Below are 55,769 nucleotides of genomic sequence, written 5' to 3' on the forward strand. Positions count from 1 at the left end.
CTCGGCGGCTTCCTTCTTCTCGATCGCGGACTTGGCGGCGGCCTTGCGGGCCGACTCCTCAGCGATCTTCTTGGCGCCGGCGTCCGCAGCGATGGCCTGGTAGTCGGCCTGCTGCGTGAGGGACGCGGTCTGCACCTGAGCCTGCTCACCCGCGGGGATGTCCGCCAGGAGCGTCGTCGTGTCGGCTGCCGTCGCCTCGGCGTCGTTCGGCTGCGCGACACTGCCGGAGGCGACTCCGACAACGCTACCTACAGCGGTGACCGCGGTGGCGGAGGCCACTGCGAATCCCCGGACCGAAATCGGGCTCACACGGTTTCCTTCCAGCATCGCCCGCTTCGGTGACCCTGGCGGACGCAATCGTGCCCCTGGACACTGGCCTCCCAACTAACGGGGTCACGGGAGGCACGGGCCCGGTGGGCAACTCCCTTGCGGGGAGCGCCGCGTAGTGCGCGGGCGGCATACGGCGGACGTTATGGAGTTGAACGTGGTGCTGTTGTGGTGCCGTACCGCTGGGGGTACAGGTGTGCCGTATGCGGGGCCTGACAGAACCGAGACTCTGCCGTAACCGGACGCCGGGTGGCAATTCTGAGTTGCGTGTGAAAGCTCACATCCCGTTTGACCCCAGGGATTTCATGAAACGCCGGCACACGAAGGCGCCGCCCGGCTAGGCTCTTGGCCTTTCCGGACGGCGCCAACGGGCGGGTACTACCTCAGATTTGGCCGTCCTCCAGCATTTCGGTCACAAGGGCCGCGATCTGGGACCTCTCGGACCTCGTCAGCGTCACATGCGCGAAGAGCGGGTGTCCCTTCAGCTTCTCCACCACGGCGACGACACCGTCGTAGCGACCGACGCGGAGATTGTCCCTCTGTGCCACGTCATGGGTCAGAACGACCCGTGAATTGGCGCCGATTCGGGACAGAACGGTCAGCAGGACGTTCCGCTCCAGCGACTGCGCCTCGTCCACGATCACGAACGCGTCGTGCAGCGAACGGCCGCGGATGTGGGTGAGGGGCAGGACCTCGAGCATCCCGCGCGCGGTGACCTCCTCGATGACCTCGCGGCCGGCGACCGCGGACAGCGTGTCGAAGACCGCCTGCGCCCAGGGGCTCATCTTCTCCGACTCGGAGCCCGGCAGATAACCCAGCTCCTGGCCGCCGACCGCGTACAGCGGACGGAAGACCATGACCTTCTGGTGCTGGCGGCGCTCCAGGACAGCCTCCAGACCCGCGCACAGCGCGAGCGCCGACTTTCCGGTGCCGGCCCGGCCGCCCATCGACACGATCCCGATGTCCGGGTCGAGGAGGATGTCCAGCGCGATCCGCTGCTCGGCGCTGCGGCCCTTGATGCCGAAGGCCTCCCGGTCGCCGCGCACCAGGCGGACGTTGCCGTCCGGCGAGACCCGGCCCAGTGCCTTGCCGCGCTCCGAGTGGATGGTCAGGCCGGTGTGCACCGGCAGCTCCGAGGCCTCGGGCACATGGACGTGCCCCTCCTCGAAGAGGATGTCCACCTGCTCGCCGGGCAGCGTCAGTTCGGACATCCCGGTCCAGCCGGAGGAGCCCGTGATGGCGAGCTCGGCGCGGTACTCCTCGGCGAGCAGTCCGACCGAGGACGCCTTGATCCTGAGCGGGAGGTCCTTCGACACCACGGTGACGTCGAACCCCTCGGCCTGCAGATTGCGGGCGACCGCGAGGATGCGGGAGTCGTTGTCCCCCAGGCGGTAGCCGCTGGGCAGCACACTGGGGTCCGAGTGATTGAGCTCGACACGGACGGTCCCGCCCAGCTCCCCGATCGGGATGGGGGCGTCGAGACGGCCGAACCGCACCCGGAACTCGTCGAGCAGGCGCAGGGCCTGCCGGGCGAAGTAGCCGAGTTCGGGATGGTGCCTCTTCGCCTCCAGCTCCGTGACCACGACGATCGGGAGCACGACCTCGTGCTCGTCGAAGCGGCTCAGGGCGTTCGGGTCGGCCAGCAGGACGCTGGTGTCGAGAACATAAGTGCGCCGGTCAGGAAGACGGCGCTTTGTGCTGGTCACCACGGAAGGACGTACCCCCTCGGATGAGGTCGGGGAGCGACGGAGTGGAGCTGGACCGGTCGACGGCCCGTTTGCACGGGCCGGGAACCGGCCCTCCACTGCTTCTTCCGTGCCGTAACCGCACGGTAAGGCTGGTGCAAAGGGCCTCCCGGGCGGACGGCCCCGTGCCGTCCGCTGAGATCCGACACCCGTGGTTCGGGCATCGACCTGCTTGGCTTATGCCCTCGAACATGCGCCGCCATGCCAGTGCGCATGACGGCGCGCTGGTGAACTCCTCGTTACTTCCGCCTCAGAAGGGGTAGACGGGCGCTGCCTGTGAGCGCCCGGTCATCCGCCGTAACGCCGGTGACGGGCGGCGTAGTCGCGCAGGGCGCGCAGGAAGTCGACCTTGCGGAAGGCCGGCCAGAAGACCTCACAGAAGTAGTACTCCGAGTGGGCCGTCTGCCACAGCATGAATCCGGACAGCCGCTGTTCGCCGCTCGTCCGGATCACCAGGTCGGGGTCGGGCTGGTCGCCGGTGTAGAGGTGGCGGCCGATCATGTCGATGTCGACGGCCTCCGCGAGCTCCTCCATCGAGGTGCCCTTGTCCTGCGCGTCCAGCAGCATCGCCCGTACGGCGTCGGCGATCTCCTGGCGGCCGCCGTAGCCGATGGCGACATTGACGAGTATGCCGTCGACGTGGGCGGTGGACTCCTCCGCCTCCTTCAGCGCCGTCTGCATCGGAGAGGGCAGCAGGTCGGGGGTGCCGACGTGGTGGACACGCCAGCGGCCGTCGGAGGCGAGGGTGCGGACGACGTCCTCGATGATGCCGAGGAGGGGGCCGAGCTCCTCCGGCGGGCGGTTGAAGTTGTCCGTCGACAGCAGCCAGAGGGTGACGACCTCGACGTCCGTCTCGGAGCACCAGCCGAGGAACTCCTCGATCTTCTCGGCACCGGCGCGGTGGCCGTCGACGGGGCTGGAGCCGGCTGCCTTCGCCCAGCGCCGGCTGCCGTCCACGATGACACCGATGTGCTTGGGCACCTGGGCGTGGTCCAGGTGGCCCTCCACCCGGCGTGCGTAGAGCCTGACGAGCAGGCCGCGCAGCTTGTCGCGCAGGTTCACGTGATTGTCGCCCCTCCGTGCGGATGCGGTCCCCGCGGACTGAGGGTACCGGGCGCCCAATGTGCGGGGTGCGGTGGGTGCTTGGGCGGGTGCGGGGTCGTCGGGTCTTTCAGCGGGTGTCCCGGGGGGGCGGTTGTCATGCGTGCCGGGTGGGTTCCGGCTGCGTGCCGGACGCGCTCCGGGCGCACAGGGCGCGCTCTGGGCGCACAAAAAACGGGCCGGTCCGTGGGGGGGATACGGACCGGCCCGAGGGGGGGTTTCCACCATAACCCTTCGTAAGTGATGCTGCGTGCATCGGCGTGCCACAACTACTCTCCGCAATCATCCGGCGACGGCGTGGTGGGTGGCCGAAGCCCAGTTCATGGGGGTTTCGTGGGCGAAAAGCGGCGGAATGATGGGCTTGTGCGGCATCGCCCGCGTGGGTGAATCCGGGTCGGAACGTTTCTTTGACGCCGGGAAGTGGGCGCGGCACCGCGCAGCCCCCTCCTCTGCGCGGTGCCACCGCGCAGCTTTGCTGGCGCGAATTGCCTCGTGTTGAATTTACGTCAGAAGTGGCCGAGATGCGAGCTGCCTGGGATAACGATGTGGAAACCCCGTGAAGACCATGGAAATCTGGGGTAGATGAGTGGGGTGCGCCACGTTACGCAGCCATATACGCCCTTTGCTCACCTTTACTCCGAGCCGAGCTTCTTCGGCTTGCGCGCCTCGACGAGGTGCCGGCTGCTGTGCGCGACGAAGGGACCCTCGGACTCCATCCGCTCGTGCAGGGACCGGAGTTGGGGCTCGTACCGCTCCACGGTGAAGCCCGGGACCATCCACACCACCTTGCGCAGGAAGTGGACGACGGCGGCGATGTCGTGGAACTCGATCCGCAGCCGCTCAGCACGGAGGTCCACGATCTCCAGTCCGTGTCCTTCGGCAGCTTCACGCTCGCGGTCGGGGTGCCGGTCGGCACTCTGCTCCGGCGGCTGCGGGCCGAGGAAGTGCTCGACCAGCTCGAACACGCTGCGCGGGCCCACGTGCTGGCCGAAGTAGGTGCCGCCGGGCTGAAGCACCCGGGCGATCTCCGCCCACTGCGGCGTGACCGGGTGCCGACTGCTGACCAGATCGAAGGTGTCGTCGGCGAAGGGCAACGGGGCGTCCTCGGGAGTGGCGACGACCACGATGCCGCGGGACCGGAGCAGGGCGGTGGCTTTGGCGACGTTGGGGGGCCAGCCTTCGGTGGCTGCGGCGAGGAGGGGGGTTTGGGGTGGCCTTGCGTCGGCTTGGGGTGGTCCTGCGTGGGCTTGCGGGGAGAGGGGGTGGTGATCGAGGGTGGCGGCTGCCTGATCGAGGGCGAAGGCCAGGACCTCGCCGCCGCCGGTCTGGAGGTCGAGCGAGGCGGTGGCCTGGGTGAGCCGTACGGCCAGGGAGCGGGCGTACCCCCACGACGGCCGCGCCTCGGTGGCCCGCCCCTCGAACCACGAGAAGTCCCACCCGTCGGTGGGAACGGCGGCTCCCTCGGCTACGAGGTCTTCGAAGGTGTGAGTGCCCTGGGTGGTCATGTGGTTGATCGTGGCAGTGGCACGGAGGTGGGCGCTGCCCAATTTTCGGGGCGGCGTGGAGTGGGCTGGGATGGGGATGGGCGTGGACCGGCGGTCAGGGAACCGACGGTCACGGAACCAGGGGGCGGACTTCCTCGGCGGTGAAGCGGATGAAGCCCTCTGGGTCGGGCTCGTCGGCTGTCGGCTGGAGGACGACCGTGTCGGCGCCCGCCTCGACGAGCCGCTCGACGGCCTTCGCGACGGCACCCGCGTCCCCGGCGACCCCGAGGTCGGGGACGTCGGCGTGGCCCTCGTGGGCGAGTTCGGCGTGGAGCCGGGCGGCCGCGTCGGGCCCGGTGGCGGTGAGGAGGTAGACGACGACCTGGTGCGGCTGTCCGGTGCGGCCCGCCTCCTGGCGCCCCTCGTCGATGAGCCGCCGGGCCCGCCGGACACCCTCGGGCGGGGTACTGGCGGTGAGGACGGTGCCGTCGGCGGACTGGCCGGCGAGACGCAGGGTGCGTGGTCCGGTGGCCCCCGTGAGGACGTCGACGGGCCCGTCCGGCGGCCAGTCGAGGGCGACGCCGTCCAGGGAGACGTACCGGCCCCGAGTGGTGACGCGCTCCCCGCCCAACAGGGCCCGCAGCGCGTCGAGATGCTCACGGAGCAGGGTGAGCGGCGACTCGGCGCGGGCGCCGACCTGGCCCATCCAGTCCTGCACGCCGTGTCCGACGGCGAGGATCGGCCGCCCCGGGAACATCCGGTGCAGGGAGGCCGCCTCCATCGCGGTGACGGCGACGTTGCGCAGCGGGACGGGGAGCAGCCCGACACCGACACGGAGTCGCTCGGTCCACGCGAGCGCGGCCGCGGCGGTGGAGATCCCGCCCTCCAGGAAGCAGTCCTCCCACAGCCAGAGCTCCTCGAGCCCGGCCTCCTCAGCGAGCCGGGCGAGGGCCCGCAGCCGCTCGGGGGGAAGCTGGGGACGGAACACGGCGCCGAGTCGGGTCATGGGGCCTTTCCTACCCACGCCGGGGGCAGGGAACAACTTCTTTACGGGCTCCTACGGATGGGTACCGCTGCCCGCCGCCACCTCGTACCGGAGCAGCACGACGCCGTTGCGGAAGGTGTGGGTCTCCACCAGGTCGAGCGAGGTCAGGGTCTCGGCGGACGGGAAGGGGCGCCTGCCCCGCCCGACGAGGACGGGATGGACGTAGATACGGAACTCGTCGACGAGTCCGAGGCGCAGGAACTCGGTCGCGAGCACGGCCCCGCCGACGACCAGATCGCCGCCCGGTTGCTCCTTCAGCCTCCTGATCTCCTCGGGCACGACCTCCCGGACGATCGTGGCGTTCGGGTCGTCGACGTGTTCGAGGGTCCGCGAGAACACGTACTTCGGCAGATCCCGCCAGATCCGGGCGAACTCCGCCTCCACGGGGGTGGCGTCAGGGGAGGCGTCGGCCGTGGGCCAGTAACCGTCCATGAGCTCGAAGGTGACCCGCCCGCACAGGTCACCGCCCATCCGCCTGCTGACGTCGTTCATGTGCTGGTGGAGTTCTTCGTCGACGAGGTGCCAGCTGATGTCGTGGTCGGGGCCCTCGAAATACCCGTCGAGGGAAACGGACATCATCAGGACGATCTTCCGCATCGGTCACCTGCCCCGGAACTGGGATGGAGGATGGCCCCACACGGTACCGAGAGGGGTGGCTGCGACATGGGACGCTGGCGGGACGGACACGGAGAACTGGTCGTCGGCGAGGTACGTGTCCCGCTGGAGATCGCCACGTCCTACCGGGCCCGCACAAAGGGACTGCTCGGCCGGGACGGCGTGGCGGGAGCGATGCTCCTCTCCCCCGCGAGCAGCGTGCACACCTTCCGGATGCGCTTCCCCATCGACGTCGCCTACCTCGACCGCCGACTCCGGGTCATCGCCGTACGCACCATGAAGCCGGGGCGGTTGGGCCTGCCGCGGTTGCGGGCGCGGCATGTGGTGGAGGCGGGGGCCGGGGTGATGGAGGGGTGGGGGGTTCGTACAGGGGTGCGGGTGGAGGTTGTGGTGGAGTGAGGGGCCGCGCGGGTCAGGCTCAGCCGAAGGCGCTGAGGGCGAGATCGGAGGCCGGGATCCGCAGGTCCGGGACACTGCCGTAATTGATGTAGACGTAACAGCCGTACAACCCCTTGGCGAGCTCCCCGCCGTTCATCGTGCGCAGCTTTCGGCCGTCGTTGGGGAGGTACTGGTTCCCGGTGAAGACGTCCAGGACGCGTTCGCCGTCGCGGTCCTGTCGGAACCGGAGCTGGTTGCCGTCGGCTTCGACCGACACCAGCAGGTCGGCTCCGCGGAAGGCGTGCAGAAGCGCTTCAGGGGTGCCGCGGCGCGCCCTGAAAGCCTGCAGGGCGCGTTCCACCTCGTTCTCCGGGGGAGAGAAACCCATCGCCCTGCGGGTGGGCTCGTAGGTGGGGTTGAAGTGGAAATCGCCGAGCTGCCCGTTCGCGTCGATGAGCCAGCCGCCCAGCATTCCGTGCTGCGGGACGTCCTCGTACGGACTGTGACCGGGATCGACGGCGAACAGCATCCTGCCGCGCTGGCGCCGGGCAGCCCGCCGCATGCCCTCGGTCGCTTCAGGGGTGAGCAGCTTCGGGCCGTGCAGCGGGATCACGGGCTGCACCAGAACCTTCAGATCACGTGGGCTCGGATCCCACCTGGCGTCGCCGACGATGTCCTCCCGGAGAGCCGTCAGGTCGGTGGCCTGTTGCAGGGGCCCGGGCAGCACCCGGCCGGGATGCGGATAACCGCCCTCCTGCTGCGCCATATCGGCCAGAGCCTCGGTGGGCGAGAGCCCCCGTTGATACGCGTCCTGCCACTTGGCCTTCCAGAACTGGATGGAAAGAGTGGACTCGGGGCGCATCTCCCCGCGCGTGACGTAGCCTGCGGCCCCCTCTTCGTCCGACGCCCAGAGGAGCCCGAGAATCCCCTCCGTATTGGCCACCACCGTGTACCACACGGGGCCGTTCGCCTTCCACGCATAGTTGGTCGGGCCCTCGAGCAGGCTCGGCCGCAGGTCGTCCGCCAGCCGGGAGAAGGGCCGCTCCCCGGACTGCTCGGCCGACTCGTGCTGCTCACTCATGGGTGGATCTCTCCGTAGATGTGCCAATGGCCATCGGACTCGACTGCCTTGGTGATCGTGTACTTGTTGCCGCGGCCGAGAAGCAGTTCACGCTCGCCGACATCGGCGTGGCTCAGCTTCTCCACCCACAGGCCCGGGGTCCCCTCGGGCGCCCGCAGATGAAGAATGGCCTCCTTGTGGGCGAAGGCGACATCGCCTACCTCGACCGCCGACTCCGGGTCATCGCCGTACGCACCATGAAGCCGGGACGGTTGGGCCTGCCGCGGTTGCGGGCGCGGCATGTGGTGGAGGCGGGGGCCGGGGTGATGGAGGGGTGGGGGGTGGGGGTGCGGGTGGGGGTGCGGGCGCGGGTGGAGGTTGTCTCGGAATGACGTGACAGGTGCCTCAGTGGAACTCGTGGACCACCTGGATCTCGCCGACGATGTGGGCGTTGAAGTCGTCCAGCTCCTCGGCCGGAACCCAGAGCTCGAGGATCGTCTGCCCACCGGCCTGCTGGACGGGGTACCGGCTCAAGAACTCCGACTCGACCTCAAAACGAGTGACGAAGCCGGCGCCGTCGTGTTTCACGTTCCAGTCCCGCGCGATCCTGACCGCGTAGTCCTCGTTGAGGACCGGGTAGAAGATCGGCTGCTCGGGCAGCCGGGGCGGCCAGGCACGCCAGTTCAGCTCCCGAACCAGATCCAGCTCCTTGGGGCCGGTGGGGCGCCACAGGGTCGTCGTTGCTTGCCGGCTGGTCATCTGCATCGCTCTCTGAACGTAGGCCGCTGGTGCGGCGGGTCGAGGAGGCGGACGATATCGGCACCTCGAACTCGTCAGCCACGCGATTTCCACACCGTGACCCGCAGTTAGGGGACACCCTTAAGCTGGATGCGGCCAAATCGGCCACGCCTTGCGCCCGTTGCTTTCCTGGAACATCCGATGGGACCTTTCCACGCCATGACTAGATTGCCCGCCGGACGTTCGATTCTGTCGATTGCAGCGGTCGGCGTGCTGCTCACCGGATGCTCGGCCTCGGTCGAGGTCGGAAAGTCCGAGCCGAAGATGTCTTCGGACAAGGTGGCTTCCCTGGTGTCCGAAAAGCTTGCTGCCACAACTGGGCGCCCGAAGCCCGACATCAGCTGCCCAGAAGACCTCGTCGGCAAGGTCGGGACGACCATGCGGTGCACACTGACAGCCGACGACGGCAGCACCTTGGGTGTGACTGTTTCCGTGACGTCTGTGAAGGGAAGTCAGATCAGCTTCGACATGGAGGCCGACGCCACGGCGTCCCCGGCGAGTTGATCGGCCGGAAACGAGCTCCCGCTTCACAGTCGGCCGGTGACGACTCCGCGCCAGGTCCAGCCGTACTCCACGGGACGCCGCACGGGGAAGGTGATCCGGACGGACCACTTTCTCATCCGCGAACCTCTACGGCTGCATCTCGGTGATGACGGAGCGTGATCCACTCGTCGGTGCGCCACCACCACGTCGGGTTGACCGGTGGCCGTCCCGCGTCAGCTCTGTCCCCGTGGGAACGACACCTCCACCCGGCGGTTCTTCTTGCGGCCGGCCTCTGTGGTGTTGGAGGCGATCGGGTAGTCCTCCGAGTAGCCGCGGACCTCGTAGGTGATGGACGAGTCGTTCAGTTCCTGGTCGAGGACGTCCTGTACGGCGTTGGCCCGTTGGCGGGAGAGGGTCAGGCCGTGGGCGTAGCTGCCGAGGTTGTCGGTGAAGCCGAAGACTCTGATCCGGGTGGCGTGCTGGTTCTTGATCTCCGCGGCGATGGCGGAGATCCGGGCTCTCGCCTCGCCGTTCAGCTTCGCGCTGTCCTTGCCGAACAGGACCTCGGCCTGGAGGGCGAACTTCACGTCCGCGTTCGTGTCCTCGCGGCGTTCGTCTCCGCTCTGGTCCTCGACGACCTGCTTGATGTCCAGGACCTTCGGTGCGGCGAGGGTGGCGCCCTCCGGGAGCTTGAGGTCGGGGTCGTTGGGGTCGACCTCCACGGGGGCCGTGGCGGAGGGTTCGGTGCCCGGGGGGACGCTGGGGCCGCCGTCGTCGGCGTGCGCGGCGGGCAGGAACATGACCGTGAGGAGCGCGGCGGCGGTCACGGTGAGGGGGAGGCGGGGGGTGGTGGTCATGGGGGCCTCACCCGGAGATCTGGATGGTGGCCGAGGCGAATGTGGGGAGTTGGAAGTCGACGTCAGTGGTGCTGGTCGGGGGTGCCGGGAATTGGATGAAGACGGCCAGGGACTCACCGGCTTGGAGTGAAGAGAAGCCTGTCGTCGTCAGTGGCCGGCCATCCGTGTCGCGCAGCACGTAGTAACGCTTCTTCGACTTGGCGTCCACCAGGGTCGCCCCTCCGAGGGACATGCCGTGCCGGAGGATCTCCGTCTCGTCTCCGCGCACGGCTGGGGGGACTGTGATGCGCTTGGACCCGTCGTTCTTCAGATAGCCGTTGACGGTGACGAAGCCCCCGGCGTCACGAGCCGCAGAGGTGATCTGGAGCAACAGGCCGCTCGAGCCCTTGAGTTCTGCCAGCGGCTCCTCCGACTGCCCCTCCTGCGCACTGGGGTCGGACCCGCCCGTGCGGGAGGCGGACGCCGATGTCTCGGGCTTCTTGCCGTCGTCACCTGCACCACTGCAACCGGCCACGCCGACGGTCAGTCCAACCGCGATCGTCACCGCGGCCATCCCCCTGCGGGCCTTCGCCGTGAACCGAATGCTCATTGCTCCGCTTCCTTCGTCACTCGTCGTTCCCTCGCGCAAGGTGGACGTCGAAGAGATCTTCCGGTCCCGGTAGGTCCGTCAAGTCGTCCGGGTTCAGGGTCCATTCGACACCGCCGTCGCACTCGAGTTTCGGCAACACATCCGCGTCTTCGCCCGGCAGCTTGAACTCACAGAGAGGTTCGATGACTGCCGTGGCGGATTCGGTCGACCGCTTGCCCTCGACGCCGGGGACTATGGAATCACCGACAGTCTTGTTGGTCCTGACGACGACCGTGTAACCGGGGTACGGCTCCGATACCGCATCGCAGCCCAGACGGGTGGCGTCGTTCTGGGCAGCCAGTTGGTCCGCCCGTGCGCAACCATTGAAGTCCACGCCGACACCGTCGAAGATGCCCTGCCACTTGGTGGGGTCGAGGATGTTCTCCACCCACTTGTCGGTGATCCTGTCCCGCGTGTCGAGGGCCGCTGCCAGCGCCGCCGCGTCGGCCGCTGTCTGGGCGCCGTTCCGGTTGGCCGCCGCCTGACCGACCGCGAGGTAGGCGAACGCGAGAAAGAGCAGGCCCGCCACCACTGTGATGTAGATGGGGAAAGCCTGCCCTGCGTCGTCGCGGCTACGAGATCCGGTCAGCCACCGATGACTTCGTTGACCTTGTCGACGATCGCCGTGTAGATCGTGTTGCCGATGTCCGTCCCCGTGATCGCCAGCACGATCGCCACCACCACCGCGATGATGCCGAGGTACTCCACCGCGGTCTGACCCTCGTCGCGCTTGAACCGGTTGTTCATTGTGTGACCCTTCGGTGTCGCCGCCATCGACAACCGGAACGTAGACCCGCTGATCCTCGTCGGCGCAGGGCCCCTGGGCCCAAATCCGGGCCCAACCTCGGTTCGGCACGGGTCATCCCACCCCTCGGCCCGAACTCGGGGCGGTGCCGAGCCACTTCGCCGCCGCCTCCGCGCGACTGGTGCTGTGGAGCTTGGCGAAGATGCGGTTGATGTGGTTCTTGACGGTCTTCTCGCTGATGAAGCAGGCGGAAGCGATCTGCTGGTTGGTCATGCCGGATGCGATGAGGTTCATGATCTCCGCCTCCCTCGCGCTGAGTTGGAAACGCGACCGGTCCGAGGACGACTGCCCCACAGGTTGTCCCACAGACTGTCCCACAGATGGTTGCAGTTGCGAAAGCACTTTAGGAGAAGTGGCTGAGAAAGGGGGCAGCATGGGCTGTTTTACGTGTGCATTCGCATCGCGGAGTTGTTGCAGCACGGCGCTCGCCGCCGTCGGGGTCAGATGCGTGACGCCCTGCGCCGTGTCCCGTACGGCCGTGGCGAGCTGGTCCGTCGTGAACTCGCCGTGGACCAGGTAGCCGTCGGCTCCCGCGCGCAGCGCCTCGCGGACGGTCTCCGGCTCCCCGCTGTACGTCAGCATCAGCACCGGCGCGATCGGCACCAGGTACGGCAGCACCGAGAGGCCGTCCACCCCCGGCATCCTGACGTCCAGGAGGATCACGTCGGGCCGGTGCCGGCTCGCGGCCTCGTACGCCTCCCTGCCGTCCGCCGCCTCGGCCACGACCGTGATGTCCTCGTGGCCCGAGAGGAGGGCGGTGAGGCCCGCCCGGACCACGGGGTTGTCGTCGGCGACCACGATCCGGACGACGGGGGTCGGCGGGGCCGTCGGGAACAGCGCGAACGGGGTGACGGCGTGCTGGGGGTCGTTCTGCATGGCGCGGCCTCCTCTCGTGCTGGGGTGGGGGGTCATCGGTCCGCCTCCGCGCAGGGCAGGGGGAGTTCCAGGAGTACGTCGGTGCCCCGGTCGTCCGGGCCTTCGCCCAGGTGGAGGCGGGCGCCCGCGGACGCGGCCCGTTCCACCATGCCGACCAGGCCGAAGTGGCCCGTTCTGCGCAGCTCTTCGAGGGTCGTGCCGGCGGGCAGGCCGCGGCCGTCGTCCCGGACGCTGATCCGGAGCAGGCCGTCCTCGACCTCCGCGCTCACCTCCACTCGGGTGGCCTCGGCGTGGCGGTGGGCGTTCTCCATCGCCTCCTCGGTGATGGAGAGGAGCTGACGGGCCGCGGCGGGCGGGACCGGGAGTTCGGGGTGCGGGCCGACCGGAGGCCGGTAGGTCAGGGGGAGCCCGGTGCGGGTGCTGAAGTCCGCCGCCCGGGAGGCCAGTTCCTCGAGTACGTCGATGCCGTGGGCCTGGTCCCGGCGCAGGTCGGTGAGGAGTTCGCGGGATTCCGTCGCCGCTCTGCGGGCCGCCCTGGCCACGAGGTCCGCCTGCTGCCTGAGCAGGGCCGGGTCGGGGGCGGGGGCGGCCGCCGAGCTCGCGAGGCCCTCCGCGGCCAGGGCCACGCCATGCAGGGTCTTCGCGACCGAGTCGTGCATCTCCCGTGCCAGCCGGGCCCGTTCCTCGCTGATCGCCTCCGTCACCGCCAGGCGGGCCCGCACCGCGGTGAGGGCCTGGGTCGCCGTGCCGAAGCGGAGCAGCAGGCTGCGCAGGGTGGAGCCGACCGCGCCGGTGATCACACAGAAGCCGGGGAGGAGGAGGGTGTCGGCGGGCGTGCGGTGCGCGTGCGGGAGCGCCGTCTGGACCAGCAGCAGGATCAGGGACTGGAGGGAGGCGAAGACCGCGGCGCCGCGCCAGCTGTAGGCGATGCCGGCGAGGAGGGGGGTGCAGACACTGACGTACGCCAGGGTGGTGTCCGGGCCGGCGGAGATCAGCAGGAGGCTGCCGAAGAGGGTGTCGGCGGCGAGCAGAGTGGGGTGGCGCAGGAGGAGGGGGCCGAAGCGTTCCCAGTCCCTGAAGAGGGCGTACGAGACCATGAAGGTGACGACGACCGCGGCGCCGACGAGGCGGACGCCGAGGCCGGGGCCGGCGTTCAGGAGGGCGGCGGGGGCGGCCAGCGCGATCATCGCGAGGCGGAAGCCGAAGACCTGGCGGCACATGGCCTGTAGGGCGTTGACCTGGATGGCGAGTGCGGGTTCGGGTACGGGTGCGTGGGGGTGCGCGTGGTGTGTGGTCCCACCCGCACGGCCCGTGCCGCTTTCGCCCCTGCCGCTTGCGGCCGCGCGCCCGCGCCACAGGGCCCGGTGCGGCCTGCGTGCCTCCGTCATCGTCACCTCCCCACCCCCGGCTCTCCCGCCCCCGCTCTGCCTCTCCCCGGCTTCCGCACTCCCCTAATCCCCCGTGATCGACCCGAAGTCCGTGCCCGAGCCCAGGAGCAGGCCCGCGGCCAGCAGCAGCATCGTGGCCGGGACCATGAACGTGGTGATCATCATCGTGGCCTTGGGGACCGCGCGAGCGGCCTTGCGGCGGGCGTTCTGGGCGTCGGTGCGGCGCATGTCCTTGGCCAGGGCGACCAGCGTGTCCACGATGGGCGCGCCCAGCTCCTCGCCCTGCTGGAGTGCCGTCACGAACATCGCGACCTGTTCGGAGTCGTTGCGCCTGCGGAGTTCCGCGAAGGCCTGGCGGCGGCTCACGCCCAGGTCCATCTGGCGGAGCGTGATGCGCAGTTCGTCGGCCCAGGGGCCCTCGTACTTGGAGGCCACCCGGTCCAGTGCCTGGCGGAAGCCGAGGCCCGCGCTCACCACCACCGCCAGGACGTCCAGGAAGTCGGGCAGGGTGCGCTCGATGACGTCCTTGCGGACCCGGATCGCCGACCAGATGCCGACCTCCGTCCAGAACGCCCCGAAGGCGAGGAGCAACAGGGCGACCAGGATCTGGCCGCGGAGCAGGAAGACCAGGAAGCCCAGGCCGCCGAGGAAGCCGTAGACCGCCCTGCGGGCCGCGTAGCGGTTGATGGTCAGACCGCCGGGGTTGCCCGCGAGGTCGATCTTGCGGCGGTACTTGGCGACCTGCTTGGGGCCCATCAGGCGCAGGACGGCGGGGGCGTACCGCATGCCCATGCGGTCGACCAGGGAGTCCACCGCGCCGGTGCGGGTCGAACCCACCTCCAGCGCCAGCAGCAGGTCGCTCGGCAGCTTCGCCTCCGCGCGGTACATGCGGATGCCGGCGAAGACGCCCCACACGCTCAGGGCCATCAGCAGGGCCAGTCCGAATGCGATCACGGCCGCCCCCTCAGACGTCGACGCGGGACAGGCGGCGGATGAGGATGAAGCCGACCGCGTACAGGCCGAACGCGATGAGCACCGCGGCCTGGCCCAGCGGTGAGCCCGTCATGCGGTCCAGCGCCCCGTCCCGGACGCCGTTCATCAGGAACAGCGAGCCGATGCCGAGGACCGGGACGGCGTACGACGTCATGTTCACCTGGGAGAGCTGGGTGCGGACCTCTCGCCGGGTCTCCTTGCGCTCCTCCAGCGTCTCGGTGAGGTTGCGCAGGGCGCTGACCACCTGGCCGCCGGCCCGGTTGGACAGGACCAGGGTCGTCACCAGGACCACCAGTTCCCGGGACGGGAGCCGTTTCGCCATCTCGTCCAGCGCGTCCTCCATCGACACGCCGAGGGCCAACTCGTTGGCGACCTTGCCCAGTTCCTCCCCGGCCGGGGCCTCCAGCTCCTCCGCCGCCATGCCGATGGCGGTGCGCAGGGCGAGGCCGGCGTGGGTGGCGTTGGCCAGGATGCGGGCCAATTCGGGGAGTTGGTTGATGAACTTCTCGATGCGTTTCTGGCGCTGCCAGTTGAGGAACTGCACCGCAGCCCCTACGCCGAGGAGGCCGAGGATCGGGCCGAAGAAGGGGGCCAGCGTCTCCTGGCCGATCAGCCACAGGCCCGCCACCACGGCGAGCATCGCGGCGAAGAACTCGCCCGGCGTGACGTCCAGCCCCGTGGCCGCGAGCCGGAGTTCGAGCTGTCTGCCGAGCCGGGTGCGGCGCAGCCTGCGGTCCAGGTCGCGGAAGTGCCGGCGGCGGCCGGTGTACGGCACCTGCCCGGCCGCGGTCAGCCGGTCGACCAGGGCGGCCCGCTGGGCCCGGCCCTTGGCGTGGACGTGGACACCGACGACGGCGAGCACGCAGCTCAGCAGGGCTATGCCGGTGGTGAGATCGACTAGGGTCGCGAGGTCCATGGGGTGGTTCCTACCTGTCCTACCTGGCTTCTCGGATGGCCAACTGGCTTGCGGACTCGGCCACGCCGAAGGCCTGGGGCGTGGGCTGACTCGCCATGTAGAGGCGGTCGACGGTACGGCGGGGCAGCGGGAAGTACTCGAAGCGGCCGTAGATCCGGCTGTCCGCCGCCATCGGCTGGGCGTTGAAGCGGGCCACGGTCACCAGGCGGTACGGCTCGCTGCCGTGGCTGTCGAGCAGGGCGATCTCGGTGATCCGGCGGGCGCCGTCGGCGAACCGGGTGAGCTGGATGATCACGTCGACAGCGCTGTTGATCTGGTCGTGCAGCGCCTCGAAGGGGATCTCCACCTCCGACATGGACGCCAGGGTCTTGAGCCGCATCAGCGCGTCCTCGGCGCTGTTGGCGTGCACGGTGGCCAGTGAGCCGTCGTGGCCGGTGGACATCGCCTGGAGCATGTCGAGGGACTCGCCGCCGCGGACCTCACCGACGACGATCCGGTCGGGGCGCATGCGCAGGGAGTTGCGGACCAGGTCGCGGATGGTGACGCGGCCCTGGCCCTCCACGTTGGGCGGGCGGGACTCCAGGCGGACCACGTGCCGTTGCTGGAGCTGGAGTTCGGCCGAGTCCTCGATGGTGATGATCCGGTCGCCCTCGGGGATCAGCCCGGAGAGCGCGTTCAGCAGGGTGGTCTTTCCGGTGCCGGTCGCGCCCGACACGATGACGTTGAAGCGGGCCTGCACCAGGCCGGCGAGCAGGTACAGCATGTGCTCGTCGAGGGAGCCGAAGCCGGCGAGTTCCTGGAGGGTGTAGGAGCGGGGGAAGCGGCGGATGGTGAGGATCGCGCCGGTCAGGGAGAGCGGCGGGATGATGACGTTGACGCGCTCGCCGGACGGGAGGCGGGCGTCGACCATCGGGTTGGTCTCGTCCACGCGCCGGTTGACCGTCGAGACGATGCGCTCGATGGTCTGCATCAGCTGGTCGTGGGAGGGGAAGCGGAGCGGCAACTGCTCGACCCGGCCGCCGCGTTCGACGAAGATCGAGTCCGGTCCGTTGACCATGATCTCGGTGATGGAGGCGTCTTCGAGCAGCGGCTCCAGGATGCCGAGGCCGAGAGCCTCGTCGACCACCCGCCGGATCAGCTGCGAGCGTTCCACCGTCGACAGGACCGGGCCCTCACGGCTGATGATGTGCCCGAGCACCCGCTCCAGACGGGCCCGGCGTTCGGCCGCCGCCAGCGAGCTCATCTCCGCGAGGTCGATCTCCTCGAGCAGCTTGGCGCGGTAGGAGGCGACCAGGTGACCGTCCTCGCCCCGACTGCCGTTCTCCTCGGGGGTGTTGATGCGGGACCGCAGGCTCATGGGGGTACCTCGTTCAGTGGTCGAGCGGCATGGTGGCGGTCTTGACGGCGGGATCGAAGCTCCATCCGGGGACGATGGACGGGATCTGGACGGTGGCGGTGACGGTGACCGAGTCGTCGCCGCCGCCCTCGGCGCAGTCGACGGAGAGCCAGTCGCTGATCGCGTTGACACAGCCGTCCTGCGCGCTCAGGTCCAGCGAGGCGGCCCGCGCACCGGCTCTGGCGGCGGTGCCGGCCTGCTGGGCGGTGTACGCGATGAGCCCCAGCTGGACGACGGCCATGGCGACGAGGATCAGGATCGGGATGAAGCCGAGGTATTCGATGGCCACCTGGCCGCGGTCGCGGCGCTCCGGGCTCCGTCGGGAGTACGACATCTCAGACATCTCAGTCCCGGTCCTCCTCCACCGCGCCCGCGTGCCCGTCGACCTGGAAGGGGAAGGCGAGGGCACCCGGGAACAGGACGGGGACCCTCAGGTGGACATCGGCGGTGACATAGCCGCCGGCGGTGCCGCAGCTCACCTCGCCGCTCCAGGCGCCGGGCAGCTTGTCCAGTCCCGCCTGTTCGCACGCGGCCTCCCGCTCCCCCGGCGCCGCCGCCGTCGCGGCCCGTACCGCCTCGTCCGCAGCATTCCCCGCGAGCGTGAAGGTGTACCCCAGCAGCACGAACTGCCACAGCAGCACCAGGGTGATCAGGATCAGCGGGGTCATCCCGAGGAACTCGACCGTCACCTGCCCCTCGTCGCGGCGGAACCGCTGGAGCGCCGGGGCCCTACGGCGGCACCGCTGGAGCGCCCGGGCCCTCATCTCCCCAGCTCCTTGCGTCGCCGGAAGGTCAGGGAGCCGCGGTCGCGGCCGCCGTTGCGGTGGGAGTTCGACTCCGTGCCCTTGACCAGGCCCAGTTCGCCGGCGAGCGTCCACAGGGCCTGCTTGACCGTGCCCTTGGCGTCGAGTTCGTGGACCCGGCCCGCGTCCACCGCGCCCTGGAGTTCCTTGAAGTTCGCGGGGATCACGGTCGCCGCCACGCCCGTGCCGGTGATCTTCTGGATGAGCGCGGGCTGGATCTCGGTGCCGCGGCTGTGCCGGTTGACGACGACGGTGGTCTCCTCGGCCTTGCGGACCTGGAGCCGGTCCCACATCCGTACGGCCCGCTTGGCGCCGCGTACGGCGACCACGTCCGGGGTGGTGACCAGCAGGGCCGTGTCGGCCATCTCGACGACCGCCGCGCCGGCCCCGCTGAGCTGCGCCCCGCAGTCGACGATGACGACCTCGTAGCGGGAGCGCAGGGCGGAGACGATCTGGCGGGCGGCGCGCTCGGTGACCTCCTCGCCGCGTTCGCCCTCGCCGGGGGCGAGCAGCAGGGCGAGGCCGGTGTCGTGCGGGAAGACGGCGTCGGCGAGGACACGCGGGGAGATGTCGGTGATGGCGGCGAGGTCGACGACCGAACGCCGGAACTGCACGTCCAGGTAGGAGGCGATGTCGCCGGTCTGGAGGTCCAGGTCGAGCAGGGCCGCGCTGCGCCCGGAGGCCTGTGCGGCGAGGGCGAGCTGGATCGCGGTGGTGGTGGCGCCGACGCCGCCCTTGGCGCCGCTGACGGTGACGACGGTGCCGCCGACGCCGGTGAACACGTCGGTGGCGGCGCCCAGGTGCCGTCGTACGCCCACCGACCACTGGGCGACCGCGTGCACCCGGGTGGCGAGCTCCTCGTAGCCGAGCGGGAGGGCGATGAGGCCGCGGGCGCCGTAGTCCATGGCGGCCTGGAAGAGGCCGGGGCTGACGTCGGAGGTGACGAGGATGACGCCGACGGCCGGGAAGCGCAGGGCGACCTCGCGGATCAGCTCCAGGGCCGGGACGGGGCCGATGCGCTCATGGACGATCACGACCTCGGGCAGCTCGTCGATCGACTCGGACGCCAGGCGCGCGAGGGTGTCGATGAGCTGGGTGGAGTCGGTGACGGGGGCGACCGGTTCGGCGTCCGGGAGTTGGCTGAGCAGGGTGCTGAGGGAGCGGACCGCGTCCGTGTCGCCGACTGCCGGGAGGATCCTCGTGGGCATGGCGGCCTCTCACTTGTCCTTGGTGAGTTCGTACGTGCGGTCCTGCTCCGGGATGGTGCCGGTCTCCCCGGGGGCGACCAGCGCGAGCCGGACGCGCTTGGCGAAGGACTCGGCGTACGTGAGGCGCTGGGCGTCGAGCGCGCTGAGTGCGAAGGTGATGGGGACGGCCTTGGTCGCCTCGCGGGTGCGCTCGTCGGCGTCCGGCTGGAGCGCGGTGATCTGGCCCACGTCGAGCACCTGGGCGTTCGTCACGATGATCTTGGACAGGTCGGGGTCGCCCTCCTTCTGGCCCTCGAAGGTGGCGTAGACGTTGACCCGGGAGTCGGCCGTGATCTTGCCGGCGACGCCGGTCGCCGCGTCGATCATGATGGCGACCTCCTGCTGCCCGGGCTGGAGGGCGGGCTGGTCGACGATCATGTCGCTCTGGAGGAGCGAGCCCTCCTTGAGGGTCGTCACGGCGATCTTGCCCCTGATGCCCGCCAGATCGGTGACCGCGTTGGGCGACAGCCAGCGCTTGGGCATCTCCGTCTTCTCGAACTGCGCCGCGGTGAGCCGGGTGTAGGGCTTGATGTCGTCCTTGACCTCGTACGCCGTGACCTCGGGGCCGACCTTGGACTTCACGTCATTGATGACGGACAGCACGCCGGCGAAGGCCGCGAGGGCGCCCAGGACCGACAGGAGCAGGAGTATCACGCCGCGGCGCTGACGGGAGTTCATGAACCGTACAACCTCGTTGGGGGGCTCGGTCGAGCGGACTCGGGGACGGGGGCGATCCGGTACGGCTCACCCGGCGGGCAGTTGGTGCTGGTGTGCGCGCTGCTGTTGCAGTTCGGGTACGGGCGCCACCGGTGCGGTGGCCGAGCAGAAGACGCAGCGGTCTCCGATGACGTCGATACCGCACCAGTGGCAGATGTTCTGCCGTACCGAGGTGACCAGTTGGTAAAGGACGGACAGGTCGGGCAGGAAGGTGCAGAACTCGATCAGCCTGGAGGTGCCCCACCATTCGGCGGACTCGGCGGGCGGCGGGGCCTCCCGCAGCCCCTGGATCCGCCAGGACGTGGCGAGGTCCCCGGAGACCCAGTCGGACTGGAGCTGGCCGCGGGCGACCAGCATCGAGGTGGCGAACTCCGGTCCGGCGAGCCTGGCGTCCGGGGCGATCCGCACGAGCTGCGGCTGCGGGTGGGCGAGGACGGCGAACTGGCTGCCCGGGACCCATGACTTGGCGTGCGACTTGAGGCCCACGGGGACCCGGTCGAGCTTCGCCACCGAGCCGAGCAGGGCACCCGCGTGGAGGTAGTGGGTGAGCAGCCGGCCCGCCGAGGCGAGGACGCCGGGGCTGAGGTCGCAGGAGGCGAGCTGTCTCAACTGGCGGGCCAGGACGGCGATTGCGAGGGGCGGCAGATCAGGCTGGAACAGGGCGATCCGGTCGCTCTCCAGCAGCGAGCGCACGGTGCGCAGCCGCTGGTCGACCACCGGGGGCACGGCGCGGGAGTACACGACGATCACATGGCCGTGCTGGTCGATCAGTGTCTGGAGCGCGGCGAGCGAGTGGTCCAGCGGCTGCCGGTCGAGGCCGTCGAGCACGACGGCGGGCAGGGTCCGCTCGTCCTGCGCCGGCAGCGCCATGTCGGCTCCGGTCACTGCGATGGCAGTTGGCACGCGCAGCTCCCCGTATCCCATGCCCGAGGGTCCGACGGATCACTCCGGCGCACCCGGTCGACTTCACTGCGTGACTACCTGAGCACTGTAACCACGGCTCTGTGACCGGAGAACAGCGATTCTGTGACTTCCTGGCCAGTCCTCTGGTTCAAAAGCGGGCGATTCCTGCCTAGATGGGGCGCACTTGCCACGTGCGTGAGCCGGAGAAGCGCACGGTGCGCATCCATCGCCGTCGCCCTTCTTGACAGAAGATTGGTCTGGACCAACTCTCTTGTCATGCCCATACTCAGCAGAACACGGCGTCCTGCACACGCGGCCACGGCCGTCGCCGCGACGCTCGCCCTGGGGGCCCTCGCCCTGGGAGTCGCGCACCCCGCCTCCGCCGCCGACATCAACAACGCGAAGAACGCCGGCTTCGAGTCCGGCCTGTCGGGATGGACCTGTTCCGCGAGCAGCGGTACGACCGTCTCCTCCCCCGTGCACGGCGGCTCGGCCGCGCTGAAGGCGACACCGGCCGGACAGGACAACGCGCGCTGCGCCCAGACGGTCGCCGTGAAGCCCAACTCCACGTACACGCTGAGCGCGTGGGTGCAGGGCGGCTACGCCTATCTCGGCGCGACCGGCACCGGCACCACGGACGTGTCGACCTGGACCCCGGACTCCGCCTCCTGGAAGCAGCTGACGACCACCTTCACGACCGGCTCCGCCACGACCTCGGTGACGGTGTACACCCACGGCTGGTACGGCCAGGCCGCGTACCTCGCGGACGACGTGTCGGTCTACGGCCCCGACGGCGGCGGTGGCGGCGACCCGGCCCCGACGGTCCCCTCGGCGCCGGGCGGCCTGACGGTGTCCGGTACGTCGTCCTCGTCGGTCTCGCTGGCCTGGAACACGGTGTCGGGGGCGACCGGGTACAACGTCTACCGCGACGGCACCAGGGTCACGGCGGTGACGGGGACCTCGGCGACCGTGACCGGGCTCGCGGCGTCGACGTCGTACGGCTTCCAGGTCACCGCGACCAACGCGGCGGGCGAGTCGGCGAGGTCCGCGACCGTGACGGGCCGGACCTCGGCCACCGGCAGCGGCGGGGGCACGGTGCCGAAGCACGCGGTCACCGGGTACTGGCAGAACTTCAACAACGGGGCGACGGTCCAGAAGCTGTCGGCCGTGCAGGCGCAGTACGACATCATCGCGGTGGCGTTCGCGGACGCAACGACGACTCCGGGGGCCGTGACCTTCACCCTGGACTCGGCCGGGCTCGGCGGGTACACCGTCGACCAGTTCAAGGCGGACATCAGGGCGAAGCAGGCCGCGGGCAAGAAGGTCGTCGTCTCGGTCGGCGGCCAGAACGGCACGGTGTCGGTGAGCGACCCGACGTCGGCGGCGAACTTCGCGAACTCGGTGTACGCGCTGATGCAGACGTACGGCTTCGACGGCGTCGACATCGATCTGGAGAACGGGCTCAACGCGACCTACATGTCACAGGCGTTGCGGTCGCTGTCGGCGAAGGCGGGGCCGTCGCTGGTCCTGACGATGGCGCCGCAGACGATCGACATGCAGTCGACGTCGAACGCGTACTTCCAGACCGCGCTGAACGTGAAGGACATCCTCACGGTCGTCAACATGCAGTACTACAACAGCGGTTCGATGCTCGGCTGCGACGGCAAGGTGTACTCCCAGGGCTCGGTCGACTTCCTGACCGCGCTGGCCTGCATCCAGCTCGAGGGCGGCCTGTCCCCGTCCCAGGTGGGCCTCGGCCTGCCGGCCTCCACCAGCGGGGCGGGCAGCGGCTATGTCTCCCCGACCGTGGTGAACAACGCGCTGGACTGCCTGACGAAGGGCACGGGGTGCGGCTCCTTCAAGCCCGCGAAGACCTACCCCGACCTCCGCGGCGCCATGACCTGGTCGACGAACTGGGACGCGACGGCGGGGAACGCGTGGTCCAACGCGGTGGGACCGCATGTGCACGGGCTGCCGTAGGCGGTGATCAGGGTGGTCGCGGAGGCGGCGCACGACCGGCGTCGCCTCCGTGGCGTCTCCCCTGTCACCCCAGCGGGCGGTAGTACCCGAGGACCGGGGCCAGTTGGGCGAACCATTGACCCAGCAGGTCCCGGCCCTTCGCGTCCACGACGCACTCGTAGAAGCGTCCGTCGAGGTGGATGACGGCCATCATCAGCGTCTTGCCGTTGGGGCCGGCCTTGTAGTGGACACTGCGGATCTCGTGCCAGGGGAACTCGGCGGACCGCCCGTGATCCTCGAAGGCGACACCGGCGGAGTCCACGACGATGGAATTGCGCCGGTCGACCGCCATGAACTCCGGCCCCTCGGAGGGCGGTTGGGGTTGTTGGGGGTACGGCGGAGGCACGGGGTGCGGGTACAACGGCGGGGCGACGGGGTGGCCGTACGGGGGCGGGGCGGGGTGGCCGTACGGAGGGGGCGGCACGGGCGACGCCGGTGGGCCGAAGCCGGGCGTCACGGGAGCCGGCGGACCGAAGCCGGGGTGGGGCGCGGGAAGGGGCGGCGGCGCGGGGGGCTGTTCGACGGGGGCCGCCGAAGCCGGGGGTGGTTCGACCGGGACGTGCGAGCCCGGGGGCGGCTCGATCTGCGCCTGCGGGGAGGCGGTCGGCGGCTCGACGTGGGTCGGCGAAGCGCTGTCCGCCGAGGTGGCCGCCTGCGCCGAGGGGGCGGGCGGGGCGATGAACCAGTCCGCTTCCGAAGGGGGCGCCTCGGGGTGTGCGGTGGCCGCTGACGACACCGGAGCCGCGGGCTGCGGATCGGTGGGCGGCCCTACCGGAGCAGCGACGGGCGGGGCGATGAGCCAGTCCGCTTCAGGCGAGGACGCCGCGGGGGGTGCGGTGGCCGCCGGCGAGACCGGACCGTGGGTCTGCGAGTCGGCGGACGGCGGGGCCGGAGCGGGCGGCTGCGGATCGGCGGAGGGCCACACCTGGGCGGAGACCTGCGGATCGGCGGACGGCCATACCGGAGCGGCGGCGGTCGGGGTGTCCGGGGCAGGGGCCTGTGGGTCCGCGTTCGGGGTGCGGGCCGGTGGGGTCGGTCCGGAGGGAGGCGGTGGGGTGGTCATCTGCGTCGGCCCTCGTCGGTGGTGTGGTTCCCGTCGGCCGAGGATATCCGGCCCTCCCGACAGCCGACGCGGGCCGGCCCCGGCCGCACCTGCCCACCCACCTCACCGCCACCACCCGGTCTCCTGCGCCACCCACGCCCCCACGCCCCGCAAGGCAGTCGGCGCCCCCGTCTCAGAAGAAATCCCCCCACGGCTGATCCCAGACCTGCTTCACGCACAGCGTCAGGAACAGCAGGCCCGCGATCGCCAGCATCCCGTTGCTCAGTGGGCCGTTGCGCCATTCCCTCGGGGTGCGGGCCGAGTTGAGGAGCCAGATGAGGGTGCCGGCCAGGAAGGGGAGGAACGCCGCGCCCAGGACGCCGTAGAGGATGATCAGGCGGAAGGGCTGGCCCTGGAAGAGCAGGACGATGGGCGGGAAGGTCAGCCACAGCAGGTACGCGCGGAAGGGCCACGAGCGTTCGCGGGCGCCGGAGGCCACCTCCTCGCCCTTCTGCGCGCCCTGGCCCCGGAAGCGGGCCACGAAGTCCGCGAACATCAGGCTCACCCCGTGCCAGACGCCGATCAGCGAGGTGAAGGAGGTGGCGAAGAAGCCGATGAGGAAGAACTTGGCCGTGGCCGAGCCGTACTCGTCCTCCAGGATGTCGCTCAGCTGGATGAGCCCCTTGTCGCCGCTCGCGATCGCCACATTGGCGGAGTGCAGCAGCTCCGCGCCCACGAACAGCATGGCGACGACGAAGATGCCGGTGGTGAGGTAGGCGACCCGGTTGTCCAGGCGCATCACCTTCATCCAGCCCGTGTCGGTCCAGCCCTTGGCGTTGACCCAGTAGCCGTACGCGGCCAGCGTGATGGTGCCGCCTACCCCGCCGATCAGGCCGAGGGTGTTGAGGATCGAGTCCTTCTCGTCGGGCAGGACGGGCAACAGGCCCGCGAAGGCGTCCGCCAGGTTCGGGGTGACCCTGATCGCCAGGTACACCGTCACCACGAACATGACGCCCACCAGGACCGTCATGACCTTCTCGAAGACCGCGTACTTGTTGAACCAGACGAAGACCAGACCGACCAACCCGCAGGCCACGGCCCACCACTTGAGGTCCATCACGTCCGGGAAGAGCGCCTGGAGCGGCAGCGCGCTCGACGACATCGCGGCCGCGCCGTACACGAAGCCCCAGACGACCACGTAGACGGCGAAGAACCAGGTGGTCCAACGGCCCAGGCTCGCCCAGCCGTCGAACAGGGTGCGGCCGGTGGACAGGTGCCAGCGGCCCGCCGCCTCCGCGAGGGAGATCTTCACCAGGCAGCCGATGACCGCCGCCCACAGCAGCGTGTAGCCGAAGTTGCTGCCCGCGATGAGGGTGGCGACCAGGTCACCGGCGCCGACGCCGGTCGCGGCGACGACGATCCCTGGTCCGATGTACCGCCAACTGGCCTTGCGGGGTACGGAACCTGCCTCACCGGTCACTGTGTTGTCCGTGGTGTCCGCCATGAAGGTCAAGAAACCCTAAAGATCCCGGACCGGCAAGAGGGCGTGCGGTGAAGGAAGTCAGCCCTTGACTCTCTTGACCTGACCATGTCAGACACGGACGATGAGCGGCACACCCGCACCTGTACGTCGCTGAACCACCCCCCGCTCCACTCCCCGCTTCCGGAGATCCCGGAATCCCTGGAGAACACAGGAGAATTCATGCGACTTCGCATACGCGGTTCCGGCACCCGCGGCGGCACCCGCTACGCCACCTTCGCCGCCGTCGCCTCCCTCATGACCTTCGCCCTCGCGGCCCCGCTCTCCGCGAACGCCGACAGCGCCCCGAAGGCGGCCCCGAGCGCCGAGGACGTCCGCCAGTACGAGATCCACCAGCAGACGACTCCCGTGACCCGTACGGCGATCCAGCAGACCGGAGTGACGGTCGACGAGGCGGACGAGGAGACGGTGGTCGTCTCCGGCCGGGCCTCGCAAATCAAGAGGCTTCGCCAACTCGGTTACGACGTGGAGCCGTTGGGCACCGCGCCGGACCGGGTCGCCCCCGGCGAGGCCCGGCTCTTCGACTTCCCCTCGGCCGACTCGCGCTACCACAACTATGCCGAGATGACCGCCGAGATCGACCAGCGGATCGCCGCCTACCCGAGCATCATGAGCAAGCGGGTCATCGGCACGTCGTACCAGGGCCGGGACATCGTGGCCATCAAGATCAGCGACAACGTGGCGACGGACGAGGCCGAGCCGGAGGTGCTGTTCACCCACCACCAGCACGCCCGTGAGCACCTCACCGTCGAGATGGCGCTGTACCTGCTGCGCGAACTCGGCGCGGGCTACGGCAGCGACTCCCGGGTCACCAACATGGTGAACAACCGTGAGATCTGGATCATCCCCGACCTCAACCCGGACGGCGGCGAGTACGACATCGCCACCGGCTCGTACCGTTCGTGGCGCAAGAACCGGCAGCCCAACTCCGGTTCCTCCGCGGTCGGTACGGACCTCAACCGCAACTGGGCCTACCGCTGGGGCTGCTGCGGCGGTTCCTCCGGGTCGACGTCCTCCGAGACCTACCGGGGTCCGTCCGCCGAGTCGGCGCCCGAGGTCAAGGTGGTCGCGAACTTCGTGCGCAGCCGGGTCGTCGGCGGGGTCCAGCAGATCAAGAGCAACATCGACTTCCACACGTACAGCGAACTGGTGCTGTGGCCCTACGGGTACACCTCCGCGGACACGGCGACCGGCATGACCGCCGACGACAACGCCGCGTTCAAGGCGGTCGGGCAGAAGATGGCCGCGAGCAACGGGTACACGGCGGAGCAGGCGAGCGACCTGTACATCACCGACGGGTCGATCGACGACTACCTCTGGGGCACGCACAAGATCTTCTCGTACACCTTCGAGATGTACCCGTCGTCCAGCTCCGGGGGCGGGTTCTACCCGCCCGACGAGGTGATCGAGCGGGAGACGTCACGCAACCGGGACGCGGTGCTGCAACTGCTGGAGAACTCGGACTGCATGTACCGGTCGATCGGCAAGCAGGCGCAGTACTGCTAGGGAGTCTCCTCGGACTCCTCTTCGGCCGGCTCCGGCGTCTCGTCCTCGAAGTACTTGTCCATCACCGCGTCCAACTGCTGGTCCCACTCGGCGAATTCGGACCGTGACCCCGCCTCGATCTCGATCGGGTACCAGCGGCGGTCGGGAGTGTGCACGGTGAGGGTGTAGCGCTTGCCGAAGCGGGGCGTCTCGGTCTCGATCGCGCCGATCTCGTCCCAGCGGAACTCGCAGGCCTGGTCGTCGAGGGAGAGTCGTACACCCTGGTGGTCGGCGACGACCCTCGCACGGCGGTCGGCGGCCTCGAAGACGGGCCCGTCGGGAGCCTCCTCATCGGCAGGCTCCCCGGCGGGCTCCTCGGCGCGCTCGCCCTCGGTCTCGGTGGACTCCTCGGCAGGCTCCTCGACGACCTCCTCCGCGGTCACCTCCGCCTTCTCCGGGGCGGACTCCGCCTCGCCGGACACGGGTGAGGTGAGCCCGGGGATGTAGGCCGGGTCGAATCCGGCGCCTTCCAGGGGCTGGCTGCTCGAACCTATGCGCTGCTCCACAGCGGGCAGTATGGTCGACGATCCTGTGCCCGGCACACTCGGCCCCTACATCGTTACCGGACGCCTACATGGGGCGGTTGCACACCGGGGGGCGGGCGTGGACATGGGGCGGCGTGGACAGGGAACGTGCGTCGTCGCTAGCCCAGAACCGCGAGCGCGTCGATCTCGACGAGGAGGCCCGCGGGCAGACCGACGTAGACCGTCGTGCGCGCGGCGGGCGGCTGGGTGAGGCCCTGCTCCTCGAAGTAGGTGTTGTAGATCGCGTTCATCTCGGCGAAGTGGTCCACGTCCGTCAGGTAGACGCGGATCATCATCACGTCGTCCCAGGAGGCACCGCCCTCCTCCAGGATCGCCTTGACGTTGGCGAGGGTCTGGAGGGTCTGCTCGCGCAGGGTCGGCCCGGCAGGCGTGGGCGGCCTGCCCTCCTCGGCGGGGAGGAACCCGACCTGCCCGGCGACCTGGAGGATGTTGCCCTTGCGCACCCCGTGGGAGAACTTCGCGGGCGGGGTGGTGTGGGTGCTCGGGGTGAGCGCGGTCTTGTCCGTCATGCGGGTTCCTTCGCTGTCGTTCTGCCGGAGTACTCGCCGCTGACGGCCTCGGCCGTACGGCGGAGCTGCGGGAGCAGGGTGAGGAGTTCCTCGGCGGTCACGACGACGTTCGGCGCGGAGACCGACATCGCGGCGACGACCCTGCCGTCGGCACCGCGGACCGGGGCCGCGACGCAGTTGATGGACTCCTCGTGGCCACCGAGGTCGACGGCCCAGCCCTGTTCGCGCACCCGCGCCAACTCCTCCAGGAAAGCAGGGGCGTCGGGTGTCGAACGGGCCGTGTAGAGGGGGTATTGCAGCGAGCCGGCGAGGGCCCGTCGCTCGGCCTCGGGGAGGTCGGCGAGCAGCAGTTTCGCGACGGCGGCGACGGTGAGCGCGACGGGTTTGCCGATCCGCGAGTACATCCGCACGGGGTAGCGGCTCTCGACCTTGTCGATGTAGAGCACCTCGTCGTCCTCGTACACGGCGAGGTGGACGGTGTGCCCGCAGCTCTCGTTCAGCCGTACGAGATGGGGGTGGGCGATCTCGCGGATGTCGAGGTTCTCCATCGCCTCCTGGGCGAGCGCGATGAGGCGGGCGCCGAGCCGGTAGCGCTGGTCGGACTGGCGGTAGACCATGCCGTGCTCGTGCAGCGTGCGCAGGAGCCGCAGCGCGGTGGACTTGTGCACACCGAGCCGGTCGGCGACCTGGCCGAGATCGGCGGGCCCCTCGGCGAGCAACGGCAGGATGCTGAGCGCTCGGTCGACGGTCTGACTCATGGCGTGCGTACCTCCTCCGAGGCCGTCTCGGCTCGCGTCCAGCCGGGGCCGAGTCGAAGTGTCCCCCACGCGTCGTCCCCGAGGGCCGCGAGCCGGTCGGCGTGTGCGCGGGAAGGGGGTGGAGCCAGGTCACCGGGGACGGTGAGGGCGGCGGCGGCCCAGAGGTGGCCGTGCCGGAGCCGGTCGCGGAGGGCCAGTTCGCGCAAGGTCGCGCAGAGGAACCCGGCGGCGAAGGCGTCACCGGCACCGGTGGTGGCGACGACGTCGACGGAGAGGGCGGGGGCGAAGGTGTTCGAGGGGGGCGCATCAACTGACTGCGACCGGAACCCACCCAGGGGCGCGGGGCTGCATCGATATGCGGCTCCGCCGCGGGGCGCGACAATCCCCCACTCGGCCGCAGCTGACACGAACGCGGTGGCCCCCCTTCCCCCTTGCTTCACCACCAGCACCGAAGGCTCAGGCAGCACCGCCCGAATCTCCGAAGGTCCCCCCGTCACCCCCCACGCCTCCTCCGCCTCGTCCTCCCCCAGGAACACGATGTCGGCCCCCCGCGCCAGCTCCAGCAGCACCCGCGGACCCTCCGCGTCCCGCCACAGCCGGGGGCGATGGTTGACGTCGAAGGAGACGAGGGGCCGTTGCGGCCCGGGGGCCGTCAGCTCACGCACCAGCTCCAGGCACTCGGGAGACAACGCGGCGGTGATCCCCGAAAGGTGCAGCACCCGCCCCGCCCGCACCACCGACAGATCCACGTTCTCGACGGACATCGCCGAAGCCGCCGACCCCGCCCGGTAGTACGCGACCTCGTGCCCGTCCGAGCCCCGGTCCCCAGCCGTGCGGAAGTACACCCCGGTGGGCCGCGACGGATCTCGGGCGACCGCCGAGACATCGACCCCGTGTCCGCCGATCGTCTCGACCAGATGATCCCCGAACCCGTCGGCCCCGACCCGGCTGACCCACCGCACCGCGAGGCCGGCGGCAGCCAACCCGCACGCCACGTTCGACTCCGCGCCCCCGATCCCCCGGTCGAAGGACGGCACGTCGGCGAGCCGCCCCGGCCGGCCGGGCAGGAACGTGACCATGGACTCGCCGAGCGTGACGACGTCCACGGCGTCGGGGGCGTTCACGATGGTCGCGGCTCCTTCATTGACCCGGCGTTCGCCAGGATGTTAGACAGCACTGAGCGGTACACGCAATGGACGTTGCACATACTGCAACACACTGATCGGGAGGCCCTGTGTCCGGTACCGAAGCGCTCGCCCGCCTCTCGGAGGACCGCGTCGACCACCGCTTCAAGGGCCTCCCCCCGGACGCGGACGGCCTGACCGTGGCCGAACTGACCGCCCAGCGCCGCAATCTCTTCACCGACGGCTTCACCACCCCTGTACTGGCCCTGTCCGCCGAGCGCCTGGAGCACAACCTCGCGCTCATGGAGACGTACGCCACCCGCCACGGCCTCGCCTTCGCGCCGCACGGCAAGACGACCATGGCCCCCCAGCTCTTCCGGCGGCAGATCGAGCACGGCGCCTGGGGCATCACCCTGGCCGTCCCCCACCAGGTCCGGGTCGCGCGGGCGTACGGCGTCCAGCGGGTCTTCCTCGCCAACGAACTCGTGGACCCGGCGGCGCTGCGCTGGATCGCCGGGGAACTCGCGCACGACGAGGACTTCCGGTTCGTCTGCTACGTCGACTCCGTGCGCGGGGTCGAGCTGATGGACGAGGCGCTGCGCGGGGCGTCCCGGCCGGTGGACGTCGTCGTCGAACTGGCCGCCGGTGAGGGCGCCCGCACCGGTGTCCGTACGGAGGCGGAGTGCGCGGCGGTCGCCGACGCGGTCGCGGCCGCCGGGACCCTGCGGCTCGTCGGGGTCGCCGGCTACGAGGGCGAGGTCCCGCGGCCGGACCCGGAGCGCGTGCACGCCTGGCTGCGCCGGCTCGTGGCCCTGGCCGCCGACTTCGACAAGGCCGGGCGGTTCGCGGCGCAGGGACTCGACGAGATCGTGATCAGCGCCGGCGGCAGCGCCTGGTTCGACGCGGTCGCCGACGTCTTCGCCGAGATCCCCGAACTCTCCCTGCCGGTCCTGAAGTTGCTGCGTTCCGGCGCCTACGTCTCGCACGACGACGGCCACTACCGCAGGCTGACCCCCTTCAACCGGGTCCCGGAGGAAGGCGCGCTGGAGCCCGCGTTCCGGCTCTGGTCGCAGGTCGTCTCCCGCCCCGCACCCGAGCAGGCCTTCACCAACGCGGGCAAGCGGGACGCGGCCCACGACCTCGACCTCCCCCTCCCCCAGGTGGTCCGCCGCGACGGCACCGAGCGGCCCGCGACCGGCATCGAGGTGACCGCCCTCTCCGACCAGCACGCGTGGCTGCGCACCGCCCCCGGGGTGGACCTGGAGGTGGGCGACTGGGTCGGCTTCGGTCTCTCGCACCCGTGCACGTCCTTCGACAAGTGGCAGCTGATCCCGGTGGCCGAGGCGGACGGCACGGTCGTCGACTACGTGCGCACCTTCTTCTAGAAGCTTCAGGACGCGGGAGGTCCGGCATGGAGGAGCTCGTCATCCGGGACGCGGACGTCGTCGACGGCAGCGGCGGCCCGTGGTACCGCGCCGACGTGGTGGTCGACCGCGGCCGGATCGTGGCGATCGTCAAGGAGGCGGCCGACGCGGGCTGCCAACGCCCCAAGGCCCGCAGGGAGCTGGACGCGGAGGGGCTCGTCCTCTCCCCCGGTTTCATCGACATGCACGCGCACAGCGACCTGGCCCTCCTGCGCGACCCCGACCACAGCGCCAAGGCCGCGCAGGGGGTCACCCTCGAAGTCCTGGGCCAGGACGGGCTGTCGTACGCCCCGGTCGACGACCGCACGCTGGCGGAGGTCCGGCGGGCCGTCACCGGCTGGAACGGCCCCGGCGACGACATCGACTTCGACTGGCGGACGGTCGGCGAGTACCTGGACCGCCTGGACCGGGGCATCGCCGTCAACGCGGCGTATCTGATTCCGCAGGGCACGGTCCGCGCGCTCGCCGTGGGCTGGGAGGACCGGGCGGCGACACCCGAAGAGCTGGACCGTATGCGGCGGTTGGTCGCGGAGGGGATGGAACAGGGCGCGGTGGGGATGTCGTCCGGGCTGACCTACACCCCCGGCATGTACGCCGAGGACGCCGAACTCACCGAGCTGTGCCGGGTGGTGGCGCGGTACGGCGGCTACTACTGCCCCCACCACCGCTCGTACGGAGCGGGGGCCCTGGAGGCCTACGCGGAGATGGTCACGCTGGCCCGGGAGGCCGGCTGCTCCCTCCATCTCGCCCACGCCACCATGAACTTCGGCGTGAACGAGGGCCGGGCGCCGGAGCTGCTGACCCTCCTGGACGAGGCGCTGGCGGCGGGCGCCGACATCACCCTCGACACCTACCCCTACACCCCCGGCTCGACCACCCTCGCGGCGCTGCTGCCGAGTTGGGCGAGCGAGGGCGGCCCCGAGGAGACCCTGAAGAGGCTCGCGGACGACGGGACGGCCGAGCGGATCCGCCACGACCTGGAGGTCGTCGGCGCGGACGGCTGCCACGGGGTGCCGGTGGACTGGGACACGATCGAGATCTCGGGGGTCGGGGACCCGGAGCTGACCCGGCACGTGGGCCGCCGCCTGGACGGCTGGACGACCGCCCGCCACCTGCTCCTCGCCGACCGGCTGGCCCCTTCGATCCTCCAGCACGTCGGCCACGAGGAGAACGTCCGCACGATCATGCGGCACCCGGCCCACACCGGCGGCTCGGACGGCATCCTCCAGGGCGCGAAGCCGCACCCGAGGGCCTACGGCACGTTCCCGCGGTATCTCGGCACGTATGTGAGGGAGTTGGGGGTGCTGTCCCTGGAGGAGTGCGTCGCCCATCTGACCTCGCGCCCGGCGTCCAGGCTCCGGCTGCCGGACCGGGGTCTGGTCAAGGAGGGCTACCGGGCGGACCTGGTGCTGTTCGATCCGGAAACGGTGGCCCCGGGCTCCACTTTCGCCGACCCACGCAGGCTGCCCATCGGCATCCCCCACGTCCTGATCGACGGCAAGTTCGTGATCGAGGACGGCAAACGCACAGAGGTCCTGGCGGGGCGGGCGGTCCGTAACAGTCCCATGTGACGGAACGCCCAGCTCAACTCCCCAGGGGCGCTACGGCTTCGGCAACGTGCACGCGCTCGCGTTCAGGTTCAGCTGGTTCCCCGTGGTGAAGCAGGCGGGGATGTTGTAGATCTCCTGCGCGTAGTTGATCCCCTCCCGGACGGTCACGTTGCCGTTCGCGTCCACCTCGCAGGGGTTGTTCTCCGTGCAGCGCTGCCCGTCCTCGTTGCCGGTGTTGTTGACGGCGACGACCTTGCCGGTGGACTGGTCGATGACGGGCGAGCCCGACGTGCCGCCGATGGTCTGGCAGGCGGAGGTGTAGCGGACCGAGTCCTTCCAGGTCCAGTCGCCCTCCTTCAGCCGGTACGCGAACCCGTCGATGTTGCAGTTGTAGAGGGTCTTCCAGTAGCCGGAGGCCACGGTGATGGCGGTCCCGGCCGTCGGGTGGGTGTCCTGCACGGTGAGGGCGGAGATGCCGTACGAGCTCTTGATCGACGCGTACGTGGAGGTGAGCTGGTAGATCGACACGTCCGTGTCGGTCATCGTGCCGTAGGCGAGCTTGCTGGCGCGCAGGGTGGCGACGCGGGTGCCGGCGGAGTTGAGCAGCCCGAAGGTCCGCGTGGACGCCTGGTTGGTGAGCACCTCGCCCGGCTCGGGGAAGCCGGTGGTGAGGCAGTGGCCGTTGCTGAGGACCAGCGCGGGGTCACTGTCCAGGGAGTTCGGGAACCGGATCACCGAGCCCGAGCAGTTGCTGAGCGAGACGGTTCCGGCGAGGGTGACGGCCTTGAGCGACGGCGACGGTGACGTCAGCTGGGACAGGCCTGCCGTGGCGGAGGTGAGCGTGTCGTGGACCACGGAGGTGACCGTGTCGGTATCGACGCTCTTGCCGACGCCCGCGGCGGTGGGTTCGGCGGCGACCGCGGGTGCCGCGCCGATCCCGGCCAGGGCCAGGGCGCTGAGCACGGCGACGAGAGGCTTTCTCATGTGGGGGTCCCCTCTTGCGACTTGGGCGGCCGGAAATCTTCCGGCCGCCCGTGAGTTTGTCATGCACATTGTGAAGAAGGGTGGTCACTTGGGCAAGAAGCTGTGCCGAGACCGCGCCTCTCGACGGGCGAACCTGCACATCCGGGGCGCCAGGCACCCGGCATTTCTCGTCGGCGAGATCAACTTACCCATTCACAGGGCTACTTGGGCTTCTTCGAACCGCCCTGTCCGCGCCCTTTGCCGCCGGAGTTCCCCGGACCGTCCGCGGTGGCCGTGCCCGTGACCGAAGGGGTGGCCGACGCACCGGAGGAGGCCCGCACGGACGGACCACCGGAGGCCGGGCCCCCGGACGCGTCCGCGGAGGCACCGGCGGCGTCGGCGCCCGAGGTGCCCGGGGCCGGGGATGCGGCGGCGCCGGCCCCCGAGCCTCCCGAGGCGGTCGCGCCCGGGCGCTCCGGACGGGCGGAGGCGGCCGGGCCGGTGGCCTCGCCCGGCGTCGCGGAGGCCGAGGCGGCACCCGTCCCGGGCCCCCGGTCGGGCCCGGAGGAGGAATCCGTCAGGGACAGCCCCGCGATCAGCGCGGCCGCCCCCACGGCCCCCACGGTCCCGACGACCGTGACGACCCGGCGCGAGCGCCGGCCTCCCGTGCCGCGGGCGGCCCGCCGCCGGGCGGCCCGGCCGCCGGACTCCGGGCCGCCGCCCCCGGGGGCGCCCGCTCCCGGGGCACCGGACTCGATCAGGGGAAGCTCGGCCGTGGCGTCGTACGCGTTCTGCCAGCCGTGCGCGGCCGCGGGGTCCGTGTACTCCTCGTACGCCGGGGCCGCTCCGGGCTGCGGCTGATAGACGTTCGGCGCACCGGACTCGTATTCGACTGGCCTGGACATGGCGACGGATTGTAGGGACGGATGAGGCCGGTGGGACAGCTACCGGCGATAACGGACCAAACCACCACGTCTCAAGTGGCGGAAAACACGGACCATGGAGCGTTACCGGGCCGTAAGCTCCCAGACATGCAGGTGATCCAGTCGACCAAGCTCGCCAATGTCTGTTACGAGATCCGGGGCCCGGTTCTCGAGGAGGCGATGCGCCTGGAGGCGGCCGGGCACCGCATCCTCAAGCTGAACACGGGCAACCCCGCCGCGTTCGGGTTCGAGGCGCCCCCGGAGATCCTCGAGGACGTCCTGCGGAACGTCTCGACCGCCCACGGGTACGGCGATGCGAAGGGGCTGCTCGCCGCACGCCGCGCCGTCGTCATGCACAACCAGACCATCGGCATCGAGACCGACGTCGAGCACGTCTTCATCGGCAACGGCGTCTCCGAGCTGATCGTGATGGCCATGCAGGGCCTTCTCGACGACGGTGACGAGGTCCTCGTTCCCGCCCCCGACTACCCGCTGTGGACCGCCGCCGTGTCGCTGTCGGGCGGTACGGCCGTGCACTACCGCTGCGACGAGCAGTCCGACTGGATGCCCGACCTCGCGGACGTGGAGCGGAAGGTCACCGACCGCACCAAGGCGATCGTCATCATCAACCCGAACAACCCGACGGGCGCGGTCTACGACGAGACCATGCTCAAGGGGCTGACCGACATCGCCCGCCGCCACAACCTGCTGGTCTGCTCGGACGAGATCTACGACAAGATCCTCTACGACGGCGCCACGCACACCCCGACCGCGAAGGTCGCCCCGGACCTGCTCACCCTCACCTTCAACGGCATGTCGAAGGCGTACCGGGTGGCCGGGTACCGAGTGGGCTGGATGTCGATCTCCGGGCCGCGCGCGCACGCCGACTCCTACATCGAGGGCCTGACCGTCCTCGCGAACATGCGCCTGTGCGCGAACATGCCGGGACAGCACGGCGTGGTCGCCGCACTCAGCGGCCGCCAGTCGATCAACGATCTCGTCCTGCCGGGCGGCCGGCTCATCGAACAGCGGGACGTGGCGTACGAGCTGCTGACCCAGATCCCCGGCGTGAGCTGCGTGAAGCCGAAGGGCGCGCTGTATCTCTTCCCGCGCCTGGACCCCAAGGTCTTCAAGATCAAGGACGACCGGCGGATGGTCCTCGACCTGCTGCGCCAGGAGAAGATCATGGTCGTCCAGGGCTCCGGCTTCAACTGGCCCGAACCCGACCACTTCCGGGTGGTGACCCTGCCGACGGTCGGCGACCTGCGGGACGCGGTGGGGCGGATCGGGAACTTCCTGGACGGGTACGGCCAGCCGTAGATCTTTCGGTCCGGTTTTTCAGCTCGCTCAACTTTAGACGAAATCTAAGCTAGGATGGTTTCCTGACAGCACAGGAGGCCATCCCATGTACGAGCCGATCCGCACCAAGTCGGTCCACTCCACGATGGCCGACGCCCCCACCGACTTCCCCCACCGTTCGCGTGAGGAAGAGCTGGACATCCAGCTGGCGGGCCACCTCGCCGCGCTGCTCGCCGTCACCGACGAACTGCGCGCGCTGGAGCCGTCCGCCGACCTGGACACCGCGGCGGAGCGGCTCGCCGCCCAGGTGGCCCGGCTGCGGGGCGGAGGCGCACCGGCCCGCGTGCCCCTGACCGCGATCCCCGCCACCCCCGACATCACCGACCTGCACCGCCGCGCCCACGCGGTGGCGGGACGGGCCCTTCTCGTCGCGGCCTCCCGTGCGGACACGGCGTCCGCGATCCTCGCGGCGGAGCGGATGGATCACCACACGGCGGCCCTGGAGCCCCGCGAGCTCGCCGCACGCTGAGCCCTACGGCTCCCTGAGCCCTACGGCTCCTTCTGACGGCCCCGGTCCGCGCGTACCCGCAGCGACGTGCGGACCGGGAGCCATGCACTGCGTTGGCTTGGGCCGGGGTGCCTTCTCGCCGTAGGGGTTCCGGTTGTCGGGCGGGTGCGGGTTCGTCGTGGCTGGTCGCGCAGTTCCCCGCGCCCCTTCAACAGACGCCCGTTCTGATCCGGGACCGGCACTACACCTGCCGTTCACCCTGGTTGCCCAGGAACTTACCGTTCCGCGAGCACTCTTCACGGCGTGAGACGAATCGTAGGAATCGTCCTCGCGGTACTGCTGATCGGTGGCGTGGTGGCTGCCGTCGTGGCGGGCCGCAGCAGTGAGGACAGTGGCACGGCAACGAAGACCGTGCGTGGAGTGATCGGGTCGGAGAAGGCGGAGTTCTTCGAGGACCCGGACGTGGTGAAGGCCCTCGCCGCCAAGGGCTACACCGTCAGGGCCGAGACCTCGGGGTCCTGGGCCATGGAGGGGCTGGACCTGCGCGGGTACGACTTCGCGTTCCCGTCCAGCCAGGCCCCGGCCGCCGAACTCGCCGCGAAGTACAAGGTGCGGGGGACCCTCCCGCGTCCCTTCTACTCGCCCCTCGTCGTCGTGGCGCACAGGAGCGCCGCCGAGGTCCTCGCGGGCAACGGCCTGGCCACCCTGGACGAGGAACACCGCGGCATCCTCAAGATGGCCGCCTATCTCGACGCGGCCCGCGCCGACCGTACCTGGCAGCAGCTCAAGGGTGCCGGAAAGTACGGGGAGTTGACCGGCACCCTCTATCTGTCCAGCACCGATCCGGAGACCTCCAGCTCGGGCGCCCTCTACCTCGCCGCCGCCTCCTGTGTGGCGAACGGCGGCAAGGTCGTCGCGAGTGCGGCCGAGGTCGGCAGGGCGGCTCCCCTGCTGCACAAGCTGGTCAGCGTCCAGGGCGCCCAGCAGTCCAGCACGGACGCGGCCTTCCGGGACTTCGTCAGCGGCGCCGGCAATCCGCTGGTCCTCGTCTACGAGTCCCAGGTCGCCTCGCTCCTCGCGGACGGGCAGCACCCCGACGACCTGGTCGTGCTCTACCCGGACACCACGGTCAACAGCGACCACACCGTCGTACCCCTGACCGAGGGCGGTCAGGGGCTCGCCGAACTCCTGTCCACCGACCCCCGGTTGCGCGAGCTGGAGGTCCGGCACGGGTTCCGGCCGCAGGGCGAGGCGACCGGGTTCGCCTCGGACACCAGCTATCTCCAGCAGGAACTGACCGGCGTCCGCCAGGCGCCCGTGCCCACCTCCGCGGTGCTGCACGAGCTGGCGCGACGGGCGCGCGGATAACGGGGGGCATCACCTATGACATCCATGAACGACGGCGACACCTTCCTGCTCACACCGCCCGAACCGGTGGCCGCCGTACCGCGGGAGAAGGCCGGCGGGCTCGTCCCCGTCGACGACTCGGTGCGCACCGAGATGGCCCGCAAGGCCTCCGCGTACGTCGAAGGCCTCGCCGTCCTCGACGCCCGCTCCCCCGAGTTCGCCGGCAAGGTCGGCGAGATCACCGGGCTCGGGGCCGGCGAGATGCGTACCGCGGCCGCGCAGTCCAACCGGATGCTGGAGCGGACCGTGCGCAGCCTGCCGGACAAGGGCGGGGACGCCCAGGCGCAGGTGGCCGGATCGCTCGTCGAACTGCGGCGCGTGGTCGAGGACCTGGACCCGAGGGATCTGTCCGCCTCCAAGGGCCGCAAGTTCCTGTCCCGGCTCCCCGGCGGCAACAAGCTGCGCGACCACGTCGCCAAGTACGCCTCCGCGCAGGGCACGTTGAACCGGATCGTGGGCTCGCTGCGCGGCGGTCAGGACGAACTCCGGCGTGACAACGCCGCATTGCAGACCGAGCGGGTCCGGCTCTGGGAGACCATGGGCAAGCTCCAGGAGTACGTCGTGCTCACGGAGGCCCTGGACGCGGCCGTCGAGCAGCACCTCACCGCCGTGGGAGATCCGCAGGCGGCCGACTCGCTCCGCGCCGACGTGCTCTTCCCGGTCCGGCAGAAGCACCAGGACCTGCTCACCCAACTCGCCGTCTGCGCGCAGGGATACCTGGCGATGGACGTCGTACGGCGCAACAACGAGGAGCTGATCAAGGGCGTCGACCGGGCGGCCACGACCACCGTGTCGGCGCTCAGGATCTCCGTGATGCTGGCGTCCGCGCTGGACCACCAGAAGAAGGTCGTCGAGCAGGTCAACGCGCTGCGCGGGACGACCGAGGACCTGATCCGGGGCAACGCCGAGATGCTGGCGACCCAGAGCGGGGAGATCCAGCGCATCGCCGCCGACCCCGCGGTGGGCGCGGAGGCCCTGCGGGGCGCCTTCCAGCAGATCTACCGGACGCTCGACGCGATCGACACCTACGAGGTCCGGGCGACCGAGGCGATGGCGGCGACCGTGGAGTCGCTGACCGCCGAACTCCAGCAGGCCAGCGGGTACTTGGAGCGCAGCCGGTCGCAGGGCGCGCTGGAGGGGGGCCTCGGGTGAGACGACACGCACTGGCCGTCTGCCTCGCGGCGCTCGGCCTGCTCACCGCCTGCACGGCACAGGGCGACGGGACCGGCGGTGTCCCGACGCCCGGTGTCCCCGGCCCCGCCGAACCGGGCACCCTGCGGGTCCTCGCCTCCAGCGAGCTCAGCGACATGGGCCCGGTCCTCGCCCAGGTCGAGAAGGACACCGGCGTCACGGTCCGGCCGACGTACGTCGGCACCCTGGACGCCGTGAACATGCTGGCGAAGGGGGCCGTGGACGGCCGTTACGACGCGCTGTGGCTGTCCTCGAACGACTACCTGCGACTGCGCCCCGAAGCGGCGGGGAAGGTGGTCTCCGAGACCCCGATCATGTCGAGCCCGGTCGCGATCGGCGTCAGGAGCGCCACCGTCACCCGGCTCGGCTGGAAGCCCGCGGACGTCACCTGGTCCCAGGTCGAACAGGCCGTCCAGGACGGCCGGTTGACGTACGGCATGACGGACCCGGCCCGCTCCAACTCCGGTTTCGCCACGCTGGTCTCGGTGGCCTCCGCCCTCTCCGGCGCCCAGTCGGCGCTCACCGACGCGGACGTCACGAAGGCCACGCCCCGGCTCAAGGAGTTCTTCACGGGCCAGAAGCTGACCTCGGGCTCCTCGGGCTGGCTGGCCGCGGCCTACGGCCGGCGCGACGACGTGGACGCCCTGCTCAACTACGAGTCCGTCCTCAAGGGCGTCCCGGGCCTGACCGTGATCCGCCCCCGCGACGGCGTGATCACCGCCGACTATCCGCTCACCTCGCTGAAGTCCACGAACGCGCGGACCCGCGAGGACGTCCGGCGGGTGACCGAGGAGCTGCGCACCGAGAAGGTCCAGCGGGAGATCACCGTACGCACCCATCGCCGTCCGGTCGTCGCCTCCGTGCCGCCGGCCGCAGGACTCGACACCGCCCGCCGCCGCGAACTGCCCTTCCCGGGAACCCGTTCCGTCGCCGACGGCCTGCTCGACTCCTACGAGAACGAACTGCGCCGCCCGTCGCGGACCGTATACGTCCTGGACACCTCGGGCTCGATGGAGGGCGAGCGCCTGGACCGCCTCAAGTCGGCCCTCACCGACCTCACCGGCGACTTCCGCGAGCGCGAGGAGGTCACCCTGATGCCGTTCGGGTCGCGGGTGAAGGACGTCCGCACGCATGTGGTCGAGCCGTCCGATCCGGGGTCCGGCCTGGACGTGATCCGCGCGGACACGGCGGCGCTCTCCGCGGACGGGGACACCGCGATCTACACCTCGCTGGAGAAGGCGTACGACCATCTCGGCACCGGAGGCGACACGTTCACGTCGATCGTGCTGATGACGGACGGGGAGAACACGGCGGGCGCCGAGGCGAAGGACTTCGACGCCTTCTACGCCGGGCTCCGCGGGGGCCTGCGGGACATCCCCGTCTTCCCGATCCTGTTCGGCGACTCCGACCGCTCCGAGCTGACCCACATCGCCGACCTGACCGGCGGCCGCCTCTTCGACGCCCAGAAGGGCTCGCTGGACGGCGCGTTCGAGGAGATCCGTGGCTATCAGTAGATACCTGGAGTCCCGCAAGAACATCGCGGGCAGCGCGTGCGGTCTGGCCGGCCTGACGCTGACCTTCACGGGGGTGGCGGGACCGTACTGGCCCGTGGTGGTGGCCGGGCTCTACGGCGCGGGCGCCCTGATCGCCCCGCCGGAGCGGCCGGCCCTGCCGGACTTCCCGGACCCGTCGGCCCAACTGGACGAGCTGCGCGGCGACTTCGAGAAGCTGCGGGAGTATCTGACGGACATCGAGCTGTCGGTCACGGCGGCCGCCCGGCTGCGCGAACTCACCGAGTTGCTGGCCGCGTTGCTCGACCAGGGCTGGAGCAAGGAGCTGCTGACCCACGACCCGGAGGGGGTGCACTCGCTGTCCCGGATCGTGCGGCGCGACCTGCCCGAGGCCGTCGACAGCTTCGTACGGACCCGGTGGTGGACGCGGATGACACCGGGCACGGAGTCGCCCGAGCTCCATCTGGAGCAGCAGCTCGGTCTGATGAAGCAGGACGCACAGCGGTTGGCGACGGCCCTCCGGGACACGGAGGCCCGCCGCCAGGAGACCCACACCCGGTACCTGGAGGACCGGGGCGGGCACCACGGGGTCAGGGGCAGCTGAGCGGGTGTCGGTCCCGGAAGCCGAAAAGCACCCCGCACAAGACGGCACGCCCCCCACGCCGTTGTGCGGGGCTGTTCGTGACTCAGGGCCTGACGGCCCTCGTGCCGCCTCCCGCGGCCGGCCCGTGACGATCACGGGTCAGGGCTCCCATCGGGGCCGGCCGCGGGGGTGTGAGAGGGGACGTCAGCCCAGGCGCTTCACCAGCGCGTGGTACTCGTCCCACAGTTCCTTCGGCGTGTGGTCGCCGAAGGTGTTGAGGTGCTCGGGGACGAGGGACGCCTCCTCCCGCCACACCTCCTTGTCGACGGTGAGCAGGAACTCCAGGTCGGAGTCGGCCAGTTCGAGACCCTTGGTGTCGAGCGCCGCAGGCGTCGGCAGCACACCGATCGGCGTCTCGACGCCCTCCGCCCGGCCTTCCAGCCGCTCCACGATCCACTTCAGGACCCGGCTGTTCTCACCGAACCCGGGCCACACGAACTTGCCGTCGTCGTTCTTGCGGAACCAGTTGACGTAGTAGATCTTCGGCAGCTTGGACTGGTCCTTGTCCTTGGCCACGTCGACCCAGTGCCCCATGTAGTCGCCCATGTTGTAGCCGCAGAACGGCAGCATGGCGAAGGGGTCGCGGCGCAGTTCACCGACCTTGCCCTCGGCGGCCGCGGTCTTCTCGGAGGCCACGTTGGCGCCGAGGAAGACACCGTGGTTCCAGTCGAAGGACTCGGTCACCAGCGGTACGGCGGAGGCGCGGCGCCCGCCGAAGAGGATCGCGGAGATCGGCACGCCCTTGGGGTCCTCCCACTCGGGCGCGATGATCGGGCACTGCGAGGCGGGCACGGTGAAGCGGGCGTTGGGGTGCGCGGCCGGACGGTATCCATTTGCTTCGCGGGCGGACGCCGGAGTCCAGTCGTTGCCCTTCCAGTCGGTGAGGTGCGCCGGGGTCTCCTCCGTCATCCCCTCCCACCAGATGTCGTTGTCGTCGGTGAGGGCCACATTGGTGAAGACGGAGTTGCCCCACAGCGTCTTCATCGCGTTGGCGTTGGTGTGCTCGCCGGTGCCGGGCGCGACGCCGAAGAAGCCGGCCTCGGGGTTGATCGCGTAGAGCCGGCCGTCCTCGCCGAACCGCATCCAGGCGATGTCGTCGCCGATGGTCTCGACGGTCCAACCGGAGATCGTGGGCTCCAGCATGGCGAGGTTGGTCTTGCCGCAGGCGGACGGGAAGGCGGCGGCGACGTACTTGGACTCACCGGTCGGCGGGGTGAGCTTGAGGATCAGCATGTGCTCGGCGAGCCAGCCCTCGTCGCGGGCCATCACCGACGCGATCCGCAGCGCGTAGCACTTCTTGCCGAGCAGGGCGTTGCCGCCGTAGCCGGAGCCGTAGGACCAGATCTCGCGGCTCTCGGGGAAGTGCGAGATGTACTTGGTGGAGTTGCACGGCCACGGGACGTCCGCCTCGCCCTCCGCGAGCGGGGCGCCCAGGGTGTGCACGGCCTTGACGAAGAAGCCGTCGGAGCCGAGCTCGTCGAGGACCGGCTGTCCCATGCGGGTCATCGTGCGCATGGAGACCGCGACGTAGGCGGAGTCGGTGATCTCGACGCCGATCGCGGAGAGGTCCGAGCCGAGGGGGCCCATGCAGAACGGGACGACGTACATCGTCCGGCCCTTCATCGAGCCGCGGAAGACGCCCTTCTCGCCCTGGAAGATGTCCCGCATCTCGGCGGGGGCCTTCCAGTGGTTGGTCGGGCCCGCGTCCTCCTCCTTCTCGGAGCAGATGAAGGTGCGGTCCTCGACGCGCGCGACGTCGGTCGGGTCGGAGGCGGCGTAGTAGGAGTTGGGGCGCTTGATCGGGTCGAGCTTCTTGAACGTGCCCTTCGCCACGAGCTCCCCGCACAGGCGCTCGTACTCCGCTTCGGATCCGTCACACCAGACCACGCTGTCCGGCTGGGTCAGTTCGGCGATCTCGTTCACCCACGAGATCAGTTCCTTGTGCTGGGTCGGGATGACAGAGGGAGCCGCGATGTCGCGCGCCACGATTGCTCCTAGATGAGGGATTTTTTGTTTGGAGGCCCCGTGGGGGCTGCGGCCCGGATGCTTCTCGCGCCTTCTCGGTGGTGACCTAGGCGCTCATCCGGTGCCGACCGCACTCATTTGATCATCCGACTGAAGCGCCCATCTGTCCAGAGGGCATCACAGGTGAGCGGAGTGAGGATCGCCACGCTTTCCTTGTGCACAGCGCGTTTATTTGCGTGCACGTAGAGTTGTCATGACCGTTTCTTTACAGGCCAACTCCCGCGAGACGCTGACCACTCCTGGCCGCCGACCCGTCCGCACTCACCCGGCACCTACGGCCGCCTCGGTACCATGCGGGTCATGACGCCGCCCGCCCCCGACGCCGCCTCCCTGCCCCACCAGATCAAGCAGACCGCTCAGCACCTGGCCGAGCCGATCAAGCCGAAGCTCCGCGGCTGGCTGCATCTGGGCATGTTCCCGGCCGTGCTGATCGCCGGCCTGGTCCTGACCGCCCTGGCGGACTCCACCAGAGGCCGCATCGCGTGCAGCATCTACGTCCTGACGGCCTGCCTGCTGTTCGGCGTCAGTGCGCTGTACCACCGGGGCAACTGGAGCCCGCGCATGGACGGCGTCCTGCGCAGGCTGGATCACGCCAACATCTTCCTGATCATCGCCGGCACCTACACCCCGCTGACGATGCTGCTCCTGCCGGGCAGCAAGGGGCAGTGGCTGCTGTGGGGCATCTGGGGCGCAGCCCTGGCCGGCATCCTGTTCCGGGTCTTCTGGGTCGGCGCCCCGCGCTGGCTCTACACGCCCTGCTACATCGCGATGGGCTGGGCGGCCGTGTTCTTCCTGCCCGACTTCATGCGCGCGGGCGGCATCGCGGTGCTGGTCCTGGTGATCGTCGGCGGTCTGCTCTACAGCGCGGGCGGCGTGATCTACGGCATCAAGCGGCCGAACCCGTCACCGCGCTGGTTCGGCTTCCACGAGGTGTTCCACTCCCTCACGCTGGCCGCGTTCGTCGTCCACTACGTCGGCATCTCACTGGTGGCCTACCAGCACGGATAGCCCCCCTCCCGCACCTCCAGGGCCACGGCTTACCGCCGTGGCCCTTTTTGCATGCCGAAACCGATTGACACTCACTACTTTTTGAGAGTTACTCTCATTTCATGGACACTCTCACTCCGGACCCCCGCCGCTGGTGGGCCCTGGCCGCCCTCGTCGCGAGCATGCTCACGCTCGGCTTCGACCTGACGATCCTCAACGTGGCCCTGCCGACGATGGCCGCCGACCTCGACGCCGGCACCGGCGCCCAGCAGTGGATGGCGGACGCCTACGTCGTCGTCTTCGCGGCCCTGATGCTCCCCGCCGGCCTGCTCGGCGACCGCTTCGGCCGACGCCGCATGCTGATCACCGGACTCGGTGTCTTCCTCGCCGGCTCCCTGGTCGGCGCCCTGGCCGGCGACGTGAACGCGGTGATCGCCGCCCGCGCCGTCATGGGCGTCGGCGGCGCCCTCGTCACCCCGCTCGCCCTGTCCGTGCTGCCCACGCTCTTCGCCCCCGACGAGCGCACCAAGGCCGTCGGCGTCGTCTCCGCCGCCTCCGCGCTCGGCCTGCCCCTCGGCCCGATCATCGGCGGCTGGCTGCTCAACCACTTCTGGTGGGGCTCGGTCTTCCTGGTCAACGTCCCCATGGCCGCCCTCGGCATCGCCGCCTGCGTCTTCCTGCTGCCCGAGACCCGCGACCCCTCCTCCCCCGAGGTCGACGCCCTCTCCGCCGCGCTCACCGTCACCGGCCTCGGCGCCCTGGTCTACGCGATCATCGAGGCACCCACCCGCGGCTGGGGCGACCCCCTGGTCCTCGGCATGCTCGCGGCGTCCGCCCTCCTGATCGCCGCCCTGGTCGTGCGCGAACGCCGGGTCCGCCGCCCCATGCTCGACATGACCCTGCTCACCCACCGCGGCTTCCTGCTCAACACCGTCGCCGCGACCCTGGTGAACTTCATCCTCTCCGGCCTGCTGTTCGTGCTCCCGCCCTTCCTCCAGGCCGTCCTCGGCCACGACGCCCTCGGCACCGGCGTACGCCTGCTGCCGATGATGGGCGGACTCCTGATCGCCTCCCGCCTCGCCCCGAAAGCCGTCGCCCGCTTCGGCGCCCGCGCCACGGTGAGCGCCGGCCTGGTGGTCCTCGCCTTCGCCGGGATCCTCGGCAGCCGTACGACCATCGCGTCCGGCTACGGCTTCGTCGCCCTGTGGCTCTCCCTCACCGGATTCGGCTTCGGCCTCTCCCTCATCCCCGCCATGAACGGCGGCCTGAGCGCCCTGCCCCGCGACCGCGCCGGCAGCGGCTCCGGACTCCTGATGACCATGCGCCAGGTCGGCGGCGCGATCGGCATCGCCCTGCTCGGCAGCCTGCTCGCCGCCGGCTTCAAGGACCGCCTCGACGTCACCGGGCTGCCCCCGCGCGCCGCCGACACCGCCGGCGAGTCGGTGGTCGCCGCGCACCTCGTCGCCCAGCGCACCGGCTCGGCCGACCTGCTGGCCTCCGCCAACAGCGCGTACGTCCACGGCATGGGCGTCGTCCTGCTGGTCTGCGGGATCGCGGCCCTCGTAGCCGCCCTGCTCGCCGCGGCCTTCCTGCCCTCCGCACCCCGCCCCACCGAGACCTCCACAACCCCGGACATGGCTGCCGAGGAGGCCGATGCCCGACAATGACTCCCATGACACCCGCACGCTCCTTCCCCCTCTCCGACAGCCCCCAACTGGGACTTCGCGAGCGGAAGAAGATCAAGACACGCACGGCGATCCGCGACGCGACCTACGCCCTGATCCGGGAACAGGGCTACGAGGCCACGACGGTCGAGCAGATCGCCGAGCGTGCCGAGGTGTCACCGTCCACGGTCTTCCGCTACTTCCCCACCAAGGAGGACATCGTCCTCACCGACGAGTACGACCCGATCCTGGTGCGGGAACTCCACGAACGGCCCGCCGACGAGCCGTGGACGGAGTCGCTGCGGCACGTGCTGCGCAAGGCCATCGCGGTCGGCCTCGCGGAGGACCCGGAGGCCACCCGGATCCGCTCCCACCTCATGCTCCAGGTCCCCGCGGTGCGCGCCCGGATGCTGGAGAGCATGTCCGTCACCGGCCGTATGCTCGGCGAGGCCGTCGCCGAACGCAGCGGCCGGTCCGGGGACAGCCTGGAGGTCCGGGTCTACACGATGTCCCTCATCGGCGGCCTCACCGAGGTCTCCCTGTACTGGGCGGAGAACGACTTCCAGGACGACTTCGCCGAACTCTTCGAGCGCGCCCTGACGGTCATCGAACGCGGCCTGCCCACGAAAAACCCCTGAGACCGGCCCCGCCCCGCATGACATCCTGACCGGGTGAGCGCACCGGAGATCCACATCCAATTCGCCCCCGAACTGGCCCTCTTCGTCCCGGACGGACGCCGCGGCGGCCCCACCCCGCTCACCACCGACGGAGTCTCCTCCCTCGGCCACGTCGTCGAGTCGACCGGCGTCCCGCTCACCGAGGTAGGGGCGCTGCGGGTGGACGGCCGCGAGGTCCCGAGGTCCCACGTCCCCGCAGCGGGCGAGTCCGTGCGGGTCGACCCCGTCACCCGCCCCCAGCAGGTCCCCGGCGCCCCCCTGCGCTTCCTCCTCGACGTCCACCTCGGCACCCTCGCCCGCCGGCTGCGCCTGCTCGGCGTGGACACGGCCTACGAGTCGACGGACATCGGCGACCCGGCCCTCGCCACCCGCTCGGCCACCGAGAAACGGGTCCTGCTCAGCCGCGACCGGGGCCTGCTGCACCGCAGGGAGCTCTGGGCCGGCGCCTTCGTCTACAGCACCCGCCCCGACGACCAGCTCCACGACGTCCTGGACCGCTTCCGCCCCGACCTGCGCCCCTGGACCCGCTGCACCGCCTGCAACGGCCTGCTGCGCGCGGCGACCAGGGAGGAGGTGGCGGACCGGCTGGAGAGCGGCACCCGACACTCCTACGACGTCTTCGCACAGTGCCAGGAGTGCGGCCGGGCGTACTGGAAGGGCGCCCACCACGAACAGCTGGAGGCGATCGTGGAGCGCGCCCTGGCCGAGTTCAAGGGCGCCGCGGACGCCTAGCCGCCCAGCGTCACCCGCAAGGCGTCCGCGTCCGTCGTCGGCGCGTCACACGTGAAGTGCCGGCACACGTACGCCGTGGCTTCACCGCCCACGAGGATCCGGTCGGCGAGCAGCGGGAGTTCACCACTGTCCGGTGTCCCCACGGCCACGACCGCACCCGGCGCGGTCCCGAGAAGTGCCGTACGGTGCAGGGTCCTTGTGGCGTCGTCGGTCAGCGCGGGCCCGACCACCGCGACCTCCCTCGGCCCGTCCAGGAACGCCTCGGCCACCGCAAGCCCCCACCCGATGAACCGCGGCACCCGGGGCCCGAGCGCCTTGACCACCCCGAGCGCCTTCTCGGCGGCGGCCCGATGGGGCTCGGCACCGGTCTGCGCCGCATAGGACAGCAACGCCCCGGCAGCGGCGGTCCATCCGGACGGCACCGCGTTGTCCGTCGGATCCTGCGGCCTGCGGATCAGCCGCTCGGCGTCGGAGGCGGTGTCGAAGAGCCCCCCGTCCTCCCCCGTGAACCGGCTCAGCACATGGTCGAGCAGGAACCCGGCGAAGTCGAGCCAGACGCCCTCACCGGTGACCGACGCGAGCGCGAGGAAGCCCTCGGCGACATCGGCGTAGTCCTCCAGCACCCCGGCGTTGGGGCCGACTTGACCGTCCTTGCTGGTACGGGAGAGTCGTGCCTGCTCGTCGAGATGGACCCGTACGAGAAGGTCCGCGGCGCCGAGCGCGGCCTCGACCAGGTCGGGACGGTCGAAGTAGGCACCGGTCTCGGCGAGCGCGGCGACGGCGAGACCGTTCCACGCGGCGACGACCTTGTCGTCCCGGCCGGGGGCAGGCCGCAGCGCCCGCGCGTCGAGCAGCCGCCGCCGGACGGACTCGACCTTCTCGGCGTCGAACACGGTGTCCTGCTGGGGCAGTTGCAGCACCGACTGCCCGTGCTCGAAGGTGCCCTCCTCGGTGACCCCGAAGTACTGGACGGCAAGCTCGCCGTCCTCCTCCCCCAGCACCTCCCGCAACTGCTCCGGCGTCCACACGTAGTACGCGCCCTCAACGTGCTTCCCGGTCCCGTCGTCACTGTCGGCATCGAGCGCCGAGGCGAACCCGCCCTCGGCGGTGCGCAGTTCACGGACCATGAAGTCGGCGGTGTCGAGAGCGACCCGACGGGCGAGCTCGGAGCCGGTGGCACGCCAGAGGTGGGCGTAGACGCGGCACAGCAGCGCGTTGTCATAGAGCATCTTCTCGAAATGCGGCACCACCCAGTCCCGGTCGACCGAGTACCGGGCGAAGCCACCGCCGAGCTGGTCGTGGATGCCCCCGCGCGCCATGCGCTCACAGGTGTCCTGCGCCATCTGCAACGCACCCTCGGCGCCGGTGCGGGCGTGATGCCGCAGCAGGAACTCCACGACCATGGACGGCGGGAACTTCGGCGCCCCGCCGAACCCGCCGCGCTGCGCGTCGTACTCCCGCGTCAGCCCCAGCAGAGCCGCGGCGAGCTGCTCCTCACCGGGTGCCTTCGAGTCGCCGTAGGAGATCTCCCGCCCGGCGAGATCCCGCACGATCTTCCGCGCCACCTCACCGACCTCGTCCCGCCGGTCGGTCCAGGCGGCCCGCACCCCCTCCAGCACCTGCCGGAAGGAGGGCATTCCGTGCCGGGGAGCGGGCGGGAAGTAGGTACCGAAGTAGAACGGCTCGGCGTCCGCGGTGAGAAACACGGTCATGGGCCACCCACCCTGCCCGGTGGCGGCCTGGACGGCCTCCATGTAGACGGCGTCCACGTCGGGGCGTTCCTCGCGGTCGACCTTGACGCTCACGAAGTGCTCGTTGAGGTAGTCCGCGGTGGCCTGGTCCTCGAAGGACTCGTGAGCCATGACATGGCACCAGTGGCAGCTCGAGTACCCCACGCTCAGCAGGACGGGCTTGTTCGTCTTCCGGGCCTCCTCGAAGGCCTCGGCCGACCACGGCCACCAGTCGACGGGGTTGTCGGCGTGCTGGAGCAGGTAGGGGGACGTCTCGTGGGCCAGTCGGTTCGGCATGGGGTCCATCCTGCCGCAGTACCCCGGCGGTGTGCCGTCAGGCGGGCCCCGGAGGGTGACGTCGGGCCTTCACCTGCCGGGGGAACCACCCGGCCCGCCGCGTCGCGCAGCGACTTCACCGACCCGCTCACCGGGACCCGGCACCCCCGCCCTCTCGCCCCGATGGGCCGTCCGCAGCACACTTGACCAAGAAAGCCGTTGCCGCCGGAGGGGGAAGTGACATGCGGGACGCCCATCGGGCGGAAGCCGAACGGCTGTTGGTGCGGGCCGTCGAGGAGGAGGTGCGGCGTTCGGGCGGGCGGGTCGACGGGGTCGTGCTGCTGTCGCGGGCCCGCGGATCGCTGGACGGGATGGCCCAGTCGGCCGCGGAGGAGTACGAGGCGTACACGCGCGCGCTGGACGAGGCGCAGGCGGGGCAGCTCACCTTCGGGCAGCGGTACGCGAAGGAGGCGTCAGGAACTCCCCTGCTGGTGGCGGCGGTTGCCGCCGTCGCCGCAGCCGTCGCCGACCTCGCGCTCGGCACCGGCGCGGGCACCGCGCTGGGCGCGGGTGTGGTCGTGGGGGTCGTGGGCGCGGCGGCGACCGTGGTGAAGGTGGCCGGCTCGCATCTGCCGGCCGCCCACCACCGGGCGGGCGCGTTCGGCCAGCCGGGCGGCCCCGAGCAGTTGCGGCTCCAGTGGCTGACCGCCCTGGAGGTGCGGGGCATCCGGCCCTTCCTCGACCAGCAGCGGGTGCTGAGCGCGTCCACCGGCCCGAAGAAGGCGGGCGGTCCGCGACTGCGCGGCGCGGACAAGAGCGCGGCGGCCCGCGGCCGGAGTGTGCTGGAGCAGTCCTTCGGCCAACTCCCGGAGCGGATGTCCGAGTTCGCGGACCGCCGTACCGAGATGGGGCGGATCCGGCAGTGGGTGCAGGCCTCGCGTGCGGCCACCGAGACCCGGCCGACGGTGGTCGTGCTGCACGGGCCGCCCGGCAGCGGCCGTACGGCACTCGCGGTCCGCGCGGCACACGACCTGAAGGACTACTTCCGTGGCGCGTGTGTCGTGGACCTGCGCGGCGACAGCTCCGAGGAGTCCCCGCTGTCGACCCGGGACGCGCTGCTGCACCTGCTGAACCGGCTCGGCGCGCCGCGTGAGCAACTGCTGTTCCGTGAGCGTTCCTCGCCTGACCAGCAGGTCAAGCGGTTGAGCGAGCTGTACCACCAGCATCTGACCGGGCTGGCGGTGACGATCGTGCTGGACGACGCCTCGGACCCCGAGCAGGTCCGTGTGCTGGTCCCGGAGCGTTCCGACAGCCTGGTCCTGGTCACCGCGCGCGGGCCGCTCGACCTGCCGGAGTCCCTCGCCGCGCAGGTGCACCAGCTGCCGGTGGCCGCCCTGGACGCGGCGGGCGCCGAGGAGCTCCTGGGCGCGGCGGCACAGTCCGAGACCGGCCCGTACGATGCCCAGTCGGCTGATCTGATCAGGGAGTTGTGCGGCGGTCTGCCGTTGGCGCTGCGTATCGCGGGGTCCTCGCTCGGTCCGCGCTCGCCCCGCCAACTGGCCACGGATCTCGGCGCGTACGGCCCGGTCGAACCGATCGAACGGGTCCTGTGGCTGCGTTACACCGACCAGTCGGAGCCGGCCCGTCGGCTGCTGCGCCGGCTCGCGCTCGCCGGACGGGCCTCCCTCGGCGCCGCTGCGGCGGCCGCGCTGCTGGCCACCGACGAGACGGAGGCGACCCGGCATCTGGTCGCGCTGGCCCGCGCGGGCCTGATCGACAACGTGCGCGGCAGCCGGTACCGCGTCCACGACGTGGTGCGGGCGTTCGCCCAGGCCAGGCTCCTGGACGAGGAGGAGGCGGCCGAGCGCACGGCCGCACAGGAACGTCTCATCGTCAACTACGCCGACCTCGCCGACTCCGTGCTGCGCCTGGTGGACGGCAACATGTCGACCCGCTCGGACCGTTTCAGCCCGCACGGCTTCACCTCCCTCGACGAGGCGCTGCGCTGGCTGGACGACGAGTCGAGCTTCATCACGGCGGCGCTGCGGCACGCGGAGGGCGTGAACCAGGGGGCGGTCCTGAACCTCCTGGGCGCGCTGTGCGACTACTGCCTGCTGCGCGGTGACCTCTACCGACTGGGTGAGATCAGCGAGTTGGCGCAGGCGGTGGACCAGGGTCTGCTGGTCCGTTCGGTGCAGTGGCGCACCGGTATCGCCGCCCGTCAGCTGGGCGAACTGGACAAGGCCCGCACCACGCTGACCTCGGTGGTCGATCTGTACATGGAGGCCCATCACGACGCGGGTGCCGCGCGGGCCCTGTGCTCGCTGGGCATCACGCTGCACCACCAGGGCCAGTTGACGGAGGCGGCGGCGAGGCTGGAGGAGGCCCTGCGGCTCCAGTCCGTCCCGGAGCTGGCCACCGACCGGGCCTGGACGATGCACGCCCTGGCGGCGGTGGAACGGGACCGCGGCCGGGTCGCCGAGTCCCTGGACCTGCTCACCCGCTCCCTGGTCCTGCACCGCGCCGGCGAGTCCGTCCACGGCGAGGCGTGGGCGCACTTCCAGCTCGGCCAGCTGAGCCTGCGGATGGGCGACGTACCGCGCGCGGAGTCGGAACTGCGGACCGCCCTCGACCTGTACGGCCGTACCCGCGACGGCCGCGGCGAGGCGTGGGCGCTGACCCAGCTGGCCCGGGCCCGGCTGGTGGCCGGTGACCCCTCGGCGGCGGTGGACGGTCTGCGCCAGGCGGCCTCCCGGCACCGCGACAACGAGGACGCGCGCGGGGAGGCGTGGACCGTGTACTACCTGGGGCAGGCGCTGGAGGAGACGGGCAACCTGGACCTCGCGGTCCGGGAACTGGAACGTTCCCGCACGATGTTCTCGCGCATCCGGGACGTCTACGGCCTGGCCTGCGCCCGCCACCACTCGGCCCGTGCCACCCGTGACCAGCGCGCCGCCCAGACCGGCTCGTTGCGCAACTCGGGCTTCGCCCGCCAGCTCCTGGTCGACGCCCGCGCCGACTTCCAGCGCATCGGTGTCGCCCACGGCGAGGCGTGGACCTGCCTGGAACTCGCGGTCGTCGACGCGGGCAACGGCCGTACGCCACAGGCCCTGGCCCTGTGCGAGGAGGCCACGGCGCTCTTCACCTCGTACGGCGACCGGCGCGGCGAGGACTGGGCCCGCTTCCTGCGCTGCACGCTGCTGCCGTATGCGGCGCCGGGCGGGGTGGAGGTGGGCTCGGCGGTGGCGGCGGAGGAACTCGCGACCCTCGCCCGCGACGGCCACCCCACCCGCGACGGCAAGCTGGACGAGTACGTCGAGGCTTATTCCCTGTTGCTGGAACGAGGCGTGAACCTGGAGACGGGCTGGCAGGCCTGGCGCCTGGGAATGGTCCCGAACCGGCATGCCCGGGAAGTGATGGGGGTGGCGACGACGGCTGCGCCGCAGTGACGGCCGCTTCGCGAAAGGGTGCGGGGGTGGGGTGCGGGGGCGTCCGGGTTGGGCGGGCGAGGCTGGGGGCGTGCGAGCCCGGACGGGACACGGGGGCGGCCGGAGCGCCTCGCCTGCGACCGGCACCCGCGGGTCTGTGCGCCGCCCAGCGACAGGTGGCCAGAGGTGCGGCGAGGTGCCGGCCGGCAGCCCCTCGCTGCTCCGCTGGTCGCACCGGAGGACGGGCCGGACGCGCAGGTCAGCAGGCGTCGTACTTCCAGTCGCCGCCCTCACGTGTCCACGGCTGTGCCTGCTGGTCGAACTTCGGCAGCCCCTGCACCTTGTACGAGACCCGGCCCATGTCCCCGGAGACGGTCGCGCGCACGTCCGTCGCCGGGTGGTCGGGCCCGTAGTCCTTCGCGGACTGCTCCGCCGTCGCCTCGAACGAGGCCGGGTCCGCCTTGGCCTTGCAGCGCTTCGACAGGAAGACGTACGCGGGCTCGCCCTCACCTGCGAAGTACAGAGACGTGTACGTGCTCGCGACGCGCGCCAGGTCCTCCTCGATGTTGGCCAGCGACTCAGCGGTGTCGGTCGGCACGGAGACGGTGGCGGAGGCACGCGGACTCGGATCGGCGCTGTCATCGCTGTCGTCGCTGCTGGACGAGCAGGCGGCGAGCGCGAGGAGCGCGGCGGCGATGACCCCGAGCGTGGCAGTGGTGCGCAAGGTTCCCCCATGGTGGTGTGACTGAGGGGGCATCGTGCCATGGGTGAGTCGCCCTCACCCGGGGAGGCGGGCTGGGCCCTGGTCGTGCCCACGCCCGCCGTGCCGCTCACGTTGGTGCTCACCCTCGTGGAGTTGGCAAGCACCTACAGCCCTGGGGCCGGTCGACCAAGGGCCCGAAGGGTTGGCCGACGGCCCGTCCAGGGCCGAGATCTCCAGGTATCAGTACCTAGTCACCCTTCCGGGAATCCTGGCCACGAGCCTCCGAGCTCGAGTTACTGCTGGTCGTGGCGCCGACCTCGGCATCCGCCGATTCCTCGAACTTGACCTTGTTCATGTGCTTGCTCATGGACTTCATCAGGGCCCACACCGCCAGGGCCATCGCCGCGAAGACGATGAAGCCGAGGACGCCAGGGGTGACCTTGTCCTCGTCGACCTCCTTGGCGAAGGTCAGGACGTGCGTCATTGCCAGGCTTGCGCTTGCGCTCATGTCAGGCATTGTCGCGGATGCCCGCAAAGAGGTCGTCCTCGGGGAGGGAGGTATCGACGAGGGACTTCGCCAGCTCGTACTCCTCCGTCGGCCAGACCTCCTTCTGGAGGTCCAGCGGCACCCTGAACCAGCCGCCGTCGGGGTCGATCTGGGTGGCGTGCGCGATCAGGGCCTTGTCGCGGATCTCGAAGAACTCCGCGCACGGGATGTGCGTGGTCAGCGTCCGGTCCCGCATCGGCGAGTCCTCCCAGCGCTTGAGCCAGTCCCCGTACGGCGACTCCAGCCCGCGCTCCAGCAGGGCGTTGTGCAGGGCCTCGGTGCGGGGGCGGTTGAAGCCCTGGTTGTAGTACAGCTTCTGCGGCTGGTAGGCCGGGCCGAACTCGGCCTCCGGGTACTTCTCGGTGTCCGCCGCACCCTCGAACGCCACCATCGAGATCTTGTGGGTCATGATGTGGTCGGGGTGCGGGTAGCCGCCGTTCTCGTCGTAGGTGGTGATCACCTGGGGACGGAAGGAGCGGATCTGCTTCACCAGCTCGCCGGCCGCCCGGTCGACGTCCTCCAGGGCGAAGCAGCCCTCGGGCAGCGGCGGCAGCGGGTCGCCCTCGGGCAGGCCGGAGTCGACGAAGCCGAGCCACTCCTGCTGGACGCCGAGGATCTCGCGGGCCTCGTCCATCTCCTTCTTGCGTACCTCGTGGATGTGCTCCTCGATGTACTTGTCGCCCTGGAGCTTGGGGTTGAGGATGGAGCCGCGCTCCCCGCCCGTGCAGGTCACGACCAGCACGTCCACCCCCTCGGACACGTACTTCGCCATGGTGGCCGCGCCCTTGCTCGACTCGTCGTCGGGGTGGGCGTGCACGGCCATCAGTCGCAGCTGGTCAGTCAAGACTCAATCCTCGTAGTCGGCGCCCCCGGTGTCTTCGGGTGCGAACGGCGGCTTCTATAGTGACCGAATCGGGGGGCGTTTCATTCCACGGTCTCGGTTTACCAGGAGACGATCATGAGCACGGCGAGCACTCAGCTGCCCGAGGGCCGCTACGGCCGCTCCTCGGACGAGCGCGCCGACCACAAGCTCAGGATCGCCGGTGCCGTGCTCGGCACCCTCGTTCTCGTCCTGATCGGTTACTTCGCGTATCACTACGTGGGCCAGAACAAGATCAGCGGCGAGGTGATCGCCTTCGACGCGAAGAAGACCGCGGTCCAGGTGCATCTGGAGGTCCGCAAGGACTCCGGCGCCTCCGGGTACTGTACGGTCCGCTCCCAGGCGGCCGACGGCTCCGAGGTGGGCCGGGCCGACTTCCGCTTCAGCGGTGACGCCACCCGCATCGACCGGCTCGTCACACTCCGTACGACGGCACCCGGCACCACGGCCGAGCTGCTGGGCTGTCACGCCGACTGACGTCGCTCCCCGTACTCGCCCCTGAGCTGCGTCGACGTATTTCTGTGGGCTTATGTCCTCCCCCTTCGGCCCCTGAATTGTTAGGCTCGTGGTTTCGCCCATCCGTGAAGGAACATTCTTCTGGGTAGGGCGATGCTTTGTATTCCCAGTACCTACGAGGAGCACCTGTGACCCAGACCAGCGAAGACGTCACCTGGCTTACGCAGGAGGCGTACACCAAGCTCAAGGAAGAGCTGGCGTACCTGTCTGGTCCCGCGCGCGAGGAAGTGACCGCGAAGATCGCGGCCGCGCGCGAGGAGGGCGACCTGCGCGAGAACGGCGGGTACCACGCGGCCAAGGAAGAGCAGGGCAAGCAGGAGCTCCGCATCCGCCAGCTGACCCAGCTCCTGGAGAAGGCCAAGGTCGGCGAGGCTCCGGCGTCCGCGGACGGCACCGTGGCGCCCGGCATGGTCGTGACCATCGCCTTCGACGGTGACGAGGACGACACCATGACCTTCCTGCTCGCCTCCCGTGAGTACGCGAGCGCGGACGTCGAGACCTACTCGCCGCAGTCCCCGCTCGGCTCCGGTGTGATCGG

At 70.4% G+C, this 55,769-nt stretch carries 55 protein-coding genes and 1 pseudogene (2 of these 56 cut by a window edge); 20 read left to right on the top strand and 36 right to left on the bottom strand.

Annotation, left to right across the window (positions count from 1 at the left end):
• The 6 genes from H295_RS0118605 to H295_RS0118630 form a co-directional block, all read right to left on the bottom strand.
• Window positions 1–309, bottom strand: the start of a protein-coding gene (locus H295_RS0118605) for a transglycosylase SLT domain-containing protein (protein ID WP_028809501.1). It extends 378 nt beyond the left edge of the window; the window shows 309 of its 687 coding nt (coding positions 1–309); it begins with the start codon at window positions 307–309; its stop codon lies off the left edge, out of view.
• Between the two features lie 401 nt (window positions 310–710).
• Complete coding sequence (locus H295_RS0118610; protein WP_020136846.1) at window positions 711–2,036, bottom strand: PhoH family protein; 1,326 nt, start codon at window positions 2,034–2,036, stop codon at window positions 711–713.
• Window positions 2,037–2,360: 324 nt separating this feature from the next.
• Complete coding sequence (locus H295_RS0118615) at window positions 2,361–3,134, bottom strand: isoprenyl transferase (RefSeq protein WP_020136847.1); 774 nt, start codon at window positions 3,132–3,134, stop codon at window positions 2,361–2,363.
• A 671-nt stretch (window positions 3,135–3,805) separates the two neighbouring features.
• Window positions 3,806–4,678: a methyltransferase domain-containing protein gene (locus tag H295_RS47210; RefSeq protein ID WP_020136848.1), complete on the bottom strand. Its 873-nt coding sequence runs from the start codon at window positions 4,676–4,678 to the stop codon at window positions 3,806–3,808.
• Window positions 4,679–4,787: 109 nt separating this feature from the next.
• Entirely contained in the window at window positions 4,788–5,663 is an 876-nt protein-coding gene (locus H295_RS0118625; protein WP_020136849.1) for an LLM class flavin-dependent oxidoreductase, read from the bottom strand.
• Window positions 5,664–5,714: 51 nt separating this feature from the next.
• Entirely contained in the window at window positions 5,715–6,299 is a 585-nt protein-coding gene (locus tag H295_RS0118630; RefSeq protein ID WP_020136850.1) for a dihydrofolate reductase family protein, read from the bottom strand.
• 66 nt (window positions 6,300–6,365) lie between these two features.
• On the opposite strand from H295_RS0118630, the gene H295_RS0118635 reads away from it, so the two are divergent.
• Window positions 6,366–6,716, top strand: a complete 351-nt coding sequence (locus tag H295_RS0118635) for a DUF192 domain-containing protein (protein WP_020136851.1) — start codon at window positions 6,366–6,368, stop codon at window positions 6,714–6,716.
• 19 nt (window positions 6,717–6,735) lie between these two features.
• Here H295_RS0118635 and H295_RS0118640 read toward each other — a convergent pair whose 3' ends face one another.
• Both H295_RS0118640 and H295_RS48725 read right to left on the bottom strand, forming a co-directional pair.
• Window positions 6,736–7,776 (bottom strand): type VII secretion system-associated protein, encoded by a 1,041-nt coding sequence (locus H295_RS0118640; RefSeq protein ID WP_020136852.1) that lies wholly within the window; start codon window positions 7,774–7,776, stop codon window positions 6,736–6,738.
• On the bottom strand, window positions 7,773–7,943 hold the full coding sequence (locus H295_RS48725) for an ADP-ribosyltransferase (protein WP_420706230.1): 171 nt from the start codon (window positions 7,941–7,943) through the stop codon (window positions 7,773–7,775). Before H295_RS48725 ends, H295_RS0118640 begins: the two co-directional genes overlap by 4 nt.
• A gap of 21 nt (window positions 7,944–7,964) precedes the next feature.
• Here H295_RS48725 and H295_RS48730 point away from each other — a divergent pair.
• A pseudogene (locus H295_RS48730) lies at window positions 7,965–8,147 on the top strand (DUF192 domain-containing protein); the annotation flags it as partial.
• Between the two features lie 13 nt (window positions 8,148–8,160).
• On the opposite strand, the gene H295_RS0118650 reads toward H295_RS48730, so the two are convergent.
• The gene (locus H295_RS0118650; protein WP_020136854.1) at window positions 8,161–8,520 is read right to left on the bottom strand and encodes a hypothetical protein; all 360 of its coding nucleotides are present in this window, start codon (window positions 8,518–8,520) and stop codon (window positions 8,161–8,163) included.
• Between the two features lie 192 nt (window positions 8,521–8,712).
• On the opposite strand from H295_RS0118650, the gene H295_RS0118655 reads away from it, so the two are divergent.
• The gene (locus H295_RS0118655; RefSeq protein WP_043217626.1) at window positions 8,713–9,057 is read left to right on the top strand and encodes a DUF4333 domain-containing protein; all 345 of its coding nucleotides are present in this window, start codon (window positions 8,713–8,715) and stop codon (window positions 9,055–9,057) included.
• A gap of 212 nt (window positions 9,058–9,269) precedes the next feature.
• Here H295_RS0118655 and H295_RS0118665 read toward each other — a convergent pair whose 3' ends face one another.
• The 14 genes from H295_RS0118665 to H295_RS0118730 form a co-directional block, all read right to left on the bottom strand.
• Entirely contained in the window at window positions 9,270–9,893 is a 624-nt protein-coding gene (locus H295_RS0118665; RefSeq protein ID WP_020136857.1) for an OmpA family protein, read from the bottom strand.
• Between the two features lie 7 nt (window positions 9,894–9,900).
• Complete coding sequence (locus H295_RS0118670; protein ID WP_020136858.1) at window positions 9,901–10,482, bottom strand: hypothetical protein; 582 nt, start codon at window positions 10,480–10,482, stop codon at window positions 9,901–9,903.
• A 16-nt stretch (window positions 10,483–10,498) separates the two neighbouring features.
• Window positions 10,499–11,110, bottom strand: a complete 612-nt coding sequence (locus H295_RS0118675) for a pilus assembly protein TadG-related protein (protein ID WP_078616695.1) — start codon at window positions 11,108–11,110, stop codon at window positions 10,499–10,501.
• Window positions 11,107–11,268, bottom strand: coding sequence for a Flp family type IVb pilin (locus H295_RS46745; RefSeq protein ID WP_020136860.1), 162 nt, complete (start codon window positions 11,266–11,268; stop codon window positions 11,107–11,109). The genes H295_RS0118675 and H295_RS46745 overlap by 4 nt, the downstream gene beginning before the upstream one ends.
• A 112-nt stretch (window positions 11,269–11,380) precedes the next feature.
• Complete coding sequence (locus H295_RS0118685) at window positions 11,381–12,202, bottom strand: response regulator (protein ID WP_020136861.1); 822 nt, start codon at window positions 12,200–12,202, stop codon at window positions 11,381–11,383.
• Between the two features lie 32 nt (window positions 12,203–12,234).
• Complete coding sequence (locus H295_RS0118690) at window positions 12,235–13,590, bottom strand: histidine kinase (RefSeq protein ID WP_078616686.1); 1,356 nt, start codon at window positions 13,588–13,590, stop codon at window positions 12,235–12,237.
• A 63-nt stretch (window positions 13,591–13,653) separates the two neighbouring features.
• Window positions 13,654–14,541, bottom strand: a complete 888-nt coding sequence (locus H295_RS0118695; RefSeq protein WP_028809505.1) for a DUF5936 domain-containing protein — start codon at window positions 14,539–14,541, stop codon at window positions 13,654–13,656.
• Between the two features lie 13 nt (window positions 14,542–14,554).
• Window positions 14,555–15,499 (bottom strand): type II secretion system F family protein, encoded by a 945-nt coding sequence (locus H295_RS0118700; RefSeq protein WP_020136864.1) that lies wholly within the window; start codon window positions 15,497–15,499, stop codon window positions 14,555–14,557.
• Window positions 15,500–15,518: 19 nt separating this feature from the next.
• Window positions 15,519–16,856, bottom strand: a complete 1,338-nt coding sequence (locus H295_RS0118705) for a CpaF family protein (RefSeq protein ID WP_020136865.1) — start codon at window positions 16,854–16,856, stop codon at window positions 15,519–15,521.
• Window positions 16,857–16,869: 13 nt separating this feature from the next.
• Window positions 16,870–17,229, bottom strand: a complete 360-nt coding sequence (locus H295_RS0118710; protein WP_020136866.1) for a TadE family protein — start codon at window positions 17,227–17,229, stop codon at window positions 16,870–16,872.
• A gap of 10 nt (window positions 17,230–17,239) precedes the next feature.
• Entirely contained in the window at window positions 17,240–17,659 is a 420-nt protein-coding gene (locus H295_RS0118715) for a TadE/TadG family type IV pilus assembly protein (protein ID WP_020136867.1), read from the bottom strand.
• Window positions 17,656–18,906, bottom strand: coding sequence for an AAA family ATPase (locus tag H295_RS0118720; protein ID WP_020136868.1), 1,251 nt, complete (start codon window positions 18,904–18,906; stop codon window positions 17,656–17,658). Before H295_RS0118720 ends, H295_RS0118715 begins: the two co-directional genes overlap by 4 nt.
• Before the next feature lie 9 nt (window positions 18,907–18,915).
• A complete protein-coding gene (gene cpaB / locus H295_RS0118725) occupies window positions 18,916–19,623 on the bottom strand; it encodes a Flp pilus assembly protein CpaB (protein WP_020136869.1) in 708 nt (235 codons plus the stop codon).
• A gap of 66 nt (window positions 19,624–19,689) precedes the next feature.
• Window positions 19,690–20,586, bottom strand: a complete 897-nt coding sequence (locus H295_RS0118730; RefSeq protein WP_078616687.1) for a hypothetical protein — start codon at window positions 20,584–20,586, stop codon at window positions 19,690–19,692.
• 255 nt (window positions 20,587–20,841) lie between these two features.
• Here H295_RS0118730 and H295_RS0118735 point away from each other — a divergent pair, with 255 nt between their 5' ends.
• Window positions 20,842–22,545 carry a chitinase gene (locus H295_RS0118735; protein WP_020136871.1) on the top strand — a complete coding sequence of 568 codons (1,704 nt, stop codon included), beginning with the start codon at window positions 20,842–20,844 and terminating at the stop codon, window positions 22,543–22,545.
• A 64-nt stretch (window positions 22,546–22,609) separates the two neighbouring features.
• Here the strand turns inward: H295_RS0118735 and H295_RS48585 are convergent, their stop codons facing one another.
• Both H295_RS48585 and H295_RS0118745 read right to left on the bottom strand, forming a co-directional pair.
• Window positions 22,610–23,647, bottom strand: a complete 1,038-nt coding sequence (locus H295_RS48585; protein ID WP_324606066.1) for a hypothetical protein — start codon at window positions 23,645–23,647, stop codon at window positions 22,610–22,612.
• A 172-nt stretch (window positions 23,648–23,819) separates the two neighbouring features.
• Window positions 23,820–25,130 (bottom strand): Nramp family divalent metal transporter, encoded by a 1,311-nt coding sequence (locus H295_RS0118745; RefSeq protein WP_020136873.1) that lies wholly within the window; start codon window positions 25,128–25,130, stop codon window positions 23,820–23,822.
• Between the two features lie 198 nt (window positions 25,131–25,328).
• Here H295_RS0118745 and H295_RS0118750 point away from each other — a divergent pair, with 198 nt between their 5' ends.
• The gene (locus tag H295_RS0118750; protein ID WP_028809508.1) at window positions 25,329–26,672 is read left to right on the top strand and encodes a M14 family metallopeptidase; all 1,344 of its coding nucleotides are present in this window, start codon (window positions 25,329–25,331) and stop codon (window positions 26,670–26,672) included.
• Here the strand turns inward: H295_RS0118750 and H295_RS0118755 are convergent.
• The 4 genes from H295_RS0118755 to H295_RS0118770 all read right to left on the bottom strand — a co-directional run bounded on the left by H295_RS0118755 (window position 26,669) and on the right by H295_RS0118770 (window position 29,602).
• A complete protein-coding gene (locus H295_RS0118755) occupies window positions 26,669–27,217 on the bottom strand; it encodes a hypothetical protein (RefSeq protein WP_020136875.1) in 549 nt (182 codons plus the stop codon). The two genes, H295_RS0118750 and H295_RS0118755, sit on opposite strands and share 4 nt — an antisense overlap.
• Before the next feature lie 137 nt (window positions 27,218–27,354).
• Window positions 27,355–27,765, bottom strand: a complete 411-nt coding sequence (locus tag H295_RS0118760; protein WP_020136876.1) for a RidA family protein — start codon at window positions 27,763–27,765, stop codon at window positions 27,355–27,357.
• Entirely contained in the window at window positions 27,762–28,523 is a 762-nt protein-coding gene (locus H295_RS0118765) for an IclR family transcriptional regulator (protein ID WP_020136877.1), read from the bottom strand. Before H295_RS0118765 ends, H295_RS0118760 begins: the two co-directional genes overlap by 4 nt.
• Window positions 28,520–29,602, bottom strand: coding sequence for a sugar kinase (locus tag H295_RS0118770; RefSeq protein ID WP_234021637.1), 1,083 nt, complete (start codon window positions 29,600–29,602; stop codon window positions 28,520–28,522). The genes H295_RS0118765 and H295_RS0118770 overlap by 4 nt, the downstream gene beginning before the upstream one ends.
• 155 nt (window positions 29,603–29,757) lie before the next feature.
• On the opposite strand from H295_RS0118770, the gene H295_RS0118775 reads away from it, so the two are divergent.
• Window positions 29,758–31,032, top strand: coding sequence for an amino acid deaminase (locus tag H295_RS0118775; RefSeq protein ID WP_020136879.1), 1,275 nt, complete (start codon window positions 29,758–29,760; stop codon window positions 31,030–31,032).
• Window positions 31,033–31,058: 26 nt separating this feature from the next.
• A complete protein-coding gene (locus H295_RS0118780; protein ID WP_020136880.1) occupies window positions 31,059–32,642 on the top strand; it encodes an N-acyl-D-amino-acid deacylase family protein in 1,584 nt (527 codons plus the stop codon).
• Window positions 32,643–32,672: 30 nt separating this feature from the next.
• Here H295_RS0118780 and H295_RS0118785 read toward each other — a convergent pair whose 3' ends face one another.
• Together H295_RS0118785 and H295_RS0118790 are read right to left on the bottom strand one after the other, a co-directional pair.
• Window positions 32,673–33,605 carry a S1 family peptidase gene (locus tag H295_RS0118785; RefSeq protein WP_028809509.1) on the bottom strand — a complete coding sequence of 311 codons (933 nt, stop codon included), beginning with the start codon at window positions 33,603–33,605 and terminating at the stop codon, window positions 32,673–32,675.
• 200 nt (window positions 33,606–33,805) lie between these two features.
• Window positions 33,806–34,489, bottom strand: a complete 684-nt coding sequence (locus tag H295_RS0118790) for a hypothetical protein (RefSeq protein ID WP_020136882.1) — start codon at window positions 34,487–34,489, stop codon at window positions 33,806–33,808.
• A gap of 126 nt (window positions 34,490–34,615) precedes the next feature.
• Between H295_RS0118790 and H295_RS0118795 the strand changes: the two genes are divergently transcribed.
• From H295_RS0118795 to H295_RS0118820, 6 genes are all read left to right on the top strand, one after another.
• Window positions 34,616–35,827, top strand: coding sequence for a pyridoxal phosphate-dependent aminotransferase (locus H295_RS0118795; RefSeq protein WP_020136883.1), 1,212 nt, complete (start codon window positions 34,616–34,618; stop codon window positions 35,825–35,827).
• A gap of 85 nt (window positions 35,828–35,912) precedes the next feature.
• Complete coding sequence (locus tag H295_RS0118800; protein WP_020136884.1) at window positions 35,913–36,335, top strand: hypothetical protein; 423 nt, start codon at window positions 35,913–35,915, stop codon at window positions 36,333–36,335.
• Window positions 36,336–36,617: 282 nt separating this feature from the next.
• Window positions 36,618–37,682 (top strand): substrate-binding domain-containing protein, encoded by a 1,065-nt coding sequence (locus tag H295_RS0118805; protein WP_028809510.1) that lies wholly within the window; start codon window positions 36,618–36,620, stop codon window positions 37,680–37,682.
• A gap of 24 nt (window positions 37,683–37,706) precedes the next feature.
• Window positions 37,707–38,873 carry a toxic anion resistance protein gene (locus H295_RS0118810; RefSeq protein WP_020136886.1) on the top strand — a complete coding sequence of 389 codons (1,167 nt, stop codon included), beginning with the start codon at window positions 37,707–37,709 and terminating at the stop codon, window positions 38,871–38,873.
• Window positions 38,870–40,426, top strand: a complete 1,557-nt coding sequence (locus tag H295_RS0118815) for a substrate-binding and vWA domain-containing protein (protein ID WP_020136887.1) — start codon at window positions 38,870–38,872, stop codon at window positions 40,424–40,426. Before H295_RS0118810 ends, H295_RS0118815 begins: the two co-directional genes overlap by 4 nt.
• On the top strand, window positions 40,413–41,027 hold the full coding sequence (locus H295_RS0118820) for a hypothetical protein (protein WP_020136888.1): 615 nt from the start codon (window positions 40,413–40,415) through the stop codon (window positions 41,025–41,027). The genes H295_RS0118815 and H295_RS0118820 overlap by 14 nt, the downstream gene beginning before the upstream one ends.
• Before the next feature lie 183 nt (window positions 41,028–41,210).
• Here the strand turns inward: H295_RS0118820 and H295_RS0118825 are convergent, their stop codons facing one another.
• Window positions 41,211–43,052, bottom strand: a complete 1,842-nt coding sequence (locus H295_RS0118825; RefSeq protein ID WP_020136889.1) for a phosphoenolpyruvate carboxykinase (GTP) — start codon at window positions 43,050–43,052, stop codon at window positions 41,211–41,213.
• A 339-nt stretch (window positions 43,053–43,391) separates the two neighbouring features.
• Here H295_RS0118825 and trhA point away from each other — a divergent pair, with 339 nt between their 5' ends.
• The 4 genes from trhA to H295_RS0118845 all read left to right on the top strand — a co-directional run bounded on the left by trhA (window position 43,392) and on the right by H295_RS0118845 (window position 47,151).
• Window positions 43,392–44,099: a PAQR family membrane homeostasis protein TrhA gene (gene trhA, locus H295_RS0118830; RefSeq protein ID WP_020136890.1), complete on the top strand. Its 708-nt coding sequence runs from the start codon at window positions 43,392–43,394 to the stop codon at window positions 44,097–44,099.
• Window positions 44,100–44,200: 101 nt separating this feature from the next.
• A complete protein-coding gene (locus tag H295_RS0118835; protein WP_020136891.1) occupies window positions 44,201–45,745 on the top strand; it encodes an MFS transporter in 1,545 nt (514 codons plus the stop codon).
• A 5-nt stretch (window positions 45,746–45,750) separates the two neighbouring features.
• Entirely contained in the window at window positions 45,751–46,380 is a 630-nt protein-coding gene (locus tag H295_RS0118840) for a TetR family transcriptional regulator (protein WP_020136892.1), read from the top strand.
• A 33-nt stretch (window positions 46,381–46,413) separates the two neighbouring features.
• Window positions 46,414–47,151 (top strand): Mut7-C RNAse domain-containing protein, encoded by a 738-nt coding sequence (locus H295_RS0118845; RefSeq protein WP_020136893.1) that lies wholly within the window; start codon window positions 46,414–46,416, stop codon window positions 47,149–47,151.
• Here H295_RS0118845 and H295_RS0118850 read toward each other — a convergent pair.
• Complete coding sequence (locus tag H295_RS0118850) at window positions 47,148–49,178, bottom strand: thioredoxin domain-containing protein (RefSeq protein WP_020136894.1); 2,031 nt, start codon at window positions 49,176–49,178, stop codon at window positions 47,148–47,150. The two genes, H295_RS0118845 and H295_RS0118850, sit on opposite strands and share 4 nt — an antisense overlap.
• Before the next feature lie 221 nt (window positions 49,179–49,399).
• Between H295_RS0118850 and H295_RS0118855 the strand changes: the two genes are divergently transcribed.
• Window positions 49,400–52,606, top strand: a complete 3,207-nt coding sequence (locus H295_RS0118855) for a tetratricopeptide repeat protein (RefSeq protein WP_020136895.1) — start codon at window positions 49,400–49,402, stop codon at window positions 52,604–52,606.
• A gap of 238 nt (window positions 52,607–52,844) precedes the next feature.
• On the opposite strand, the gene H295_RS47545 is transcribed toward H295_RS0118855, so the two are convergent.
• The 3 genes from H295_RS47545 to mca all read right to left on the bottom strand — a co-directional run bounded on the left by H295_RS47545 (window position 52,845) and on the right by mca (window position 54,658).
• Window positions 52,845–53,309, bottom strand: a complete 465-nt coding sequence (locus H295_RS47545) for a hypothetical protein (protein WP_020136896.1) — start codon at window positions 53,307–53,309, stop codon at window positions 52,845–52,847.
• A gap of 226 nt (window positions 53,310–53,535) precedes the next feature.
• Window positions 53,536–53,805, bottom strand: coding sequence for a hypothetical protein (locus H295_RS0118865; RefSeq protein WP_078616688.1), 270 nt, complete (start codon window positions 53,803–53,805; stop codon window positions 53,536–53,538).
• Window positions 53,798–54,658 (bottom strand): mycothiol conjugate amidase Mca, encoded by an 861-nt coding sequence (gene mca / locus H295_RS0118870; protein WP_020136898.1) that lies wholly within the window; start codon window positions 54,656–54,658, stop codon window positions 53,798–53,800. Before mca ends, H295_RS0118865 begins: the two co-directional genes overlap by 8 nt.
• A 135-nt stretch (window positions 54,659–54,793) precedes the next feature.
• Here mca and H295_RS0118875 point away from each other — a divergent pair, with 135 nt between their 5' ends.
• Together H295_RS0118875 and greA are read left to right on the top strand one after the other, a co-directional pair.
• Window positions 54,794–55,192, top strand: coding sequence for a DUF4307 domain-containing protein (locus H295_RS0118875; protein ID WP_020136899.1), 399 nt, complete (start codon window positions 54,794–54,796; stop codon window positions 55,190–55,192).
• Between the two features lie 167 nt (window positions 55,193–55,359).
• Window positions 55,360–55,769, top strand: the 5' portion of a protein-coding gene (gene greA, locus H295_RS0118880; RefSeq protein ID WP_020136900.1) for a transcription elongation factor GreA. Its footprint extends 91 nt past the window's final position; the window shows 410 of its 501 coding nt (coding positions 1–410); the start codon lies at window positions 55,360–55,362; its stop codon lies off the right edge, out of view.

Origin of the sequence: Streptomyces sp. 351MFTsu5.1, from assembly GCF_000383655.1 — a bacterium.
In the GTDB taxonomy this organism is placed as follows: Bacteria; Actinomycetota; Actinomycetes; order Streptomycetales; family Streptomycetaceae; genus Streptomyces; species Streptomyces griseorubiginosus.

Coding starts and splice junctions, on each gene's coding strand:
- H295_RS0118730 (WP_078616687.1), bottom strand. CDS start 20,586: ATGGGATACGGGGAGCTGCGCGTGCCAACTGCCATCGCAGTGACCGGA.
- H295_RS0118745 (WP_020136873.1), bottom strand. CDS start 25,130: ATGGCGGACACCACGGACAACACAGTGACCGGTGAGGCAGGTTCCGTA.
- H295_RS0118640 (WP_020136852.1), bottom strand. CDS start 7,776: ATGAGTGAGCAGCACGAGTCGGCCGAGCAGTCCGGGGAGCGGCCCTTC.
- H295_RS0118835 (WP_020136891.1), top strand. CDS start 44,201: ATGGACACTCTCACTCCGGACCCCCGCCGCTGGTGGGCCCTGGCCGCC.
- H295_RS0118790 (WP_020136882.1), bottom strand. CDS start 34,489: ATGTCCAGGCCAGTCGAATACGAGTCCGGTGCGCCGAACGTCTATCAG.
- H295_RS0118690 (WP_078616686.1), bottom strand. CDS start 13,590: ATGACGGAGGCACGCAGGCCGCACCGGGCCCTGTGGCGCGGGCGCGCG.
- H295_RS0118625 (WP_020136849.1), bottom strand. CDS start 5,663: ATGACCCGACTCGGCGCCGTGTTCCGTCCCCAGCTTCCCCCCGAGCGG.
- H295_RS0118840 (WP_020136892.1), top strand. CDS start 45,751: ATGACACCCGCACGCTCCTTCCCCCTCTCCGACAGCCCCCAACTGGGA.
- H295_RS0118785 (WP_028809509.1), bottom strand. CDS start 33,605: ATGAGAAAGCCTCTCGTCGCCGTGCTCAGCGCCCTGGCCCTGGCCGGG.
- H295_RS0118635 (WP_020136851.1), top strand. CDS start 6,366: ATGGGACGCTGGCGGGACGGACACGGAGAACTGGTCGTCGGCGAGGTA.
- H295_RS0118850 (WP_020136894.1), bottom strand. CDS start 49,178: ATGCCGAACCGACTGGCCCACGAGACGTCCCCCTACCTGCTCCAGCAC.
- mca (WP_020136898.1), bottom strand. CDS start 54,658: ATGGCCGTGCACGCCCACCCCGACGACGAGTCGAGCAAGGGCGCGGCC.
- H295_RS0118715 (WP_020136867.1), bottom strand. CDS start 17,659: ATGAGGGCCCGGGCGCTCCAGCGGTGCCGCCGTAGGGCCCCGGCGCTC.
- H295_RS0118720 (WP_020136868.1), bottom strand. CDS start 18,906: ATGCCCACGAGGATCCTCCCGGCAGTCGGCGACACGGACGCGGTCCGC.
- H295_RS0118795 (WP_020136883.1), top strand. CDS start 34,616: ATGCAGGTGATCCAGTCGACCAAGCTCGCCAATGTCTGTTACGAGATC.
- H295_RS0118735 (WP_020136871.1), top strand. CDS start 20,842: ATGCCCATACTCAGCAGAACACGGCGTCCTGCACACGCGGCCACGGCC.
- H295_RS0118810 (WP_020136886.1), top strand. CDS start 37,707: ATGAACGACGGCGACACCTTCCTGCTCACACCGCCCGAACCGGTGGCC.
- H295_RS0118665 (WP_020136857.1), bottom strand. CDS start 9,893: ATGACCACCACCCCCCGCCTCCCCCTCACCGTGACCGCCGCCGCGCTC.
- H295_RS0118875 (WP_020136899.1), top strand. CDS start 54,794: ATGAGCACGGCGAGCACTCAGCTGCCCGAGGGCCGCTACGGCCGCTCC.
- H295_RS0118630 (WP_020136850.1), bottom strand. CDS start 6,299: ATGCGGAAGATCGTCCTGATGATGTCCGTTTCCCTCGACGGGTATTTC.
- H295_RS0118770 (WP_234021637.1), bottom strand. CDS start 29,602: ATGGTCACGTTCCTGCCCGGCCGGCCGGGGCGGCTCGCCGACGTGCCG.
- H295_RS0118670 (WP_020136858.1), bottom strand. CDS start 10,482: ATGAGCATTCGGTTCACGGCGAAGGCCCGCAGGGGGATGGCCGCGGTG.
- H295_RS0118855 (WP_020136895.1), top strand. CDS start 49,400: ATGCGGGACGCCCATCGGGCGGAAGCCGAACGGCTGTTGGTGCGGGCC.
- H295_RS0118655 (WP_043217626.1), top strand. CDS start 8,713: ATGACTAGATTGCCCGCCGGACGTTCGATTCTGTCGATTGCAGCGGTC.
- H295_RS0118760 (WP_020136876.1), bottom strand. CDS start 27,765: ATGACGGACAAGACCGCGCTCACCCCGAGCACCCACACCACCCCGCCC.
- H295_RS0118710 (WP_020136866.1), bottom strand. CDS start 17,229: ATGTCGTACTCCCGACGGAGCCCGGAGCGCCGCGACCGCGGCCAGGTG.
- cpaB (WP_020136869.1), bottom strand. CDS start 19,623: ATGAACTCCCGTCAGCGCCGCGGCGTGATACTCCTGCTCCTGTCGGTC.
- H295_RS0118700 (WP_020136864.1), bottom strand. CDS start 15,499: ATGGACCTCGCGACCCTAGTCGATCTCACCACCGGCATAGCCCTGCTG.
- H295_RS0118705 (WP_020136865.1), bottom strand. CDS start 16,856: ATGAGCCTGCGGTCCCGCATCAACACCCCCGAGGAGAACGGCAGTCGG.
- trhA (WP_020136890.1), top strand. CDS start 43,392: ATGACGCCGCCCGCCCCCGACGCCGCCTCCCTGCCCCACCAGATCAAG.
- H295_RS46745 (WP_020136860.1), bottom strand. CDS start 11,268: ATGAACAACCGGTTCAAGCGCGACGAGGGTCAGACCGCGGTGGAGTAC.
- H295_RS0118800 (WP_020136884.1), top strand. CDS start 35,913: ATGTACGAGCCGATCCGCACCAAGTCGGTCCACTCCACGATGGCCGAC.
- H295_RS0118685 (WP_020136861.1), bottom strand. CDS start 12,202: ATGCAGAACGACCCCCAGCACGCCGTCACCCCGTTCGCGCTGTTCCCG.
- H295_RS48585 (WP_324606066.1), bottom strand. CDS start 23,647: ATGACCACCCCACCGCCTCCCTCCGGACCGACCCCACCGGCCCGCACC.
- H295_RS47210 (WP_020136848.1), bottom strand. CDS start 4,678: ATGACCACCCAGGGCACTCACACCTTCGAAGACCTCGTAGCCGAGGGA.
- H295_RS0118780 (WP_020136880.1), top strand. CDS start 31,059: ATGGAGGAGCTCGTCATCCGGGACGCGGACGTCGTCGACGGCAGCGGC.
- H295_RS0118650 (WP_020136854.1), bottom strand. CDS start 8,520: ATGCAGATGACCAGCCGGCAAGCAACGACGACCCTGTGGCGCCCCACC.
- H295_RS0118865 (WP_078616688.1), bottom strand. CDS start 53,805: ATGCCTGACATGAGCGCAAGCGCAAGCCTGGCAATGACGCACGTCCTG.
- H295_RS0118765 (WP_020136877.1), bottom strand. CDS start 28,523: ATGAGTCAGACCGTCGACCGAGCGCTCAGCATCCTGCCGTTGCTCGCC.
- H295_RS0118750 (WP_028809508.1), top strand. CDS start 25,329: ATGCGACTTCGCATACGCGGTTCCGGCACCCGCGGCGGCACCCGCTAC.